The organism is Alkalihalobacillus alcalophilus ATCC 27647 = CGMCC 1.3604, from assembly GCF_000292245.2.
Lineage (GTDB): Bacteria > Bacillota > Bacilli > Bacillales > Bacillaceae_D > Alkalihalobacillus > Alkalihalobacillus alcalophilus.
This window is the reverse complement of sequence record NZ_ALPT02000005.1, coordinates 1-57,671: the sequence shown is the minus strand read 5'-3', so window position 1 is coordinate 57,671 and position 57,671 is coordinate 1. Positions and strand designations below refer to the sequence as shown.

At 37.8% G+C, this 57,671-nt stretch carries 54 protein-coding genes, 1 pseudogene, 1 riboswitch and 1 other annotated feature (1 of these 57 running past the window's edge); of the genes and pseudogenes, 40 read left to right on the top strand and 15 right to left on the bottom strand.

The window, feature by feature from the left end; all coding sequences use genetic code 11:
- Positions 1 to 1,215, bottom strand: partial view of an ABC-F family ATP-binding cassette domain-containing protein gene (locus BALCAV_RS02335; protein WP_003323875.1) — the 5' portion only. Its footprint begins 339 nt before the window's first position; only the first 1,215 of its 1,554 coding nucleotides appear in the window; its start codon is at positions 1,213 to 1,215; the stop codon falls past the left edge of the window.
- A 208-nt stretch (positions 1,216 to 1,423) separates the two neighbouring features.
- On the opposite strand from BALCAV_RS02335, the gene BALCAV_RS02330 reads away from it, so the two are divergent.
- The 6 genes from BALCAV_RS02330 (at position 1,424) to ytkD (ending at position 6,920) form a co-directional block, all read left to right on the top strand.
- Positions 1,424 to 2,392: a 2-hydroxyacid dehydrogenase gene (locus BALCAV_RS02330; protein ID WP_003323874.1), complete on the top strand. Its 969-nt coding sequence runs from the start codon at positions 1,424 to 1,426 to the stop codon at positions 2,390 to 2,392.
- Between the two features lie 48 nt (positions 2,393 to 2,440).
- Positions 2,441 to 3,619, top strand: coding sequence for a MalY/PatB family protein (locus BALCAV_RS02325; protein ID WP_003323872.1), 1,179 nt, complete (start codon positions 2,441 to 2,443; stop codon positions 3,617 to 3,619).
- 165 nt (positions 3,620 to 3,784) lie between these two features.
- On the top strand, positions 3,785 to 3,931 hold the full coding sequence (locus BALCAV_RS22505; protein WP_168771618.1) for a hypothetical protein: 147 nt from the start codon (positions 3,785 to 3,787) through the stop codon (positions 3,929 to 3,931).
- 296 nt (positions 3,932 to 4,227) lie between these two features.
- Positions 4,228 to 4,719, top strand: coding sequence for a YwpF family protein (locus tag BALCAV_RS02320; RefSeq protein ID WP_003323871.1), 492 nt, complete (start codon positions 4,228 to 4,230; stop codon positions 4,717 to 4,719).
- Between the two features lie 456 nt (positions 4,720 to 5,175).
- Positions 5,176 to 6,387 carry an MFS transporter gene (locus BALCAV_RS02315; RefSeq protein ID WP_003323870.1) on the top strand — a complete coding sequence of 404 codons (1,212 nt, stop codon included), beginning with the start codon at positions 5,176 to 5,178 and terminating at the stop codon, positions 6,385 to 6,387.
- 56 nt (positions 6,388 to 6,443) lie between these two features.
- Positions 6,444 to 6,920 carry an RNA deprotection pyrophosphohydrolase gene (gene ytkD, locus BALCAV_RS02310; protein WP_003323869.1) on the top strand — a complete coding sequence of 159 codons (477 nt, stop codon included), beginning with the start codon at positions 6,444 to 6,446 and terminating at the stop codon, positions 6,918 to 6,920.
- A 350-nt stretch (positions 6,921 to 7,270) separates the two neighbouring features.
- Here the strand turns inward: ytkD and BALCAV_RS02305 are convergent, their stop codons facing one another.
- The 3 genes from BALCAV_RS02305 to BALCAV_RS02295 are packed head-to-tail and all read right to left on the bottom strand — an operon-like array spanning position 7,271 to position 9,822.
- Entirely contained in the window at positions 7,271 to 8,062 is a 792-nt protein-coding gene (locus BALCAV_RS02305; RefSeq protein WP_003323846.1) for an ABC transporter permease, read from the bottom strand.
- Entirely contained in the window at positions 8,040 to 8,819 is a 780-nt protein-coding gene (locus BALCAV_RS02300; RefSeq protein WP_003323845.1) for an ABC transporter ATP-binding protein, read from the bottom strand. The genes BALCAV_RS02305 and BALCAV_RS02300 overlap by 23 nt, the downstream gene beginning before the upstream one ends.
- 4 nt (positions 8,820 to 8,823) lie before the next feature.
- Positions 8,824 to 9,822 carry an ABC transporter substrate-binding protein gene (locus tag BALCAV_RS02295; protein WP_040323400.1) on the bottom strand — a complete coding sequence of 333 codons (999 nt, stop codon included), beginning with the start codon at positions 9,820 to 9,822 and terminating at the stop codon, positions 8,824 to 8,826.
- A 98-nt stretch (positions 9,823 to 9,920) separates the two neighbouring features.
- Between BALCAV_RS02295 and BALCAV_RS02290 the strand changes: the two genes are divergently transcribed.
- The 3 genes from BALCAV_RS02290 to BALCAV_RS21430 all read left to right on the top strand — a co-directional run bounded on the left by BALCAV_RS02290 (position 9,921) and on the right by BALCAV_RS21430 (position 12,701).
- Positions 9,921 to 10,703 (top strand): alpha/beta hydrolase family protein, encoded by a 783-nt coding sequence (locus BALCAV_RS02290; RefSeq protein ID WP_040323414.1) that lies wholly within the window; start codon positions 9,921 to 9,923, stop codon positions 10,701 to 10,703.
- A 104-nt stretch (positions 10,704 to 10,807) separates the two neighbouring features.
- Positions 10,808 to 10,921, top strand: a riboswitch (SAM riboswitch).
- 175 nt (positions 10,922 to 11,096) lie between these two features.
- The gene (gene metK, locus BALCAV_RS02285) at positions 11,097 to 12,305 is read left to right on the top strand and encodes a methionine adenosyltransferase (RefSeq protein WP_003323841.1); all 1,209 of its coding nucleotides are present in this window, start codon (positions 11,097 to 11,099) and stop codon (positions 12,303 to 12,305) included.
- Between the two features lie 234 nt (positions 12,306 to 12,539).
- Entirely contained in the window at positions 12,540 to 12,701 is a 162-nt protein-coding gene (locus tag BALCAV_RS21430) for a DUF1540 domain-containing protein (RefSeq protein WP_003323840.1), read from the top strand.
- A gap of 239 nt (positions 12,702 to 12,940) precedes the next feature.
- Here the strand turns inward: BALCAV_RS21430 and BALCAV_RS02280 are convergent, their stop codons facing one another.
- The gene (locus BALCAV_RS02280) at positions 12,941 to 13,456 is read right to left on the bottom strand and encodes a gamma carbonic anhydrase (protein WP_003323839.1); all 516 of its coding nucleotides are present in this window, start codon (positions 13,454 to 13,456) and stop codon (positions 12,941 to 12,943) included.
- Between the two features lie 187 nt (positions 13,457 to 13,643).
- Between BALCAV_RS02280 and BALCAV_RS02275 the strand changes: the two genes are divergently transcribed.
- Entirely contained in the window at positions 13,644 to 14,426 is a 783-nt protein-coding gene (locus BALCAV_RS02275) for an alpha/beta hydrolase (protein WP_003323838.1), read from the top strand.
- Positions 14,427 to 14,512: 86 nt separating this feature from the next.
- Positions 14,513 to 15,568, top strand: coding sequence for a tetraprenyl-beta-curcumene synthase family protein (locus BALCAV_RS02270; protein WP_003323837.1), 1,056 nt, complete (start codon positions 14,513 to 14,515; stop codon positions 15,566 to 15,568).
- Between the two features lie 226 nt (positions 15,569 to 15,794).
- On the opposite strand, the gene BALCAV_RS02265 is transcribed toward BALCAV_RS02270, so the two are convergent.
- The 3 genes from BALCAV_RS02265 to BALCAV_RS02255 all read right to left on the bottom strand — a co-directional run bounded on the left by BALCAV_RS02265 (position 15,795) and on the right by BALCAV_RS02255 (position 18,074).
- Positions 15,795 to 16,346, bottom strand: coding sequence for a beta-class carbonic anhydrase (locus tag BALCAV_RS02265; protein WP_407920843.1), 552 nt, complete (start codon positions 16,344 to 16,346; stop codon positions 15,795 to 15,797).
- Positions 16,347 to 16,476: 130 nt separating this feature from the next.
- Positions 16,477 to 17,049: a class I SAM-dependent methyltransferase gene (locus BALCAV_RS02260; protein WP_003323834.1), complete on the bottom strand. Its 573-nt coding sequence runs from the start codon at positions 17,047 to 17,049 to the stop codon at positions 16,477 to 16,479.
- Positions 17,050 to 17,117: 68 nt separating this feature from the next.
- A complete protein-coding gene (locus BALCAV_RS02255) occupies positions 17,118 to 18,074 on the bottom strand; it encodes a TIGR01212 family radical SAM protein (RefSeq protein ID WP_003323833.1) in 957 nt (318 codons plus the stop codon).
- A gap of 236 nt (positions 18,075 to 18,310) precedes the next feature.
- On the opposite strand from BALCAV_RS02255, the gene BALCAV_RS02250 reads away from it, so the two are divergent.
- Positions 18,311 to 19,531: an MDR family MFS transporter gene (locus BALCAV_RS02250; RefSeq protein WP_003323832.1), complete on the top strand. Its 1,221-nt coding sequence runs from the start codon at positions 18,311 to 18,313 to the stop codon at positions 19,529 to 19,531.
- Between the two features lie 37 nt (positions 19,532 to 19,568).
- Positions 19,569 to 19,797 (top strand) — a binding site (T-box leader).
- 424 nt (positions 19,798 to 20,221) lie between these two features.
- Complete coding sequence (gene leuS / locus BALCAV_RS02245) at positions 20,222 to 22,642, top strand: leucine--tRNA ligase (RefSeq protein ID WP_003322746.1); 2,421 nt, start codon at positions 20,222 to 20,224, stop codon at positions 22,640 to 22,642.
- Positions 22,643 to 23,390: 748 nt separating this feature from the next.
- Here leuS and BALCAV_RS02240 read toward each other — a convergent pair.
- Positions 23,391 to 24,653 carry a BaiN/RdsA family NAD(P)/FAD-dependent oxidoreductase gene (locus tag BALCAV_RS02240; protein WP_003321175.1) on the bottom strand — a complete coding sequence of 421 codons (1,263 nt, stop codon included), beginning with the start codon at positions 24,651 to 24,653 and terminating at the stop codon, positions 23,391 to 23,393.
- A 204-nt stretch (positions 24,654 to 24,857) separates the two neighbouring features.
- Between BALCAV_RS02240 and BALCAV_RS02235 the strand changes: the two genes are divergently transcribed.
- The 7 genes from BALCAV_RS02235 (at position 24,858) to BALCAV_RS02205 (ending at position 31,872) form a co-directional block, all read left to right on the top strand.
- Positions 24,858 to 25,538, top strand: a complete 681-nt coding sequence (locus tag BALCAV_RS02235) for an N-acetylmuramoyl-L-alanine amidase family protein (RefSeq protein WP_003321174.1) — start codon at positions 24,858 to 24,860, stop codon at positions 25,536 to 25,538.
- Positions 25,539 to 25,776: 238 nt separating this feature from the next.
- Positions 25,777 to 26,178: a secondary thiamine-phosphate synthase enzyme YjbQ gene (locus tag BALCAV_RS02230; protein ID WP_003321173.1), complete on the top strand. Its 402-nt coding sequence runs from the start codon at positions 25,777 to 25,779 to the stop codon at positions 26,176 to 26,178.
- 55 nt (positions 26,179 to 26,233) lie between these two features.
- A complete protein-coding gene (locus BALCAV_RS02225) occupies positions 26,234 to 27,868 on the top strand; it encodes a putative polysaccharide biosynthesis protein (RefSeq protein ID WP_003321172.1) in 1,635 nt (544 codons plus the stop codon).
- Positions 27,869 to 28,055: 187 nt separating this feature from the next.
- Complete coding sequence (gene ftsW / locus BALCAV_RS02220) at positions 28,056 to 29,210, top strand: putative lipid II flippase FtsW (protein ID WP_003321171.1); 1,155 nt, start codon at positions 28,056 to 28,058, stop codon at positions 29,208 to 29,210.
- A gap of 34 nt (positions 29,211 to 29,244) precedes the next feature.
- Entirely contained in the window at positions 29,245 to 30,420 is a 1,176-nt protein-coding gene (rodA, locus tag BALCAV_RS02215) for a rod shape-determining protein RodA (protein WP_003321170.1), read from the top strand.
- A 68-nt stretch (positions 30,421 to 30,488) separates the two neighbouring features.
- Positions 30,489 to 31,172 (top strand): NAD(P)-binding domain-containing protein, encoded by a 684-nt coding sequence (locus tag BALCAV_RS02210; protein WP_235213063.1) that lies wholly within the window; start codon positions 30,489 to 30,491, stop codon positions 31,170 to 31,172.
- Positions 31,156 to 31,872, top strand: coding sequence for a pseudouridine synthase (locus BALCAV_RS02205; protein WP_003321167.1), 717 nt, complete (start codon positions 31,156 to 31,158; stop codon positions 31,870 to 31,872). Before BALCAV_RS02210 ends, BALCAV_RS02205 begins: the two co-directional genes overlap by 17 nt.
- A 44-nt stretch (positions 31,873 to 31,916) precedes the next feature.
- Here BALCAV_RS02205 and BALCAV_RS02200 read toward each other — a convergent pair whose 3' ends face one another.
- The gene (locus tag BALCAV_RS02200) at positions 31,917 to 32,135 is read right to left on the bottom strand and encodes a DeoR family transcriptional regulator (RefSeq protein ID WP_003321166.1); all 219 of its coding nucleotides are present in this window, start codon (positions 32,133 to 32,135) and stop codon (positions 31,917 to 31,919) included.
- Positions 32,136 to 32,477: 342 nt separating this feature from the next.
- On the opposite strand from BALCAV_RS02200, the gene pepV reads away from it, so the two are divergent.
- Positions 32,478 to 33,902 (top strand): dipeptidase PepV, encoded by a 1,425-nt coding sequence (gene pepV, locus BALCAV_RS02195; protein WP_003321165.1) that lies wholly within the window; start codon positions 32,478 to 32,480, stop codon positions 33,900 to 33,902.
- A 186-nt stretch (positions 33,903 to 34,088) separates the two neighbouring features.
- On the opposite strand, the gene cysK is transcribed toward pepV, so the two are convergent.
- Positions 34,089 to 35,027 carry a cysteine synthase A gene (cysK, locus tag BALCAV_RS02190; RefSeq protein WP_003321164.1) on the bottom strand — a complete coding sequence of 313 codons (939 nt, stop codon included), beginning with the start codon at positions 35,025 to 35,027 and terminating at the stop codon, positions 34,089 to 34,091.
- Positions 35,028 to 35,148: 121 nt separating this feature from the next.
- Between cysK and thpR the strand changes: the two genes are divergently transcribed.
- The 4 genes from thpR (at position 35,149) to BALCAV_RS02170 (ending at position 37,260) form a co-directional block, all read left to right on the top strand.
- Positions 35,149 to 35,727 (top strand): RNA 2',3'-cyclic phosphodiesterase, encoded by a 579-nt coding sequence (gene thpR / locus BALCAV_RS02185; RefSeq protein WP_003321163.1) that lies wholly within the window; start codon positions 35,149 to 35,151, stop codon positions 35,725 to 35,727.
- A gap of 50 nt (positions 35,728 to 35,777) precedes the next feature.
- Positions 35,778 to 36,398, top strand: a complete 621-nt coding sequence (locus tag BALCAV_RS02180) for a hypothetical protein (protein ID WP_040323398.1) — start codon at positions 35,778 to 35,780, stop codon at positions 36,396 to 36,398.
- 22 nt (positions 36,399 to 36,420) lie between these two features.
- Positions 36,421 to 36,705, top strand: a complete 285-nt coding sequence (locus BALCAV_RS02175) for a hypothetical protein (protein ID WP_040323397.1) — start codon at positions 36,421 to 36,423, stop codon at positions 36,703 to 36,705.
- A 225-nt stretch (positions 36,706 to 36,930) separates the two neighbouring features.
- Positions 36,931 to 37,260, top strand: a complete 330-nt coding sequence (locus BALCAV_RS02170; RefSeq protein ID WP_003321161.1) for a hypothetical protein — start codon at positions 36,931 to 36,933, stop codon at positions 37,258 to 37,260.
- 62 nt (positions 37,261 to 37,322) lie between these two features.
- On the opposite strand, the gene purU is transcribed toward BALCAV_RS02170, so the two are convergent.
- Positions 37,323 to 38,195, bottom strand: a complete 873-nt coding sequence (gene purU / locus BALCAV_RS02165; RefSeq protein ID WP_040323409.1) for a formyltetrahydrofolate deformylase — start codon at positions 38,193 to 38,195, stop codon at positions 37,323 to 37,325.
- 359 nt (positions 38,196 to 38,554) lie between these two features.
- On the opposite strand from purU, the gene pulA reads away from it, so the two are divergent.
- Both pulA and BALCAV_RS02155 read left to right on the top strand, forming a co-directional pair.
- A complete protein-coding gene (gene pulA, locus BALCAV_RS02160) occupies positions 38,555 to 40,597 on the top strand; it encodes a type I pullulanase (protein WP_052044325.1) in 2,043 nt (680 codons plus the stop codon).
- Between the two features lie 145 nt (positions 40,598 to 40,742).
- On the top strand, positions 40,743 to 41,534 hold the full coding sequence (locus tag BALCAV_RS02155; RefSeq protein WP_003321157.1) for a phosphotransferase family protein: 792 nt from the start codon (positions 40,743 to 40,745) through the stop codon (positions 41,532 to 41,534).
- Positions 41,535 to 41,644: 110 nt separating this feature from the next.
- Here the strand turns inward: BALCAV_RS02155 and BALCAV_RS02150 are convergent, their stop codons facing one another.
- Positions 41,645 to 41,899, bottom strand: a complete 255-nt coding sequence (locus BALCAV_RS02150; RefSeq protein ID WP_003321156.1) for a YtzH-like family protein — start codon at positions 41,897 to 41,899, stop codon at positions 41,645 to 41,647.
- 1,072 nt (positions 41,900 to 42,971) lie between these two features.
- Between BALCAV_RS02150 and trmB the strand changes: the two genes are divergently transcribed.
- Positions 42,972 to 43,616, top strand: a complete 645-nt coding sequence (gene trmB / locus BALCAV_RS02145; protein WP_040323396.1) for a tRNA (guanosine(46)-N7)-methyltransferase TrmB — start codon at positions 42,972 to 42,974, stop codon at positions 43,614 to 43,616.
- 63 nt (positions 43,617 to 43,679) lie between these two features.
- Here the strand turns inward: trmB and BALCAV_RS02140 are convergent, their stop codons facing one another.
- The gene (locus tag BALCAV_RS02140; protein ID WP_004429306.1) at positions 43,680 to 43,991 is read right to left on the bottom strand and encodes a PepSY domain-containing protein; all 312 of its coding nucleotides are present in this window, start codon (positions 43,989 to 43,991) and stop codon (positions 43,680 to 43,682) included.
- An 856-nt stretch (positions 43,992 to 44,847) separates the two neighbouring features.
- Here BALCAV_RS02140 and BALCAV_RS02135 point away from each other — a divergent pair.
- Positions 44,848 to 45,918, top strand: coding sequence for a M42 family metallopeptidase (locus BALCAV_RS02135; RefSeq protein ID WP_003324021.1), 1,071 nt, complete (start codon positions 44,848 to 44,850; stop codon positions 45,916 to 45,918).
- A gap of 37 nt (positions 45,919 to 45,955) precedes the next feature.
- A complete protein-coding gene (locus BALCAV_RS02130) occupies positions 45,956 to 46,477 on the top strand; it encodes a DUF84 family protein (RefSeq protein WP_003324022.1) in 522 nt (173 codons plus the stop codon).
- A 102-nt stretch (positions 46,478 to 46,579) separates the two neighbouring features.
- On the opposite strand, the gene BALCAV_RS02125 is transcribed toward BALCAV_RS02130, so the two are convergent.
- Complete coding sequence (locus tag BALCAV_RS02125) at positions 46,580 to 47,023, bottom strand: YtoQ family protein (protein WP_003324023.1); 444 nt, start codon at positions 47,021 to 47,023, stop codon at positions 46,580 to 46,582.
- A gap of 184 nt (positions 47,024 to 47,207) precedes the next feature.
- Here BALCAV_RS02125 and BALCAV_RS02120 point away from each other — a divergent pair, with 184 nt between their 5' ends.
- The 10 genes and pseudogenes from BALCAV_RS02120 (at position 47,208) to BALCAV_RS02075 (ending at position 57,599) form a co-directional block, all read left to right on the top strand.
- Positions 47,208 to 47,720 carry a hypothetical protein gene (locus tag BALCAV_RS02120; RefSeq protein WP_003324024.1) on the top strand — a complete coding sequence of 171 codons (513 nt, stop codon included), beginning with the start codon at positions 47,208 to 47,210 and terminating at the stop codon, positions 47,718 to 47,720.
- An 87-nt stretch (positions 47,721 to 47,807) separates the two neighbouring features.
- On the top strand, positions 47,808 to 48,842 hold the full coding sequence (locus BALCAV_RS02115; RefSeq protein ID WP_003324026.1) for a PTS transporter subunit IIC: 1,035 nt from the start codon (positions 47,808 to 47,810) through the stop codon (positions 48,840 to 48,842).
- A 14-nt stretch (positions 48,843 to 48,856) separates the two neighbouring features.
- A complete protein-coding gene (locus BALCAV_RS02110; protein ID WP_003324028.1) occupies positions 48,857 to 49,183 on the top strand; it encodes a thioredoxin family protein in 327 nt (108 codons plus the stop codon).
- Between the two features lie 731 nt (positions 49,184 to 49,914).
- Positions 49,915 to 50,751, top strand: a complete 837-nt coding sequence (locus tag BALCAV_RS02105; protein WP_040323395.1) for a DUF1444 domain-containing protein — start codon at positions 49,915 to 49,917, stop codon at positions 50,749 to 50,751.
- A gap of 50 nt (positions 50,752 to 50,801) precedes the next feature.
- Positions 50,802 to 51,410: a YtpR family tRNA-binding protein gene (ytpR, locus tag BALCAV_RS02100; protein ID WP_003320996.1), complete on the top strand. Its 609-nt coding sequence runs from the start codon at positions 50,802 to 50,804 to the stop codon at positions 51,408 to 51,410.
- Positions 51,411 to 51,501: 91 nt separating this feature from the next.
- On the top strand, positions 51,502 to 54,144 hold the full coding sequence (locus tag BALCAV_RS02095) for a DNA translocase FtsK (protein WP_003320995.1): 2,643 nt from the start codon (positions 51,502 to 51,504) through the stop codon (positions 54,142 to 54,144).
- A gap of 604 nt (positions 54,145 to 54,748) precedes the next feature.
- Positions 54,749 to 56,045, top strand: a pseudogene (gene murC / locus BALCAV_RS02090) (UDP-N-acetylmuramate--L-alanine ligase).
- 262 nt (positions 56,046 to 56,307) lie between these two features.
- A complete protein-coding gene (locus BALCAV_RS02085) occupies positions 56,308 to 56,736 on the top strand; it encodes a DUF948 domain-containing protein (RefSeq protein WP_003320992.1) in 429 nt (142 codons plus the stop codon).
- A 13-nt stretch (positions 56,737 to 56,749) separates the two neighbouring features.
- The gene (locus BALCAV_RS02080; protein WP_003320991.1) at positions 56,750 to 57,196 is read left to right on the top strand and encodes a YtxH domain-containing protein; all 447 of its coding nucleotides are present in this window, start codon (positions 56,750 to 56,752) and stop codon (positions 57,194 to 57,196) included.
- 217 nt (positions 57,197 to 57,413) lie between these two features.
- Positions 57,414 to 57,599, top strand: a complete 186-nt coding sequence (locus BALCAV_RS02075; protein WP_040323394.1) for a hypothetical protein — start codon at positions 57,414 to 57,416, stop codon at positions 57,597 to 57,599.
- Positions 57,600 to 57,671: the final 72 nt, after the last annotated feature.

The following is a 57,671-nucleotide window of genomic DNA, read 5'->3' as shown; positions in this document are numbered from 1 at the left end:
TTCAATACAAGTATGGTTAGTACTTGGAGCCTCTTGCTCAAAATAACCAATTTCTTGATAATCGCCTCGCTCAATTGATCCTGATAAAGCTGGATTAATTCCGATGAGGCTTTTTAGCAACGTTGTTTTTCCGATCCCATTCGCACCGACGAGGGCAATTTTTTGACCACGTTCCATTCGGAGTGTTAATGGTTTAGACAATGGTTCATCATAGCCAATGACGAGATCCTTCGTTTCAAAGATGACCTTACTCGTTGTACGAGCTTCTTTAAAATGAAATTCTGGTTTCGGTTTTTCTCTTGCCAGTTCAATGATATCCATTTTGTCTAATTTCTTTTGACGTGACATCGCCATATTTCTAGTGGAAACACGGGCTTTATTACGAGCGACGAAGTCTTTTAATTGAGATATTTCCTGCTGTTGGCGCTTAAAGGCAGCCTCTAATTGCTGCTTTTTCATTTCGTGGACTTCTAAGAAATGCTCATAATCACCGACATAACGATTTAGTTCCTGATTTTCCATATGATAAATAATATTGATGACACTATTTAAGAAAGGAATATCATGAGAAATTAAAATAAAAGCATTTTCATACTCTTGTAAATATCGTTTCAGCCATTCGATATGTTGCTCATCTAAATAGTTGGTAGGTTCATCAAGTAAAAGGATGTCAGGCTTTTCTAAGAGAAGTTTAGCTAATAAAACCTTAGTTCGTTGACCACCACTTAAATCGGTCACATCGCGTTCGAGACCGATATCATCCAAACCAAGTCCACGAGCAATTTCTTCCACTTTTGCATCAATAATATAAAAATCATTGTTTGTTAAAATGTCTTGAATGACACCGACTTCCTCAAGCATTTTTTCTAACTCTTCAGGAGTGGCTTCTCCCATTTTGTCATAAAGATCATTCATATCTTGTTCTAAATCAAATAAATATTGAAAGGCACTTTTTAGAACATCACGCATTGTCAGACCTTTTTCTAAAACGGTATGCTGATCAAGATAACCAACACGGACACGCTTCGACCAATCGACTTTCCCTTCATCAGGCATTAGTTTGCCTGTAATGATATTCATAAAGGTGGATTTCCCTTCACCGTTTGCTCCAATTAAACCAATATGTTCGCCTTTTAGTAAACGGAAGGAGACCTTTTCAAAAATAGCACGGTCACCAAAACCGTGGCTTAAGTTCGACACAGATAAAATACTCATAACGACACCTTTCTTCTAAAACGGACATTATTTTCTCATCATATTTTATCATATTATCCGAATAGAAGTACTGTAAAAAATGACTAAAAGAATCAGATTCAAGAAGTTTCTTCGCTCAAAAAAATAGGGTGGTTCATGCTATACTAAGAAAGATGGCTCTGCCTCTTTAGTAAGCGTCACGATTTTACATACGTTAGGAGAATGTTTGATGAAAATTTTAATTACAAGAAAAGTACCTGAAGCATTGTTAAAGCGTTTGTATGAATTACCAAATGTGGAAGTTATCATGTTTGATAAGGAAGATGAACCAATGCCACGTGAGCAACTATTAGCGGAGCTCAAAACGGCAGATGGTGTATTTTCTAATCTTTCAGATAAGCTTGATCGTGAGGCATTAGAACAAGCTGAATATTTAAAAGTAATCAGTACGCTCGCTGTCGGGTATGACAACATAGATTTAGAGGTTGCTAGGGAAAAAGGGATCAAAATAGGCCACACACCTTACGTTTTAACGGAAGCGACAGCAGACTTAACGTTTGCCCTATTATTAGCAACGGCAAGAAACTTACCACAAGGTCAACAAATGATAAAAAATAATGAATGGAGTAGTTGGAGTCCATTCGGTTTAACTGGCAAACAAGTCTATGGTTCCAAAATTGGAATTATTGGTATGGGACGCATTGGACTAAGTGTAGCCAGACGTGCAAAAGGTTTTTCAATGGATGTTCTTTATCATAACCGCAGTCGTCATGAAGAGGCTGAAAAGGAAGTTGGAGCGATATATTGTTCATTAGATGAGCTTTTAGAACAAAGCGACTTTGTTGTTTTATTAGCTCCTGGCTCGAAAGCAACTTATCATATGATAGGAACCGAGCAATTTAAAAAAATGAAAAATACAGCCTATCTCATTAATTCGTCGCGTGGAACGAATGTCGATGAAAAGGCGTTATACGATGCTTTAAAAACTGGAGAAATAAAAGGGGCAGGACTTGATGTCTTTGAAAAAGAACCTATTTCTGCCGATCATCCATTGCTTGAACTTGAAAATGTTTTAGCAATTCCACATATCGGAAGTGCTTCTATTGAAACAAGGCAAGAAATGGTCGAAGTGACGGTTTCAAACTTAATTAATGGTTTAACAGGAAAAGAGCTTGTTTACGAAGTACCTAATCAATAAAAATAGTGACGGATGAAAATATACTAAGGGAAAGAAAGGACGTTAAACATGAGTGAACGTTTTAATCAAGTCATTGAAAGAAGAGGAACGAACTCGTTGAAGTGGGATATGTTAAACGAACGATTTGGAGCAGATGATATTTTACCTTTATGGGTAGCGGATATGGATTTTCGTGCTCCAGACGCTGTGATTGAAGCGATTAAAGAAAAAGCCGACCATGGGATTTTTGGATACCCTGCTCACTCAAAATCATTAGACTTAGCCGTGCAATCATGGCTTTCGCGTCGTTATAATTGGGAGGTAAGTGAGAATTCCTTTGTTTATACGCTAGGAGTTGTCCCTGCTCTTAGTCATCTTATTAACACCTTTACAGAACAGGGTGATGAAATCATTATTCAAACACCTGTTTATTATCCTTTCTATGATGTAATTGAAAAAAATGAGCGGACATTGGTGCGAAATCCGTTAAAATATGACGGAAAACAATATGATATGGATTTTGAACAGCTCGAAGACGTCATTACGGAAAAAACAAAAATGCTGTTATTATGTCATCCACATAATCCAGGTGGCCGCGTTTGGAAAAGAACTGAACTTGAGAAGCTTGTTGCCATTTGTAAAAAACATAATCTTTATATTGTGTCAGATGAAATTCATGCCGATCTACTATATGAAGGACATTCTCATATTCCGATTGCTTCAATAGATCCTGAAATGAAAGATCGTATCTTTACTTGTTTGGCTCCGAGTAAAACTTTTAATTTAGCAGGAATACAAGCATCTTATATTGTGATGGAAGATAGTGCCACACGTTTGAAGCTCAAAAAGTTTATCGCAACCACTTTTACAGGTATGAATAACAGCTTTGCAGAAGTGGCTATGGAAGCGGCGTATACACATGGAGAACCATGGTTACAAGAATTAATGACTTATATCCAAAGCAATTACAAGCTAGTGACTGATTTTCTAAGTGAGCATATGCCAAAAGTGAAATGGATGGAACCAGATGGTACGTACTTGTTATGGTTAGATTTCTCACAATTAAACTTCACTCCAGCTGAACGAAAAAAGTGGCTCATTGAGGAAGCAAAAGTGGGCTTTAATCATGGTGCGATGTTTGGCGAGGAAGGGCAAGGGTTTGAACGAATGAACTTGGCTTGTCCAGCGAGTATAATTGAAGAAGCGTTAAATCGTTTAAAAGCAGCTTATGTAAAAAGCGGTCATTAATTTCAGAACATTTTAAGAAGGTAGGAGGATTTAGTGCGTTAATGACGAATAGATTATATAAAAGGGTGCATTTTGTCATAACTTCATCCGGATACACATATGATTGGATTAAATAAGTTTGTCCATACATTTTTGTTAAAGTTTAAAAAAAGGAGACATTTACAAATGAAACAGATGAATCAATTTTTTGAGTTGGTCGATGAATGTAAATGGAAGCTTGATAGGAACTTAACGAAACAAGAATTAGAACTCATTATGTGGATTCAAGAACGAAAGTTAGAAGCACTTTTTGAAGACGCCAAGCCTTCTTAATAATGTTATAGAGCACCCTTATGTAAAAATAAGGGTGCTCTATTTTGGTGAGTATACATAATTGGATTTGAAAAATTTTGGACTAAAACTCATAATATGATTTAATAGAAGTATATATTTTATGGATTCAACTGTTTTCTCATGACCAAAAACGGAGCAAGCGGACTGTGAGGAGGCTCTCGACTCACCCGCGACTGCTGCGGGTATGCAGCTGGCGGAGTAGGCTAACCAATGTAACGATATTTTAATGAGCAGACCGTTTTTCAGTGGTCTAATACATAAAGGAGGAAGTAAGGATGAAAACATTTAAACTTTACTCAATTTATTTATTAAAAGGGAAATCAGGCAAGCTTACACATTATCCATTAAAGCTTGAGCGTGGATTAATTATTAACATGGAAAACTCTAAACAAACATGGTTAATAGAAGCCGTTGTAGAAAAAGAACAGTTTGCTTTTTTTAATGAAGTCCAGCAAGAGGATAAGGACTTATTAATTGACGTCGTTATTTCAAGAAAAGATAATTATCCAGCGACATTAATCACAAAAGTTTCGGAAATTACCCAATTATCATCAGGCATTAGCATTTTAATGAAGGGCAACCTCATTTTAGGAAAAGATGAAGTTTTAGAAGATGTAGTTGAGGATTTAGTTGATGAAAATTATAAGGGTCCTGAATTTATTGATGAGTTCAAACGAAGAAAAGCTAACTTAACGGCTCATTCCCAGCGAACATTAGATGAGGTTTATGAGGATTTATTAAAAAAGGATGATTACCGACTCGTTTAGAAGCTAGTCGGGCATCTCATCCCGCCGCTCGAAACACAAATTTTATACAAAAAGGCAATAACCCGTCAAAACTCATTCTATGATGACTCGATGGGTTATTTTTTTGTTTTTGAGACTGCCTCAATCTCCCGCTATCTTCCACTTTTTATGAATCCAGTTACAGACAGCAGGAATTCGGGAAAAATCGCCCAGTTGTAGAAAGTCAAAAAGCGACTTTCACAACTGTTCTTATTTTTCCTCATTCCTCCCGCTGTCTTCCACTTTTTATGAATCCAGTTACAGACAGCAGGAATTCGGGAAAAATCGCCCAGTTGTAGAAAGTCAAAAAGCGACTTTCACAACTGTTCTTATTTTTCCTCATTCCTCCCGCTATCTTCCACTTTTTATACAGAATAGAATTAGGGGCTTGTTGAATACTTAGTACATAAGAATGGTTTTCGTAAAAGGGGAAAAGTGATGTTAGGAGAGAATAAGAAATTAGCGATATTATCGATTGCCTCAATTCCTCTTGTCATGACATTAGGGAATTCGATGCTCATTCCCGTCCTGCCAATTATTGAAAAGGAATTAGATATTACTTCTTTACAAGTGAGCATGCTCATTACGATTTATTCCGTTGTGGCGATTATTTGCATTCCGATTGCAGGTTATCTTTCGGACCAGATTGGCAGAAAAAAAGTTATTATTCCGAGTTTAGTTATTTCAGGAATCGGTGGTTTAGTTTCTGGACTGGCTTCGGTTTATATAGCCAATCCATATTATATGATTTTAATTGGGAGACTATTGCAAGGAGTTGGGGCAGCTGGTGCTTCCCCTATTGTGATGCCGTTAGTTGGGGATATGTATCGGGATCAAAAGGAGGTTAGTAAAGGATTAGGAATGATTGAAACTTCAAACACATTTGGTAAAGTTCTCAGCCCCATTTTAGGGGCAAGTTTAGCGGCCATTCAATGGTACATCCCCTTTTTTTCATTCCCAGTTTTTTGTTTGATTTCAATTATTTTAATGGCCTTTCTCGTTAAATCACCCGCCCTTTCTACTGAAAAAGTTAAATTTCCGGATTTTTTGAAAATACTTAAAGGAATATTTAAACGGGAAGGTAGATGGCTGTACGCCGTATTTATCATTGGTGGAATTTGTATGTTTGTATTATTTGGTGTGCTTTTTTATTTATCGACGATGTTGGAAGAGGAACATAATATTGAAGGAATCAAAAAAGGGATTGTGCTTGCTGTGCCCTTAACAGCATTATGTTGCAGTTCCTTTGTAACAGGCAAGTTAATCGGGCAAAATAAACAAAAAATGAAAGAGATGACGATCATCGGTTTAATCGGACTAACTTTATCGATTGCTGTGATTGCTTTTTCAGAAGATATTTATATTTTATTAACTTGTTTATTTATAAGTGGGATTGGAATTGGTTTTGCTTTGCCAAGCCTAGACGCTCTTGTCACGGAAGGCATTGTGAAGGAGCAAAGAGGCTCCGTTACTTCTTTCTATAGTTCGATGCGATTTGTTGGCGTTGCTTTAGGGCCACCTATATTTACGTTGCTAATCAAAATATCACACCAGTTTTTATTTTTATCAAATGCCATTCTATGTTTGATTATTTTATTATTAGCGATTTTTTTTATAGAAGGAGGAGAAAAGAGCAAAATTACGTGGTAAGCAATTGATAATGGACGTCATTGCCCTTTATACTAAAATGAAGAAGAGGGGCGGTGATGATCATTTATCAATTTACAGATTTAAATGGATGTTCTATTTCTCTACAATTTGGCCAAGGTTTGCTGCGGGATGTTAAACATGTTTGGGTCCTTTGCCGTTTTGAGGAAAGCTGGCTGTTAACAAGGCATAAAAAACGAGGGTATGAGTTTCCGGGTGGAAAGGTCGAAGAAGGAGAGAGTTTAGAAGAAGCTTGTCATCGTGAGGTATATGAAGAAACAGGGGCAACTATTGGGCGGCTAGATTATATCGGGTGGTATCGTGTCGAGGGGAAAGGTCAGCTGTTTAATAAGGCGATTTATTTTGCTGAAGTTGAGGTCATTGAGGAGAAGGATGATTATTTAGAAACGAACGGACCACTTTTAATCAAACAATTTCCAGACAACCTCAAAAAAAATCCGGAATATAGTTTTGTCATGAAGGATAAAGTTTTACCATTAGCCCTTCAGTACATAGGGAATAGAAACGGTAGATGAACTAGAAAATGAAACTTAGCGGACGAAATGGGTTGGCCGACTCTTGGAGGAGGAAAGGAGAGTCCACTGAAAAAGTCTGAACATCAACTTTAACTTAGAAATTAGTTTTTCGAGTAGATAGTCGCTCATGGATTCAAACTATTTTTTTATGATCCAAAACGGAGGCAGCTACATACCCGCGGAACGCGTAGGGTATGTAGCTGGCGGAGTAGACCAACTTATCCAAACTTGATTTTAACTAACAGAACTTTTTCAGTAGCCTTCCCCTTACTTTTATAATATTCAAAAAGGGGCTGAACCCTCAAAGATCATTTTCATGACTTTTGGGACAGCCCTTCTTTTATTGTCGATTAAAATTGGATTAACTTTTTCTCAAGGAGCTCGACTAGTTTATACATGACGGTTGCTAAAACGGCAATCACAACTAAGCTCATTAAGACAAGGGTAAAATTGAACACTTGGAAGCCATAAATGATTAAATAGCCAAGTCCTTGTTTGGAGACGAGAAATTCCCCAACGATAACTCCAACCCATGAAAGTCCGACATTGACTTTTAATGTCGAAATAATGGTTGGCATCGAGGCCGGTAAAATCGCATTTCCAAATGTTTGAGCCTTTGATGCTCCAAATGTATGCAACACTTTAACATAATTAGCGTCAACTTCTTTAAAGGCACTATAAACAACAATCGTGGTGATAATGACTGAGATTAAGGCCCCCATTGCTAAAATAGAAGTAAACCCAGGTCCAAGACCGACGATTAAAAGCGGACCAAGAGCCACCTTTGGCATTGAATTTAAGACGACTAGATAAGGGTCAAGTACCTTAGAGGTAAAGGGTGACCACCAAAGGATAGCGGCAATGATGACCCCTACAAGGGTTCCGATAATAAAGCCAAGAATCGTCTCAAATAAAGTAAAGGATGTGTGTAAAAATAAACTTCCATCAGAGATGCGTGTGACAAGTAAATCCCATATTCGTGACGGCATACTAAATAATAATGGGTCAATCCATCGCTGACGAGCGGCCACTTCCCAAAAAGAAAGGAAGGAAATGAGTATACTTATTTGAACAATAAAAACTTGCCATTTTTGTTTCCGTAATGAACGTAAATAATTATCATGAAGTTTTCCGAGGTTCAAGGGATTCCATCTCCTCCCATATTAAGTTGAATTGCTCGGTATAAGCAGAAGTTTGACGTGCATCAAAAGGGATGAGTTCCTTTATCTCTTTTGGGATATCAAAAATACGATGAATCCGACCGGGTTTTGTATTTAACAAAACGACTCGATCAGACATCGAAATGGCTTCCCCGATATCATGTGTAACTAAAATCGCTGTTTTTCCTTCCCTTTTTAACGTTTTAAACACGAGATCTTCAAGCTTTAGCTTCGTTTGATAATCTAGAGCGGAAAAGGGCTCATCTAATAACATAAACGAAGGATCTGATGCGAGCATTCGAATCAGGGCAACCCTTTGTCTCATTCCCCCTGATAATTGGGCAGGGTACAACGATTTTTTGTCTAACAACCCCATCGCATCAAGTAAATTCAAAGCTCTTCTTCTTGAAGACTCATCTAATGAATGGCGAATATGCTGACCAATTGTGATATTACTTTCAATCGTGAGCCAAGGGAATAAATAGTCCTGTTGGAGCATGTAGCCGATATTGGTCGTTTTCGGCTCAATCCGCTTTTCGTTTAATAAAATTTTTCCTTTTGTTGGCTTTAAAATACCAGAAATGAGAGAAAGAAGAGTCGTTTTCCCGCAACCACTTGGACCGATAATCGAGATAAATTCTCCTTCATTAATGGTTAAAGTAATATCCTCTAATGCTAATGCGGCTTCCTCTTTGGTTAAGTAAATCTTCGAGACGTCTTGAATCGTTAATTTAGCCATCGAATCAGTCCAATACGCTTTCAGCGATACTTGTATTCACGAGCTCGCGGAAATCGACTTCTTTAGGAAGCTCTCCTGCTGCATCCATAATGACTTGAAGTTGAATCCAAGCTTCCTCTGTTAAGAGAGGATCCGTTGCATATGAGCCTTGAGATTGATAACGGTCAACAACTTGAGCAATTAACTCGACATCAGCATCTTCAAAAAAGGTAGCAATCGATTCAGCAATGACGTCACTTGATTGCTCTTCTACCCATTGTTGTCCTTTATATAACGCGCGAGTAAAAGCTTCTAAAGTCTCTGTGTTTTCTTTAATAAAACTTTCTTTTGACATAAATCCTGTGTATGGCACAAGTGCGGATTCTTCTCCAAACGAGGCGACAATGTACCCAATTCCTTCATTTTCAAATTGAGTCGCTTGTGGTTCAAATAATTGAACAAAATCACCTGTCCCTGAGGCGAACGCACTTGGAATATTTCCGAAATCAATACTTTGAATTAATTCAAGATCTTGATGAGGGTTAATTCCATGCTTTTTTAGTACATGCTCACCTACCATTTGTGGCATTCCACCGACACGTTGACCTAAAAACGTCGTATCACGTAAGTCCTCCCATTCAAATGAATCCATTTTCTCTCTGGAAACAAGGAAAGTACCGTCTGTTTGGGTAAGGGCAGCAAAGTTAACAGCAGGGTCATTTGCTCCTTGTGCATAGACGTAAATCGACGTTTCTGCACCTACTAACGCAACATCGGCTCCATCAGAAAGAAGAGTGGTCATCGTCGTATCCCCACCCCAAGTAGTCGTTAATTCTAAATCAATGCCTTCCTCTTCAAAAAAGCCTTCCGAAATCGCGGCGTATAAAGGGGCATAAAAAATTGAACGAGTTACTTCAGCTAGACGAATTTTCTGTAATTCTGCGTTTGAATTGGAGCAAGCAACGGGCAGCAATATTAAAGATATCAGTAGAATGATCGAGGTCATTCGTTTTAAGAAAACCATCTGTTTCAACTCCTCAAAGGTTAAATATTTGTAATTGTGATAGTCTATGTAGGTGTACGTTATTGTGTGTTAGCCTAGATAATAAAGGTTGTGAAAAAATGTTACTTGCTCAAGTTAGAGTTCCTTCCCCACATCCACGCATTGAACTTTTTGAAATGACTTATTTGAGTGAAGGCTTAAAAGTGAAAGGTTATTTAGCGAAGCCCATAATGGCTAAAAGCTTGCCAGGTCTTCTTTATTTAAGGGGAGGAATTAAGAATGTCGGCATGGTACGGGTCCAACGATTAATTCAATGGGCCAGTGAAGGATTTGTGGTTATGGCTCCGTTTTATCGTGGGAATAGAGGAGGAGAAGGACAAGAGGATTTTGCTGGGGAAGATCGTTATGATGCGATTCATGCTCTCGATATATTAAGTGAGTTACCATATGTGAATGCCAATAGCCTCCATGCATTAGGTTTTTCTCGTGGTGGTGTAATGGCCCTCCTTACAGCGATTGAACGACCTCAATTAACGACATGTACCCTATGGAATGGGGTGACGGACATGTTCTTAACCTATGAAGAACGGGTCGATTTAAGAAGAATGCTGAAGCGTGTCATTGGTGGTACGCCGAATAAGTATCCCGAACGTTACGAATATAGAAGCCCGATAAGTAAAATGAAAAAAACGAATATCCCGATATTAGTTATTCATGGTGAAAAAGATAAACATGTTTCGGTCGAGCATTCAATTCGATTAGAAAAAGCATTAGGTAACCAAGTAGAAGCTTGGTACTTTAAAAAATTTCCCCATCATTTCCCTGTTAAAGATCAGCAGAATGTTTTGGGAAAGGCAGCAAAGTGGATGAAATCACAAGAAAAGAGAAAACTAAACGAATAGACGTACGTAGGGAATTTTGTATAGGAAAAAACTTGATCCAAAAGAAACGCTAGAGATCGTTGACAGTCACCCTGATCTGCGTTATGATATGTCCCGAACGGATACTCTTATCCTGAGTAGGTGGAGGGACAGGCCCGAAGAAACCCAGCAACCATCACTTCATTGAAAAGAAGTGAAAAGGTGCTAACCTGCAAGGTATATTCCTTGGACGATAAGAGGCGAAAGGTAAACACTCCAACCCTTTTCCTCACTGTGTGGAAAGAGGGTTTTTATCGTTTATATTTGTCTAAAATACGTCTTCGATTGTTTTTACTCCCACAATCGGAAATGAGTGCCGTCACAATTTTTCGCCCATGACTGTTTGTTGGTTATGTGCAGAGGAGGAAAATAGAAATGGTTTTAAAAAGTAGACGTTTATTTACATCAGAATCAGTAACGGAAGGACATCCAGATAAAATTTGTGATCAAATTTCGGATGCCATTCTTGATGAAATTTTGAAAAGTGATCCAAACGCACGTGTTGCTTGTGAAACATCAGTAAATACAGGACTTGTACTTGTTGCTGGTGAGATTACAACGAGCACATATGTCGATATTCCGAAAATCGTTCGTGAGACGATTAAAGGGATCGGTTATACTCGTGCAAAATATGGTTTTGATGCAGAAACTTGCGCCGTTTTAACATCTATTGATGAGCAATCAGCTGATATCGCTCAAGGTGTTGACCAAGCGTTAGAAGCACGTGAAGGCCAAATGACAGATAAAGAAATCGAAGCAATTGGTGCAGGGGACCAAGGGTTAATGTTTGGTTTTGCAACAAACGAAACAGAAGAATTAATGCCATTACCAATCTCATTAAGCCATAAATTATCTCGTCGCCTTGCTCAAGTACGTAAAGAAGAAATTCTTGATTACTTACGTCCAGATGGAAAAACGCAAGTAACGGTAGAGTATGATGAAGATGGAAAACCAGTTCGTGTTGATACAATTGTTATTTCCACACAGCATCATCCAGAAGTAACATTAGAGCAAATCGAAAAAGATTTAAAAGAGCATGTTATTAATGAAGTCGTTCCTGCTGAGTTAATTGATGCAAGTACAAAATACTTCATTAACCCAACTGGTCGATTTGTTATTGGTGGACCTCAAGGGGATGCTGGTTTAACAGGACGTAAAATCATCGTTGATACGTACGGTGGTTATGCTCGTCATGGTGGCGGTGCGTTCTCTGGGAAAGATGCAACTAAAGTAGACCGTTCTGGTGCTTATGCAGCTCGTTATGTAGCGAAAAACATCGTGGCAGCAGGTCTTGCTGAGAAATGTGAAGTTCAATTAGCATATGCTATTGGTGTTGCTCGTCCAGTATCGATTTCAGTTGATACTTTTGGTACAGGTGTGGTTTCAGAAGAAGTTCTAGTTGAATTAATCGCTGAGAACTTTGATCTTCGCCCAGCTGGTATCATCAAAATGCTTGATTTACGTCGCCCAATCTACAAACAAACAGCTGCATACGGACATTTTGGCCGTACAGATGTTGAGTTACCTTGGGAAAGCACTGATAAAGCCGCTGTTTTAAAAGAACAAGCTAAATTAGCAAAGTAAAATAAATACTAAAAAAGCTAAATCGTTGTGAGCCGCGGTTTAGCTTTTTTCTATTTACTCAGTTTAGAAGGAAAAGTCTTTATCAATGCAGATACAGCGTAGTTTATTTTACATATGTAAGTGGAGGGCGAGTTTTTTAACCAGCATCGTCCAATTTATGTAGATGTTTTTATAAAAAGGAGAGTATGTGAAGAGGTTCAAACGGTAAAAATGAAAATAGGGAGGTGAATGACAATGGCGACTGATGTATTATGTGAAGTAAACAACTGTGTTTTTTGGGATAATGGAAATCGGTGTAGTGCCGATAAAATTTATGTGGTTAGTCATAAAGGAAAAAAAGCGAACAAAACTGAAGAAACAGACTGTAAAACGTTCGAGCCAGAACATATGGGATAAGTTTTTTCAAAATTGAAAGCGATTTTCCTGCATCGTTACAAAATGATCTCGTCCATTAGAATGTGGTGATCATGTTATATTCATCAGCAAAGTCTATGCTCAAGACGAATTTAATGATGAATTGAAAAGGAAGACCTTGTTAGGGGGAGGAGGATGTATCTCCCCCTACTTATAATATTGATTATCATTATCAATATTATACATATTATGTCCAAGTAAAATCAAATTCAGTATAAACATTATTCCTTTTGTAATGATTTATAAAATTGGCCTTTATCACGATAATCTGTAACAATTCGTTTCATCTCTTTTTTATCTTCTTCATTAATTTCACGAATGACTTGCGCTGGTCGACCGAATGCAAGCGTGTTAGGTGGAATTCTTTTACCTGGAGGGACTAAGCTACCAGCTCCAATAAAAGCGCCTTCTCCTATTTCTGCTCCATCTAAAATCGTTGATCCCATCCCGATTAAAGCTCCTTTTTGAATGATACAGCTATGTAACATGACTTGATGTCCAACGGTTACTTCATCTTCAATAATTAACGGTTTATTTGGACTTTGATGCAGCATGGATTGATCTTGAATATTGACACGTTCACCAATGATAGTCGGTGCGACATCTCCACGGATGACCGTTTGAAACCAGATACTTGACTCTTCTCCAATGACAACATCTCCTGTTATCGTAACATAATCAGCAATAAAGGCTGACTTTGCGATAACAGGTTTTTTTCCTTTGTAAGCGTAAATCAATTCATTCATCTCCTTTGTCTTTTTACAGAAAAACGATATACTTATTTTATCATTTCTTACACTAGAATGAGGAAAAGTTGAACGGTTTCCTAATGATTAAAGAGATGACCGTTCATAATAAAAAAGAAAAACCAAAATGAATGACCTGTGATGCTTGCATTCATGAGTTAGAGAGGGGAAAACTAAAATGTGGACCTATTTTATAGAGGATTCAAGAGCAACAATCGTCATTGTTCACGGTGCTGGCGAACATCATGGTCGTTATGAATGGTTAGCCAATAAATGGAATGAACATGGGATTAATGTCGTAATGGGGGATTTACCTGGTCAAGGAAGAACGAGAGGGAAAAGAGGGCATATTAATAGCTTTTCCCAATACCTTGATTCTGTTGATGAATGGGTGAAAGAAGCGGAAAAACAAGAAGTACCCGTTTACTTATTAGGACATAGTATGGGTGGACTTGTTGCGATTCGATATATGATGGAGAAAAAAAACAATATAATAAAAGGATTAATGTTATCTTCCCCATGCTTAGGTTTATACAAGCCACCATCACAAGGAAGAGAAATGATGTCAAAGGCCCTACATCGTGTAAGTCCTTCATTAACCGTTAACTCAGGCATTAATTCGTCTCTTGTAACAAGAAACGAAGAGATTCGAGAGCTATATATGAGGGATGAATTACGAGTGTCAAAGGTATCTGTAAGATGGTATCGAGAGCTTAGTAAGGCAATGCATTTGGCGATTCGTTATCCAGAAAAGATGCCAGATATTCCGCTTGTTGTTATGCAGGCAGGTGATGATAAAATTGTGAGTAAATATGCTGTGAAGGATTGGTTTGATAGTTTGGACATAGCGGAGAAAGCGTATAAAGAATGGAACGGGTTTTATCATGAAGTATTTAACGAGCCTGAGCGTGAAGATGTATTTCGATATGCGGTTGGCTTTATGAATTTATGGGAGGATTAAATTGTTCAATAAATTTTAAAGCTTGATTGATTGTTGCCGGACTTATTTTATGCTAACGTAATGAAGAAGAAAAAGGAGGATAAATTTTGAAAGTTCCGACGCAACCAATCCCACTAATGATGAATATTTTTAGGGATGTTCTTCCGACTGTCCATCGTTATTATGATCAATGGAAGGAAAGAGCCAAGTCCATTCCTGACCCCGAATTAAGAGCACAAGCATTAGATGCCCTTGAGAGAAAAGAGTTTCATTGTGAAGGTGGCGGAATCTATGGACTACTTGCCCGCGATCGTTTTGATGAATTAATTCAATTTATCATTGCTTATCAAATTATGTGTGACTACTTAGACAATCTATGCGATCAAAGTGATTATTTAGATCCAAAAGACTTTCGTTCCTTACATAATGCCTTGCTCGCTGCCTTAACTCCAGGCGAACCTCTAGTGAATTATTATCAATATCGAATTGAACAAGAAGATGGTGGTTATTTGCATGAGCTGATTGAAACATGTCAGCACATTTTAGTGACCTTTCCTTCTTTCCGAATGGTTCAAGAAAATATGCTTGAATTAAGTCAATTATATGGAGATTTACAAGTGCATAAGCATGTTGTAAAAGAAGAGAGAATTCCGAGGTTAGAGGCTTGGTTTAATGAACATAAAGAGAAAATGCCGGAAATGACATGGTTTGAATTTTCTGCCTGTACCGGTTCGACTTTAGGGGTTTATACGCTCGCGACTTATGCAACAAAGGAAGGTCTAACATCAGAGCAAGCGGATGTGATAAAAGCTGGGTACTTCCCATGGGTTCAAGGTGTCCATTTACTACTAGATTATTTTATCGATCAGGAAGAAGACATCGCTGACGATGAATTAAACTTCCTCTTTTATTATGAGAATGAAGAGCAAATGATCGAACGTTTTCAATATTTTGTACAAAAAGCAGAAGAGAGTTTATCAACATTACCTGATCCGAAATTTCATCGCCATATTTGGCGTGGAATTATCGCGATTTACCTTTCAGATGAAAAAGTTCAAAAAAATAAAGAGTTAAAAAAGAAATCAAAACAAATGATAAAAATGGGGGGACTCCCTTCGTTGTTGTTTTATTTAAATAGCTGGATTTACCGGCGTGATAAATAATGGAGATAGGCAAAAATGTCTATATACAGGGCCAGGCTTAAAAGATCATTTTTAAGTGGTCTTTTTTTTGTAGAAAGAAAACAGTGGCGAATAAAAGTTGAGAACGGGCGAGAATAAGTACGAAAGAGGAAATGTTTCTGATAGATAGGGAAAGTGAACCATACAAAAGCCTGGACAATCACGTATTAGACGTCATGTCCAGGCTTCGTTCGGATTTTAGGTTCATTTAAACTTTTGATTCTGTATATCCATTTACAAGAACATCAAGTTCGCCGGTTTCAGGACTTATAACTAAGCCGTGAACAGGTACATTAGCAGGTAAAAGTGGATGTCTCTTGACCATATCGACACTATTTATCACGTTTTCTTCTACACTTGAAAAGCCAGACAAGAATTTTTTGACATCGACACCAGCATATTCAAGTGGCTCAATCACATCTAAATCAACACCGCGGTCTTTGGCATTTTCTAATAAAGTCGCTGATTCGAGACCAGTCATTCCGCAGCCATGGTGACCGATGATTAATATTTCTTCTGCTTGTAATTGATACAAAGCCACAAGAATGCTTCTCATAATTGAACCGAATGGGTGAGAAATCACAGCACCTGCATTACGAATAATTTTAGCATCTCCATTTTTTAAATCCATGGAACGGTGTAATAATTCCACGAGTCTAGTATCCATACAAGTTAAGATAACTAACTTTTTATTAGGGAACTTCGTCGTTTGATATTCCTCATATTGCTTTTTTTCAACAAAAGTACGATTGAAAGTCATAATGGTTTCTAGTGTCGTTGTCAATAAAATCACTCTCCAATTCATTTAAAAAGATTTAGCTCATTCCTTATATTTTCGAGCTAGCTTGTCAAAATGTCAATACATCAAAAAAAGCAAAATTAGGAAAATCTTACCTTTTTTCAATCGCAACAATAAATGGTGGGTCATTTTTTTGATTGATAAAGCGATAATTCAACACATGGGCTTCATTTTGATCAAGATTCGTAACAAAATTTAGAATCGAATCACGTTCTAATTTTCCCTCTTTATGCCCATGGTAAATGACAAGTACAATTAACCCCTCTTTTGGCATACACTTGAGCAACTGTTGAATGGCTTTTAATGTTGATTCTGGTTTGGTCACGATGGTTTTATTACCACCGGGTAAATAACCTAAATTAAAAATCGCTGCCTTTATATGAGGAAGGTGAAGAGTTGGAACCACTTCTTCAAAAATTTCATGCCCTTGTTGAAATAAAGTGACCCGTTCTTCCAAACGTTCGTTCTTTACTTTTTCGGCTGTTTGTTTAATCGCTTCTTCTTGAATATCAAAACTATAGACATGTCCAGTACTACCTACTAATTTCGCAAGTGTGATTGTATCGTTGCCTTTTCCAGCTGTACAATCAATGGCGATATCCCCTTCTTTTAAGGCTTGAGCTAAAAGGTTCCGAGCAAATGGTAAAATACCTGCTATTCTCATGAGGTTCACTCCTAATTTTGAAAAAAATCATCTCTTGTGGTTTGAACAATCTGCGAAACGGCTTTAAGCTATTTCTCTTCTAGATAGTACTTTCCTTGCCAACTGTTACGCCGCAATAATTCCTTTTCAATCGCATTAAGAACTGTCCACTTTCCAGTACTCCACATTGGGCCAATCATTAGTTCACCTGGCCCATCACCGGTTAGACGGTGGACAATCATATTCGGGGGAAGAATTTCTAATTGATCAACGACGACATTCACATAGTCCTCTAAAGTCATGAGCTTTAAAAGCCCTTTTTCAAATTGCTTGACCATCGGTGTCTTTTTGAGCAAATGAAGCAAGTGGATTTTGATTCCTTGGACATCTAGTTTGGCCACTTCTTTAGCGGTTTCGACCATCATCTCCGTCGTTTCAAGTGGCAGTCCATTAATAATGTGGGCACAAACGCGAATGCCATGTTTTCTTAATTTATCGACACCTTCTACATAACATTGATAATCATGAGCACGATTGATGAGCCGCCCTGTTTTATCATGAGCGGTTTGTAAACCGAGTTCGACCCAAAGGTAAGTGCGCTCATTTAGTTCTGCTAAATATTCGACCACATCATCCGGTAAACAATCCGGTCTAGTTGCAATTGATAATCCGACGACACCTTCTTGCTGTAAGATAACTTCATAATAACTTTTTAATGTTTCAACGGGTGCATACGTGTTTGTATATGCCTGAAAATAACCGATATATTGACCTTCTTTCCATTTACGATGCATTCGTTCTTTAATAGTTTGAAATTGAGTAACTAAATCATCTTCACGATTGCCGGCAAAATCACCTGACCCTCTCTCACTACAAAAAGTACAACCGCCAAATGCGACTTTTCCATCACGATTAGGGCAGTCAAATCCAGCATCTAATGGAACCTTAAAAACTTTTGTACCAAAATGTTCGCGTAAATGTTCATTCCAACTATAAAATCGTTTTGTTTGGAAACGAGCAGGTGCATTTCTTTTCACATGTTTCATGTATCTATTCATCCTTTATTAAACGCTCAAATTCATTTCTCTCTCCGTATTTTAGCACGGCCTCATAAGAGAACCAACTAACAAAAAAATCAATTGTTATTTTTAAGATTCTACTATAGTATTAGTATTTAGAGTGTCGAAGGAAACAGAGCAACTAGAGTGATGAAAAAACTCATAAATGGATTAAAAGGTTTGGTTATTCAACAGAATAGAAAATAGCTAAGGGAGAGAGTAAGTTGCCCAAATCACTTTGGTTTTTATTAGTGGCTGTTGCCGTGCAAATAACAGGGGCTTCTTTTTTATGGCCTTTAAATTCGTTAATTATCCATCAAGAGCTAGGAAAATCGTTGACGGTTGCGGGTCTTATATTATTTATCCATTCAGGTGCTGGTGTGTTAGGAAATATGACAGGTGGGAAGTTATTCGATAAAATTGGAGCGTATAAAACGATTTTATTAGGGTTAAGTATTGCTGTGCTCGCGACTTTTGCCCTTGTCTTTGCTCATGCGACTGTTCTCGGTTATACGCTTTGTTTAATTGGGATAGGTTATGGAGCAGGAGCAACTTTCCCTGCGATGTATGCATTAGCAGGGAGCATTTGGCCAGATGGTGGTCGTAAACCATTTAACGCGATGTATGTTGCTCAAAATTTAGGAATTGCTGTAGGAACGGCCTGTATTGGACTTATTGCCTCGGTCGAACTGACAACCGTTTTTTATGCGAATGCGGTCGTGTATGTATTTGTTCTCCTTTTTGTTGCGGTTACTTTTAGAAAAATTGAAACGAAACAAGAGACGGGGGCAACTGTTTCTCTTAAAGCAGCAACTGTTAAGAAGTTAAGCAAACAAGTGTATTACTCATTAGGATTAGTGCTCGTCAGCTTTTTTATTTGCTGGGTCGCGTATACGCAGTGGCAAGCCAATGTCTCCGTGCATTCACAAGATTTAGGCTTGACATTACAACAATATAGTATGTTTTGGACAGTTAATGGGCTTATGATTGTATTAGCTCAACCGATCTTGTCTATATTTATTAAAAAGTGGGTCACTACCTTAAGAAGGCAAATGGTTGTGGGGATTTTTTTGTTTTTTGTCTCATACGTTGTTTTATCACAAGTCGATTTTTTTGCTGGCTTTATGGTCGCCATGATTATATTGACAGTTGGAGAAATGTTCTTTTGGCCAGTTGTCCCAACGATTGCTCATAAACTCGCCCCTAAAGGAAAGGAAGGAGCTTTTCAAGGGATTGTCAACAGCGTGTCAACAAGTGGAAAGATGGTTGGGCCGTTGTTTGGTGGTTTATTAGTCGACCTGTATTCTTTTCAGATTATGATTTATGTTCTTTTGGGCTTTATATTGGTGGCTATTTTTACGGCAAGTATTTACGAAAGGCCATTACAGACAAAAAACAAGCAAAAATTTGAGCAAAATGAAGAAAATTCCGTATATGATGCTTGACAGGTGGGAATCCAATTCATACAATACAACTAATAGAAAAAAGGCGTTTGAAAAAAAGGACCAGTAACTATTACCTGGAAAAATCAGAGAGCTGTCGGTTGGTGCGAGACAGTCAAAAGGAATAGCGAACTCCCCTTTTAGTCTTGAGGATGAATGAAAAGTAATTCTCAACGGGTCATACTCGTTAAAAATGCGAAAGTGAGCAAAAGCTATTTTTGCTAATTTGGGTGGTACCGCGGGAATCAATTCAAACTCTCGTCCCTGACAAAGATGTCTTGGGATGAGGGTTTTTTCTATTTTGGAAAAGCGTTCCCTAAGATATTGAATAATAAAAATGAGCAAGACCATGATAAACACGTCATGGAGAATGAGATTTCATTTAGCTAGACCTGTTAGAAGCTCGAGAAAAATCGGTTCGTCTTATGAAGTCAAAAAGCGACTTCAGAAGCCTGCCCACAGGACGTGGGTACAAGGCGTTGCGGCAGGATGACGCGAACTTAGCGTTGATCCTTGCCCACAGGACGTGGGTACAAGGCGTTGCGACAGGACGTCGCGAACTTAGCGTTGATCCTTGCCCACAGGACGTGGGTACAAGGCGTTGCGACAGGACGTCGCGAACTTAGCGTTGATCCTTAATATTCTCGCTTCTGGGCAAACGGACTTCGCTTTTTATTTTAAGGAGGAAAAACAATGTCTTTTTCACATCATGAAATTGAAAAGAAGTGGCAACAATTTTGGGAAGAAAATCAAACGTTCCAAACTACCGAAGATAAGGATAAAGAAAAGTTTTATGCATTAGATATGTTCCCATTTCCATCAGGGGCTGGTTTACATGTCGGTCATCCAGAAGGGTACACTGCAACGGATATTTTATCGCGTTTTAAAAGAATGCAAGGATATAATGTCCTTCATCCGATGGGTTGGGATGCCTTTGGATTACCAGCGGAACAGTATGCATTAGATACAGGGAATGATCCAGCGGAATTCACGACGAAAAATATTAATACATTCCGTCGTCAAATTAAATCATTAGGGTTTTCTTATGATTGGGAACGTGAAGTTGCAACAACAGATCCAGATTACTATAAGTGGACTCAATGGATTTTCTTAAAGCTATATGAACATGATTTAGCTTATATTGATGAAGTGGCCGTGAACTGGTGCCCAGCATTAGGAACGGTTTTAGCAAATGAAGAGGTCATCGATGGGAAAAGTGAACGGGGAGGGCATCCAGTAGAAAGACGTCCGATGAAACAATGGATGCTTAAAATTACCGCCTATGCTGATCGGTTAATCGATGATTTGGAAGAATTAGATTGGCCAGAAAGCATTAAAGAAATGCAACGTAACTGGATTGGTCGCTCTGAAGGGGCTGAAGTTACGTTTAAGATTGTGGATTATGATAAAGAAGTGACTGTGTTTACGACGAGACCAGATACATTATTTGGAGCCACCTATATGGTCCTTGCTCCTGAGCATAAATTTGTTGAGGGGATTACGACCGACAGCGAACGTGCAAATGTTGAAGCTTATAAAAAAGAAGTCGCTTCTAAAAGTGATTTAGAGCGTACGGAACTTTCTAAAGAAAAAACGGGTGTTTTTACTGGTGCTTATGCAATTAATCCAGCCAACGGTGAAAAAATTCCCGTTTGGATTGGCGACTACGTGTTAGCGAGTTATGGAACAGGAGCAATTATGGCTGTTCCAGGTCATGATGAGCGTGATTATGAGTTTGCTAAAACATTTGATCTACCGATTCAAGAAGTTGTGGCAGGAGGAGATGTAACGAAAGAAGCATATGTTGGCGATGGAAAACATGTAAATTCCGATTTCTTAGATGGGTTAGGGAAAGAAGAAGCGATTTCCAAAATGATTGACTGGTTAGAAGAAAAAGGACTTGGCACGAAGAAAGTAACGTATCGGTTACGTGATTGGTTGTTTAGCCGCCAACGCTATTGGGGGGAGCCGATACCAATTATTCATTGGGAAGATGGTACAATGTCCCCGTTAAAAGAGGAAGAATTGCCATTAACTCTTCCTGTAATGTCTGAAATTAAACCTTCTGATACAGGAGAATCCCCACTTGCCAATAATCTAGAGTGGCTAGAAGTGGTTGATCCAAAGACAGGCAAAAAGGGACGTCGTGAAACCAATACGATGCCTAACTGGGCGGGAAGTTGCTGGTACTATTTAAGGTATATTGATCCCAAAAATAGTGAGGCCTTAGCGGATCCAGAGAAATTAAAACAATGGTTGCCGGTGGATATTTATATCGGTGGTCAGGAGCATGCGGTTCTTCATCTTTTATATGCCCGTTTCTGGCATAAATTTTTATACGATATCGGTGTTGTCCCAACTAAAGAGCCATTCCAAAAGCTTTATAACCAAGGCATGATTTTAGGGGAAAACAACGAAAAAATGAGTAAATCAAAAGGGAATGTCGTAAATCCGGATGAAGTCGTGGAGAGTCACGGGGCAGATACGTTACGTTTATACGAAATGTTCATGGGACCATTAGATGCATCGATTGCTTGGTCTACGAACGGTCTAGATGGTTCAAGACGTTTCTTAGACCGAATTTGGCGCTTATTTATTAATGAGCAATCAGGTGATTTAAGTGAAGCGATTCAAGATTGTGTCGGTTCTGATCCGTTAACTCGTGTTTATCATCAAACAGTAAAAAAAGTGACGGAAGACATTGAAGGTTTACGATTTAATGTCGCGATTTCCCAATTAATGGTGTTTATTAATGAGGCTTATAAACAGAAGGAGCTTCCAAAGGAAATTATGGAAGGTTTTGTGAAATTGATTGCTCCAATTGTGCCACACTTAGCAGAAGAATTATGGCATAAGTTAGGTCATGAAGGAACAATTGCTTATGTGGAGTGGCCAGAATATGATGAAAACTGGTTAGTTGAAAATGAAATTGAAGTGGTTGTGCAAATCAATGGAAAAGTAAAAGCTAAACTTGTGATTCCAGCTGATGCAGACCGTGAGCAAATGCAAGAATTAGCTTTAGAAGATGATAAAGTGAAAGCGGCGATAGAAGGTAAATCGGTACGCAAAGTTATTGCAGTCCCTGGAAAATTAGTTAATATCGTCGTTGGATAAATAAAAAAACGTGTGCTGGTTTTGAGGCTAGTACACGTTTTTTGTTTGTTTTTTGGGATGGGGAATTACAGTGTTTCGGAGGCGGGAGAGGGAGATAGGAGGTTAGGTTGCGAATCATGCGGGATAGGTAATGAAAAGTTATGCTAAGTCAAATTAGGGTGCGAAAAGAGCGGGATAAGTAATGAAAAGCTGTGCTGTGTTAAATTAGGGTGCGAATAAGGTGGGATAGGTAATGAAAAGCGGAGCTGAGTCAAATTAGGGTGCGAATAAGGTGGGATAGGTAATGAAAATTAGTGCTGAGTAAATTAGGGTGCGAAAAGAGCGAGATAAGTAATGAAAAGCCGAGCTGAGCCAAATTAGGGTGCGAATAAACCAGGATAAGTAATGAAAAGCCGAGCTGAGTCAAATTAGGGTGCGAAAAGAGCGAGATAAGTAATGAAAAGCCGAGCTGTGCCAAATTAGGGTGCGAATAAACCAGGATAAGTAATGAAAAGCCGAGCTGAGTCAAATTAGGGTGCGAATGCGAATAAACCAGGATAAGTAATGAAAAGCTGAGCTGAGCCAAATTAGGGTGCGAATAAACCAGGATAAGTAATGAAAAGCCGAGCAGAGTCAAATTAGGGTGCGAATCATGCGGGATAGGGAATGAAACTCACAGCCAAGGGGGGGAAGGTTACAAATAAAAAGAAAGTGGGCGAAACTCGAGTAATAAAAAATACACGTCACGAAATTGTGACGTGTATTTTCATTAACTTTTTACGCGTTCAGCAGCTGATTTCCCAGCGGTATATCCGGTTGAAAAAGCACAGGTAATGTTGTAACCACCGGTATAGCCATGAATATCGAGTACTTCGCCACAAAAATAAAGACCATTCTTTTTACGGGAATGCATCGATTTTGGTTCGATTTCTTTTACTGAAACGCCTCCACCTGTGACAAAGGCTTTTTCTATTGACAAGGTGCCGTTGACTTGGATTGAAAACTGTTTAGTGGCAGCTGCTAATTTACGAATGTCTTCATGTGATAGACTTGCTGCGGTTAGACTAGCATCAATATTTAAATACTCAAATAAAAACGTTAAAAATCGCTCAGGTAAAAATCCTTTGAGCACATTCCGAACGGATTTTTTTGGCTCATTTTTTAGCTGCTTAATTATATTCTGAAAAACTTCTTCCTGATGCATGGACGGCATCAAATCGATTTGCATTTCGACTGTAGGTGTCTTGAATTTTTTTAAGGCTTTGACAACAAATTGACTACAGCGTAAAACGGCAGGACCAGAGAGCCCAAAATGGGTAAATAACATGTCACCCTCATGAGTAATAATCGTTTTTCCCTTTGGGTTGATAACGGAAAGCTCAATATTACGTAAGGCTAGACCTTGTAATGTTTTGTTTTGAATAAATGGTTCATTGGATGTGATGGGAACTTCCGTTGGATATAGTTCGGTAATCGTATGACCCGCTTTTTGGGCCCATGGGTATCCATCCCCTGTACTTCCTGTATGCGGAACCGATTTACCACCAGAGGCGATAATTACATTTTTTGTTTTGACTATGCTTCCATCTTGCAAATGAACAGCGTGAACTTTTTCATCGTCAAAAAGAATGTCGTTTACTTTACAGTTTGTACGAACTTTTACTCCTAATGTAATCATTTTATTTATTAAGGCATCAACAACCGTTTTGGCTTTATCACTTACTGGAAACATTCGTCCGCGATCTTCTTCCTTTAACTTAATCCCTAAATCCTCAAAAAAAGTAATGATGTTTTCATTATCAAATATAGAGAATGGACTATGCATAAATTTACCGTTTCCAGGGATATGTTCAATTAGCTGTTTTCTTTCCATTCGGTTGGTTACATTACAACGCCCTCCGCCGGAAATGGCTAATTTTCTTCCTAACTTATCGCCTTTATCAATTAATAAAACTTTTGCTCCATATGTAGAAGCAGCAACGGAGGCCATTAAACCAGATGGACCACCGCCGATTATGATGACATCATACATTTCTTTCACCCTTTTATTTATGAGCCAGGTTATTTTTCATACATAAACGACTATGCTCAAATTAATATCGTTCTTAATCATATCATCAGAATGAACCTTGAGCTATCCTTACATACATCTTTTGATGGATTTGTCATTTTATATGAATAGATCGACTGTTCTTTATAAAAAATAGGATCATCAAATAGGTAAGGAGTTAAAAATGTGAGAGTTCACCTTTGGCTTCTGTTTTTCTTTGTCATCGTTTTTCCTTTTATGTATGCAAAAACTGTTAATGCTTATTGGAAGCCAACATATGATGTAGTCATTGATGTAGGACACGGTGGAGTGGATGGAGGAACAACGATTAAAGGAATTCTTGAAAAAGAAATTAATCTTCAATTTGGATTAGAATTATATAAAGAATTAAAAGCTGACTCCTACCACGTGGCCATTACACGTATTCATGATTACGCTTTAAGTGATGATTATATTGGAAGAAAAACGAGTAGGCATCAAAAGGACTTGTTACAGAGGACGATGATCGTTAATTCTTTAAAGCCGAAAATTTTTCTTAGTTTACATGTGAATTGGGCGAAAAACAATCGAGCCCACGGTCCAGTTGTCATTTATCAAAAAAGCGATAAAAGTTTATTTTTAGCTGAGGTTATCCAAAATCATTTAAATCGTTATTATCAAACGGAGCGGAATCCGATTAAAGGAAAAAATTATTATTTGATGAATCATACGGAAACGGCCTCTGTTATCGTAGAGTTAGGTTTTTTAAGTAATTGGAATGATCGAGTGATGTTGTTAGATGAACAAAAAAGAAAAGAGATTGTTAACACTATATCAAGTGCCCTTGAGGAGTATTTTACGTTAATTTTAATTGATGAAGTGGAATGATGGTCGATTAAGAATTCAAAATCTGCCCTTAGCTTGTTGACTAATCCTCATTTTTAAGGTGGTCGGCAAGCTTTTTTACGTTGAATTAAAGAATGAGCCACCTTTTTTTATTGGCAGCTTTCTTCTCTCTCCACCTGAATTTATTTGAAAAGAAGAAAGTTCAGTAGTATAGTCAAAGATGTATAAAATGTATAACAATGAAGTGCTCCATAAATAAAAGGAAGTTGAGGCAATAAAAATGTTAATCAAACAAAGTATTCAAACCAATAACCGTGATGAAATGATTGATGTAACAAAAGCAATTGAAAAACTTGTTTCCCAGTCAAAAGTGAAAAATGGTTTAGTTACTGTTTATTGTCCGCACACGACAGCTGGTATTACGATAAATGAAAATGCGGACCCGGATGTTAAGCATGATATGTTAATGAGATTAGACGAAGTGTATCCATGGTTGCATTCAAAATATCGTCATATGGAAGGCAATTCCGCCGCTCATTTAAAGGCAAGTACGGTTGGTAGTTCTCAAACGATCATTATTGAAAAAGAAAAACTTATTTTAGGTACTTGGCAAGGCGTTTATTTTTGCGAATTTGATGGACCACGTCATCGTACTTACTATGTGAAGATTATGGAAGGATAATCTCATTTAAATATTTTAATCGACAAGGGTATCGAGAGAAGCATAGGAGGAACGGATGGCAGATTCAAAATTATTACGTGGAACGATGGTGTTAACCGCGGCAACATTGATTTCAAAAATCCTTGGTTTTATTTATATTATTCCTTTTAATCATATAGTAGGTTCGGATGGAATTGGTCTGTATCAATTTGGTTATATTCCGTATACGGTGATGCTTAGTTTAGCAACGGCTGGAGTTCCTCTAGCGGTCTCAAAGTTCGTCTCTAAATACCAGGCATTGGATGACTATGAAACAGGTTATCGTCTTTTTCGCTCAGGCTTAATCTTAATGTCGATAACAGGCTTTATCGCCTTTTTACTTTTGTTCTTATTGGCTCCAATTATGGCTCCATATATTTCCCCTGAAGCCGCAGCTGGGATTGATAAATTTACATTAGATGATATCATTTTTGCGATTCGAATGGTTAGTTTTGCTTTGATTGTAGTACCTTTAATGGCGATTATACGTGGGTATTTTCAAGGCTTTCAGTCAATGGGACCAACGAGTGTTTCGCAAGTTTTGGAACAAATTGTAAGAATTTGTTTTATTTTGGCGGCCGCTTTTTTAGTGATGAATGTTGGCAATGGCAACCTGGTACTAGCTGTAGGATTTGCCACATTCGGAGCCTTTGTAGGAGCGATTGGTGGTTTAGTTGTTTTAATTTATTACTGGTTTAAACGGAGAAAAGCAATTATCGAGAAAGTTGAGTCTACAAAAGTTCGCCACGAAATGAAACTAAAGGATATGTATAAGGAATTAATCTCTTATGCATTGCCTTTATCCTTTGTTGGTTTGGCTATTCCTTTGTTTCAATTTATCGATTTATTTACTGTAAAGGCTGGATTGAGTGCAATTGGATTTGAAGAGGCTAATTCTTTCTTTGGGATTTTTACTGGAACAGTTCATAAGGTCGTGCTTATTCCAATGGCACTCGCAACAGCATTATCGATCACGCTCGTTCCGACGATTACAAAATCGTTTACGAATAATGATCAAATCACTTTACAAAAACAAATTACGCAAACCTATCAAATCATTTTGTTTATTTCTTTCCCGGCTGCTGTTGGGATGGCGACATTAGGGGAAAGCATTTATATTTCCCTTTATGGTTATGACAATGAGGTATTAGGTGGGGCGATTTTAAGTTCTTATGGTCCGATTACGCTCTTATTTTCTCTTTTTGCTGTAACAGGTGCAATTTTACAAGGAATGAATCGCCAAAAATTTGCCGTTATCGCGTTAATTATTGGATTATTGTTTAAGTTGGCTACGAACTATTTGTTTATTATCCTTTTTGGAGAATATGGAGCTATTATTTCTAGTTATCTAGGTTTTCTTGTGGCGATCGGGATTAATGTCTGGGCGATTGGACATTATGCTAATTTTCATTATGGCTTTATTTTAAAAAGGTTGCTCCTTATTTCAATCTTTTCTGGAGTTATGGCAGTTGGTGTTTGGATTGTTAATGAAGGGATGCAATTATTCTTCCCTTTAACGAGCCGATTTAATAGCTTTCTAGTCATGCTTGTAGGAGTAGCAGTGGGTGTAATTCTTTACTTCTTTTTAGCGGTTCGCTCGCGTTTAGCAGGTCAAATACTCGGAGACCGATTTGATTTATTAAATTATAAAAAACAGCGTCATCGTGAATGAACAACGAAAATCTTGTAAAATTACAGCGCCCCTTCATCAGAAGGGGCGTAAAATATACATTTTGGTAAAAAAATAGACATTTGTTGACAGGGAATGGCTCTTTTGAATTAGAGGAACGTTTGCTATAATTAAGCTTGCAACGCACTAGCGATACATAGAAAAAAGGCTAGGGAAAGTTGGGGATGAAATGAAATACTCTTTTTGGAAAGATAATGATTGGACTTTAATTATAACCATACTCCTGTTATCAGCTTTCGGCCTTCTTATGGTTTTTAGTGCAAGCTATGTGTTAGCTTATACCGATCAGAATCTTCAAGACCCCTATTATTTTATCAAAAGACAGGTGATGTGGTTTGGCTTGGCGTCACTCGTATTTTTATTTGTGATGCATTTCCCCTATCGTTTTTATCGGAAATTATCCGTAATCGTTATTGTCGTTTCGATTATTTTATTAATTTTAGTAAAGATGCCAGGTATTGGTCATACGGTAAGTGGTGCTGAACGTTGGATTCGCTTGCCTGGGTTAGGTGTCATTCAGCCTTCAGAGTTTGTAAAGCTCGGGGTTATCATCTACTTGGCTCAAGTTTATACACAAAAACAAGCTTACATTGATAAATTTTTAACGGGCGTAATGCCTCCGCTTATTATGGTCGGTGTGATTTTTGGTTTAATTATGTTGCAACCAGATTTAGGAACAGCGACATCGATCATGATTGTGGCGATTTTACTTGCCTTCTTTTCAGGGGCGAGATTTCGTCATTTATTTGGACTCTTAGCTGTAGGAGCCGTCCTGTTTATCTTTTTTGTTCGCTCTGAAGATTATCGAATGCAGCGAATTACTTCCTTTACGGATCCCTTTGCAGAAATGTGGGGGGATGGGTATCAACTTATTCAATCTTATATTGCTATCGCCCATGGTGGCTTAAGTGGAACAGGTCTTGGGCAAAGTGTGCAAAAGCTGCTTTATTTACCAGAAGCCCATACGGACTTTATTTTGGCGATTATTGCAGAAGAATTAGGGATTTTCGGTGTGTTATTTGTTTTTATTTGTTATTCGATTATCATTTTCCGTGGAGTTGTAATTGGGACAAGGTGTAAGTCCCCATTTGGAAGTTTGCTCGCTTTTGGGATATCTTTTCAATTGGCGATTCAAATTGTCTTTAATGTAGGAGCGGTTACAGGCCTATTACCGATTACAGGTGTGCCTCTTCCATTGCTTAGTAACGGAGGCTCTTCGCTACTTGTAAGCTTTATTGGTTTAGCGATTGTTGCAAATATCTCGAGAAATAATATAAGACAACAACGGTTAAAAGGACAACTGGACGAACAAGTTCCAGCTTAAGATAGATTGTTAGTTGTTTCAATTGGAGGAGACAATGAAAGAGCAAAAATCAAGCCTACAACAAATTGATTACACAACGTTGTTTTTGTTGTTTGTGCTTATGTGTTTTAGTTTATTAGCGATATATAGCGCGGCAGGTCAATATAGTGTCGATCCTATGTATTATGTACAAAGACAATTGATGCTTTATGCGGCTAGTTTTGTCGTAATGGGCGTAATGATGGTTCTTGATTATGATTTGTTTAAGAATTTTTCGGCTCCATTATATATTGTTGGAATGATTTTATTAGTACTTGTTGAGACCCCTTTAGGAATTGAACGCAATGGAGCGACGAGATGGTTGAATTTAGGAGTGACAACGATTCAACCTTCTGAGTTAATGAAGGTGTTTGTCGTACTTGCTCTCGCCCACCTTTTATACAAAATTACAGTGGCTAGACGAAGTTATGATATTAAGACGGATTTAATTATCTTAGCAAAAATTTTAGCGGTCGGTTTGCCACCATTCTTTTTAGTATTACAACAACCAGATTTAGGAACGGCACTTGTAATAGCCGCTGTCATTGCTACGATGATTATTGTTTCGGGAATCGGTTGGCGCATTATCTTAGCATTAGTCGCATTAGTCGTTTCTGGATTGGGAGCACTTATTTGGCTTCATAATAACCATTTTGAGCTTTTTAACATTTTTATTAAAGATCATCAGTTGAGTCGGATATATGGTTGGTTAGACCCCCGTGGTACAGCAAGTGGCGAAGGATTTCAACTGGTTGAAGCATTAAAAGGAATTGGTGCTGGACAGCTGTATGGTGCTGGCTATTTGCAAGGGGTCCAAACACAAAGTGATCGGATCCCTGAAATTCATACCGATTTTATCTTTACCGTAATTGGAGAGGAATTTGGTTTTATTGGAGCGACCATTTTACTTGTTACTTATTTCTTGTTATTTTACCGGATGGTTATCATTGCTTTAACGTGTAACAATTTATATGGAACTTATTTAGTTGCTGGTATTATCGGTTTAATGGTGTTTCAAATTTTCCAAAATATTGCGATGACGGTTGGTTTAATGCCGATTACTGGACTTGCTCTACCTTTTATCAGTTATGGAGGTAGTGCCCTTTTGACGAATATGATTGCAATGGGTATCGTCATGAATGTCAACATGAGAACAAAACATTATATGTTTGAAAGTGATGAATTGGAGTAGAGTTGCTAATCAAAAGATTAACAGCTCTTTCTTTTTCATCGACTGAAAAGGAGTGAATGATTTTGAATGTGATTGTTGGCTCAGGGAGACTGGCTGAAACATTATTATCCTTTTGGAGAGAGAACGAGACGGTCGCTATATATAGTCGGAATGAACAAACCGCTTTGCAACTACAGCAGAGGTATTCATTTGCTCGTTATTGGTCAAAAGAAGAGTTAAGAGCAGCGACGAGACTTTTTCTTTGTTTGCCTAAAGAAGGGTATGCTGATTTTTTTGCTGAAATGAAGGGTGTTTTACAAGCAGATGTTGAAATTATTCATATGGCAACCGCTTTAATGAGTGCCGAAGTGCGAAAATGGTGTTCTTTTGATAAAATAATCGCATGTAAATTAGCTGGTCATGCAAAAGAGGCTATGGCTCAAAAAGAAATGACGCTCGTGCTTCCAAAAGAGAGTGCGTTTTTTGAAAAAACGCTAAAGCAATTATTTTCTTCAGAAGTACGGATTGTGATTGGGACAGAGAGTGATACCAAAAGAGCGAATCAGCTTGCGACTAAAATGACTTTGCAATTGATTCAATCATTTGAACAACAATGGCAGGAACAAGGTTTACCACAGGAATTATTTGAAAGTAGTGCAAAACAAATCATCTCTGGCGTGAATAAAGCCTATTTTACAGGTGATTTGGGAGGCTTTGCGAAAAAGATTAAGGAACAATTAGAACAGGAGAAAAGCAATGATTCGATTAGATAAACTACTGGCGAATATGGGCTATGGCTCAAGAAAGGACGTCAAACTGCTTTTAAAAAAAGGGTTTGTGAAAATAAATGGTAGCTTAGTAAAAGATGGAGCAGCTAAAGTGGAGCCGAGTCGAGATGAAGTTGTAATTGGTGATGAGGTTGTCACGTATAAACCAAATATTTATTTTATGTTAAATAAACCAAAAGGAGTCATTTCAGCAACAGAGGATGACGAGCATAAAACAGTGATTGATTTATTATCAGCTGATGAAATTCGTATTTATGAACCATTTCCGGTAGGGAGGTTGGATAAGGATACAGAAGGCTTATTGTTAATTACAAATGACGGAAATTTCTCACATTCACTCATGTCTCCGCGAAAACATGTGGAGAAAACTTATATAGCAAAAATAAAAGGAAAAGTGACAGAAGAGGATATTGAAGCCTTTGCTAAGGGGGTTAAATTGGAAGACGGTTATGTAACAAAACCAGCTGATTTAACGATACTTGAAGCAGGTTCTTATTCACAGATTTCTTTGACGATAACAGAAGGGAAGTTTCATCAAGTTAAACGGATGTTTATCGCGGTTGGAAAAGAAGTGGTTGATTTAAAACGAATAAAAATTGGTAAATTGGAATTAGACCAAACGTTAAAACCTGGAGCTTACAGAGAATTAACAGGACAGGAAATGGAGTGGCTCATAGAACGGTGAAACCCAGCCTCTACAATAAGACTGGGTTTCTATACCTGATATAATTATGATATGCGGATCTTCTTTTTTGTAACGCTCCATTTTCCTCGTGTAGGACTTTCAACAAGCTTGTTATACTCTAATACGTTTAAATCTCGTTGGATCGTCCGTTGCGTAATCCCGAACTCTTCAACCAATTCATTCGTCGTGACGGTTCCCCTTTGTTTGATGTAGAGGTAAATGGATTTAATACGAGTCAGCATACGATCAGTTGAAGTATTCAAAAAATCACTCCTTCTTTCTTAATTAAGTCGAGTCTTTACTAAAATGTGTATGTAGCAAGTGGCTACGACATGCAGACTGATGACTAATTGACCGGAAATTAGTGACAAGGGATACTGATTACACGTCTTCCCAAGTTGCTACTTAAAACAAAGCAACCGGGTGTTCCATAATAATAAGAAAATTCTCTGTTAAGACTATTAGAGCATGGTGTAGGGATATGGAAATGTAAATATTGATTTAGATTGAAATTAAACATCAATTTCCCTCGTTTGCTTATAGTGTACACTATTTTTAAAAAACAATCAAAAGTTTTGATATATTGACTGACAAGGAGATTAAAAATGTCAACAATAAATTGGTTAAATGAAGCAAAAAATAGACAAGAAGATCTGATTACTGAAACACAGAAATTCCTTCAAATCCCAAGCATATTAAAGGAATCAACAGCTAATGAAACCCAGCCATTTGGTCAGCAAATTGATGAAGCATTACAGTATTTATTAAAAATTGGGGAAAAAGATGAATTTTTTGTAAAAAATGTGGATGGTTACGCTGGAATCATTGAATTAGGAACAGGAACGGAAATGATCGGTATCCTGTGTCATTTAGATGTTGTTCCAGCGGGTAATGGTTGGAGCTCTCCTCCGTTTGCTGCTCAAATACGTGATGGGCGTATTTATGCAAGAGGGGCGATGGATGATAAAGGACCGACGATGGCCGCGTATTATGCAATGAAAATCATTAAAGAGAGTGGCTTAGCTTTATCTAAAAGGATTCGAATGATTATTGGAACCGATGAAGAAAGTGACTGGCGCTGTGTCGATTATTACCGTCAACATGAGGAAATGCCGAGCTTTGGAATTGCACCAGATGCCGATTTTCCGATTATTCATGCGGAGAAAGGCTTACTTGATTTGAAACTAAGTTTTGAAAAAGAAGAAGCGAGCTTAGCAAAAATGAAGGAGTCGCAAATGGTTTTACAAACCTTTCGAGCAGGGGAACGTTTGAATATGGTTCCTGATTATGCGGAAGCGATTTTAGTCGTGAAAAGTGAAGTGGAGCAGCAATCCGTGTGTGCCCAGTTTGAACAATGGCTTAAACAAGAAAAACATATTGGTTCATATGAAATCGTAAAAGATGAAGTTCGAATATCGATAAAAGGAATCTCTGCCCATGGCTCTACACCAGAAAAAGGAATCAACGCGGCAAAAATTCTTGCTCCTTTTTTATTAAAATGGCCGGTGCAAAAGCGTGCTAAAAACTATTTGTCGTTTATTACTCAGCAACTTGACGAGAGAGGAGAGGCTTTAGGGATAGCTGTAAGTGATCGTATTTCCGGGGCTCTGACGGTGAATGCGGGAACATTTAGCTTTGAACAAGATGAAGATGCGACAGTGGGGTTGAATATTCGTTGCCCAGTTGAAGTCGAATTAAATGAAGTATTTTTTAAGTTGAAAAATACATTAGAGACGTTAATGGTACAGTGTGAGATCAAAAGCAAAATGGAAGCGAATTATGTGGCAGAAGATGAACCAGAAATCAAAATTTTACAAAATGTATATGAGCGGCAAACTGGTGAAAAAGCGACATTACTTTCAACAGGTGGGGCCACATATGCACGTGCCTTAAAAAAAGGAGTCGCTTTTGGGGCCCAATTTCCAGGAAGGGAAGATCTTGCCCATCAGAAGGACGAACATATTCTTATTGATGATCTCATCAAAATGACGGCCATCTACGCAGAGGCTTTTTACGAATTGGCGAAATAATGAATGAAGGGGAGTGGTGTCTCTCTCCTTTCACTTTTATAATATTTAAAAAGGCTGAACCCTCAAAGCTCATTTTCATGATTTTTGGGACAGCCCGCTTATATGGAATTCACTTACTATTGGCATAAATTCTGTGTAGAGAGCGCTCTCTGCAAGTGAAGTAGAACGATAAATTCTATAAAAATCTTATTCTTGTTCGAAATCAAACAAATCGGTTGATAAATAACGTTCGCCTGTATCACAAGCAATCGCCACAACGATTTCATCTGGAGATAACTTTTCAGCTACCCTCATCGCGGCAAAACAAGCAGCACCTGAAGATGGCCCAACTAATATTCCTTCTTTTTTAGCGAGCTCTCTTGTTGTTTGATAAGCATCCTCATCTTCAATTTTAAAAATGTCATCATAAACATTTTGATTTAAAATCGGTGGAATGAATCCAGGGCTCGTTCCAACTAATTTGTGTGGACCCGGTCTGCCACCTGATAAGACTGGTGAGCCAGCTGGTTCAACAACATGAACGGTACATTTAGGGTAAAATTTCTTTAACTCTTCACCAGTTCCTGTAATCGTACCACCTGTGCCGGAAGCGGCAATAAAAGCTGATAAAGGTTTCTGGAGCTCGTCCATTGCTTCTTTAATTTCAATAGCCGTTGTTTGACGGTGGGCATTTGGATTGGCTTCATTTTCAAATTGCATGGGCAAAAAACTATCTTTAATTTCATTATGTAACTTATACGCTTTATCAATCGCACCGGGCATCTTTTTATCACCTTCAGTTAAAATCACTTCAGCTCCGTATGCTTTTAATAAATTGATTCGTTCCTTTGACATTGTATCAGGCATCACAATAATCGCACGGTATCCACGAGCCGCAGCGTTCATTGCTAAGCCGATGCCTGTATTTCCGGATGTAGGCTCAATAATAGTGGAGCCAGGCTTCAAGTGACCATTTTGTTCGGCTTCCACAATCATTTGGCAAGCAGCTCGATCTTTTACACTGCCGCTCGGGTTTTGCATTTCCATTTTTAAATACACGGTCGCACCATTTGGATTTGTGATCCGGTTGAGGCGAACTAAAGGTGTTTCACCTATCAATTCGGCCATATTTGAAACAACTTTCATATTTTCACTTCCTCTTTTATTCAGTCCTTTTATTTTATCATACGTAAAAGGGGATGTTCAAAAAGAGTTAGGTTAAGGATAGTGTATAGATGTTATAAAAAGCTTAGTCGTGGAGGGTAAAATGAACTTAAAACATTATTTTATCGGGATTGACCTACCAGCTGAGATCAAATCAGTGCTTAATCAGTATACACAATCGTTAAAAGATAGTTACCCGTTTCAAAGATGGGTTCATCCTGAAGATTATCATTTGACTCTTTTTTTTCTGGGAGCTTGTGAGGATGAAAAGAAACAAACTTTAATCAATCAACTCTACTTAGAGATAACTCAACTAGCTCCATTTCAGCTGACGTTAGGGAAAGCTGGAACCTTTGGTCAAGTAGCTAAACCACGTATTTTTTTTAAGGATGTTTTAAAGGAATCCGCTTTAGTTAATAACCAACAGCTTATCGCCAATATATGTGAACGATTTGATTATGAAGTAGATAGGCGCCCGTTTGCTCCTCATATTACACTGGCAAGGAGGTGGGATGCTTCCTTTGACTATGAGCCACCGTCAAAACTAGAAAAAATATGGAGCTGGTCTGTAACCGAATTTTGTTTCTTTCAAACGAATATAAAGAGAATACCTAAATATGAAGTGATTGCGACTTTTCCCTTAAAAAAATCTATTGAAGGAAGGAAAGATTGGCCGATATAATAGGTAAACTTTAAAAGACAGAGATATCGCTCGATTGAGGGAGGGAGCCTATGGCTCATTTAGTAAAGTTATCTGATTATGTTTCTCGTTACCAAATTGATTTAAATCATTACTCAAGCCAATTTACTCGGATGAAAAAAGAGCGTTGGTATTATATTAAAGCTGAATGGGAACAAGCTCAAAATCGTTTAGAAGAAATCGAACCAGATGAAGCACCACAACAAAAGCTTCTTAATAAATGGTTACAGCATCCCATTTGGAACTCGATAAAATCGTGGAAAATAAAAGAAGCCCCTTTTTTAGAAAAAGATGATTTTAGGTCATTAGACGATTCGTTACAGAAAAAAAGACAGGAATATTTAAATTCGGTGTTTGAATCACAAATAACATGGGCAAGCTCATCTTTAGGTGAACGTTCTAATTTGGATGAAGGTTTTTTCCAGGATAAATGGCTGAAGCAATTCTGTATTGATATTCCGGAAAACTATTTTCTCTTTTATGAACCGATTTTTTATCTCAAAAATGCAGAAATTGAATTTGAAATTCTCCTTATAAGCCCAACTGAAATTCTATGCCTGACGATTCTAAATGGTGAAGATTTAAGTGTATTTGAAGCAAGTTCGGAGCGGTTTTGGATAGAGTATATTCATAAAAAAGAAAAAAAGGCTTAGTCCGTTATTGGAATTAACACGGATGGAAAAAATTGTCCAGCAAATTATAAAGCAAAAAAACTTACATACGGAAATTCGTAAAGTCGTACTATCGCCAAATAGTATTATTGATAATAAACTAAAAGGCTCAAAGGTTGAGTTTGTCGATAAACGTAATTTTAAGCTATGGAAAGAAAAGTTAATTAAACACCCGTCTCCATTAAAAAAGTCACAGTTTCAAATTACGAGTACACTTCTCTCTTATTGCCAGACAAAGGTGATGGAAGATGGAGAAGAGGTTGAAGAGATTACGGAGACTGAAAAGTGAATATTATTCTTGAAAAGCTTCACGAAAATCTTTATAATAACTTGGTATGTGTCATTTATTAGATATGTGAAAAAGGGTTTTAATATCCCGGCAGTAGGGAATTGATGGAAAATATAGCTAGGTTAAAGACTCCTCCTTCATTATGAACGCATAATTAGGAGGATTCCTTTACGTTTTATAGAACGTAATTTTCTGAACGAATGAATGGTTTGAAGGAGGGACTACATGATTAATGGGAGATCAGAGCAAATTCATATCGTTCAACCAGATGTTTTTTCTTGGACTGTTCGGCGCGTGCCAAACTGGATGGGTGGAACTGAGTTCATGTTTGAAATTAATGGAGTAGATGGGTGCGTCAGTTTTGGTGATACCATTTATGAAGCAAAAAAGGGATTAACGGACTCTTTGAATTTGTGGATTAAAAAGAACGGGGAGCATTTATTACCAGAAGCACAAACTGGTGGTCAGCTTATTGTTTTGGAACAAGATATGAGTGATGAAGAGTTTACTTATATCAATTTAGAATTACAAACGTTACACGAAAAAAGAGGCTAACCTCAAATGAAAGCAGATGGTCGGTTATACAATCGACCATCTGCTTTTTTCGTTTGATTCTTTTATGAAAAGACGACGGTTTTATTACCATAAACAATGACTTGGTCGTTGATATGCCATTGAACTGCTCTTGCTAAAGTGATTCGTTCGACATTCCGCCCAGCGACTCGAAGTTGTTCCGTTGAATAGCGATGGTTGGCTCTTAATACATCTTGTTCAATAATCGGTCCTTCATCTAAATCATTTGTTACATAATGAGCTGTTGCTCCAATTAGCTTTACACCACGTTCAAATGCTTTTGCATAAGGATTGGCTCCAATAAAAGCAGGTAAAAAAGAGTGATGAATGTTAATGATTTGGTGTGGAAAAGCTTGGACAAATGTAGGGGATAAAATTTGCATATATCTTGCTAAGACAGAAAAATCGATATTTGCTTCTTTAATTAAATTAATTGCTTTTTGTTCGGATTGTTGTTTTGTATCCTTAGTTACCGGAATATAATGATAGGGAATCCCATATGCTTCAACGGCTTGTTGGTTGTTCGTATGGTTGCTAATAACAAGAGGAATGTCGACATTCAATTCTCCTGCTTTCCATTTCCATAACAGTTCCATTAAACAATGATCCTCTTTTGATACAAAGATGGCCATCTTTTTCTTTTGATTTGCTAATGACATTTTCCAATCTAAATAAAAGTTTTCCGCAATCTCTATAAATTCCTCTTTTAATTTTTCAAAAGAGCTCTTTTTAGGGGGTAAATCAAATTCGATCCGCATAAAAAACATCCCACCAATGGGGTCTGTTGAATATTGATCTGATTGGACAATATTGGCACCATGATTGTATAGAAAAGTTGAGATAGCTGAAACGATACCAGCTCGGTCTTTACATGAAACGAGAAGACGAACTCGTTTCGTGGTTGTTTCTTTTAGCATTACACTTCCTCCGATCATAAAGATAAAGTGTGGATAAATTAACCCCACACTTTGACCTTCTTATTTTAAGGGAATATCTTTCTTTTGCCTAGCATTAGTTTTGAAGAATGTAATAATTCTTTGCTTTCCGTTAATTAAAACAAGTAGGTTTATTCATGGAAAATCAGAGAACGTTTTGGTTTAAAAGTAAGTTCATAGGTAATGCTGATAGTATTGAAGATTGACAGAAAGATTAGAATGCTCTCGAAAGGGGTCGAATGGATGGACCAAGCTAAACCACTTATCAGTCAAACGATTTTAAAAAATGTACAACTAATAGACTTCTTTACTATAGAGGCTGAATTTAAAAAAATATTGAAATGGAAGATATAAATTCTCTTCACATAAAAAGTGATACACATCAACAGCTTTCATTTTTTATAGAAAGCATTGGTGCAAATCGTTTAATCCTAAAGTTAGAAGAGCCATATATATTAGGTCAAATAAGTTATCTGCAATTAAATGAAGATAAAGCCGTTATTGGAATTTCCCCGACGCTTGTTCGAACCGAGTTATTCGATCAACTATATTATTATCCAGGCGATGATTTAGGTGTTCATTATCATAAAGAAAAAACGTCGGTTGCTGTTTGGGCTCCTACTGCTAATGAAGTGAAGTTACTGTTAACGAATGATTGGAACGGGGATAAAAATCAGATTATTCCACTAATACGAACAGAAAAAGGAGTATGGAGGACGACACTAGAGGGAGATTTTGAATTATTCTTTTATCAACTTGAAGTGTTGATAAATGGGGAGTGGAGAAAAGCAAATGATCCATATGCAAAAATGCTTACGGTCAACGGACAAAAGGCGATGATTGGTGATTTGAGAAAAACTGATCCAAATGATTGGCCAGTCTATAGTCTTCCGGTTACAAATCAAGATGCGATTATTTATGAACTTCATATTCGTGACTTTACGATTGGAAGAAATAATGGAATCGTGGCTAAGGGGAAGTATGAAGGCTTAACGGAAAAAAATACGGTTACGATCCAAGGGATTCGCTCAGGGTTAGATTATTTGAAACAGCTTGGCATCACTCATGTAGAATTTTTGCCCGTAAATGATTTTGGCAGTGTTGATGAAGCCAATTGGCAAAAGCAGTACAATTGGGGTTATGATCCCGTTCACTATTTTGCCCCAGAAGGTAGTTATGCTACCGATCCTTACCACGGATATACAAGATTGAGTGAGTTAAAAGAAATGATCGCAACTCTTCATCAAAACAATTTGAAAGTAATCTTAGACGTGGTTTTCAATCATGTGTATATTCAAGAGCAATCTGATTTTGAGCAGCTTGTTCCGGGTTATTATTTTCGCATTAGTCCTAATGGGCAACTTAGCAATGGGACGGGTGTAGGGAATGATTTAGCGACAGAAAGAAAAATGGTTCGAAAATTTATCGTTGATTGTGTCACTTACTGGCTTGAAGAATATGATGTCGATGGTTTTCGTTTTGATTTAATGGGGATTATTGATATTGAAACAATGAAACAAGTCGCTTGCCAAGTGAGAAAAAGAAAACCAAACGCTCTTTTATTAGGGGAAGGGTGGGATTTAGCGACCGCTTATCCTGTTGAAAAGAGGGCAACTTTATCACAAGCGAAACAAATTCCTGACCTTGCTTTTTTTGAAGATAATTTTCGTGATGTGATTAAAGGAAGTACTTTTGCGATAACTGCACAAGGATTTATCCATGGAGCACAGATTGATATGCAGCTATTAATGTCTGGGGTTTTAGGTAACCCAGAACTATTTCACTCCCCGCAACAGGCGATTCATTATGTTGAGGCCCATGATAACCATACTTTATGGGATAAACTTGAACGAAGTACGAAGGAAGATAACTCGATAAGAATGAAGCGGCACCGTTTAGCAAGTGCACTTGTCTTATTATCACAAGGTATTCCATTTTTACATGCAGGACAGGAATTTTTCCGCACAAAATACGGGGATGAGAATTCGTACAATGCCGATGATTTTATCAATCAATTTGATTGGGAACGCTGTTATGAGTACCGAGGCAATGTTGAATTTGTAAAAGGGTTAATCGCGGTTCGTAAAGCCCATGGTGCTTTTAGATTGCCAACGTACAAACAGATTTTTGAACATATTAAATGGCTAAAAACAAGTGAAGGTTGTTTAGCCTTTATGTTAAAAGAAGTAGAACAATACGGGGAATGGAAGGACATTATCGTGATTTTTAATGCAAGTATGCACAAAAAACAGTTCTCTTTTGACTATGGAAATTGGCAGGTTGTCGTTGACGAGCAAGCCGCATCTCTGATACCATTGTATACATTCAACGGAGAGAGCTTAGAAGTGAACCCTCTTTCTACAGTTGTTTGTGTAAAACTATAAATTATTTGGGCAGAGCAGAGTACATAGCTGTAGCTCTGCTCAGTTGTGTTTGAATAAAGAAAAAATAAATTTTTTTAAGGTAGTTTAAGCAAAAATAAGCTATACTTATAAAGTGTGTTTGAGATTGGGAAGAAAGTTAATGAAATTGAGGGTGAATTGGTTGGAAATGTTCTTAGGAGAAGGCTGGAAGGTGAAGCCAGCTGGTGGTATAACTGGAGAAGCATATATAGCCCAGCAAGGTGACCAGAAAGTTTTTTTGAAACGCAATTCATCACCTTTTTTAGCAGTACTTTCTGCTGAAGGCATTGTTCCGAAATTACTTTGGACAAAGCGTTTAGAAAATGGCGATGTTGTGACAGCTCAACGCTGGGTGCATGGTAGGGAATTAAAGTCTTATGAAATGAAGAAAGAAATGGTTGCTAATTTGTTAGGGAAAATTCATGGTTCAAGTGAATTATTAGATATGTTTAAGCGGATTGGCAATGAACCATTAACACCTGATGTTATTTATGAGAACTTAAGATTGCAATTGCAACTTTTTGATATAGTCGATGAGCCGATTAAACAAGGGATGAACTATTTAGAAGAGAAATTGCCAGACATTGATTACGAGCATTATGTCGTTTGTCATTCAGACATTAATCATAATAATTGGATGCTAACAGAAGAAGACCAACTGTATTTAATCGATTGGGATGGAGCGATTGTAGCGGATCCTGCTCTTGATCTTGGTTTGCTATTGCATACATATATTAGCAAGGAAGATTGGAATGATTGGATCGCACAATACGGCCTCGATTTAGGGGATTCATTACAAGAAAGAATGCAATGGTATGTGATTTCTCAATCAATTGCATCGATTATTTGGCATCTTGAAAGAGCTGAATATGAACAAGCAGAAGAGATGAAACGATATTTAATCACTTTTTTGAAATAAAACAAACAAAGAGCTCTCCTTTTCATAAGGAAGAGCTTTTTTGTTGAAATAAAGGAGTAGCATCGTTGAAAGAAAATATTTCCGGGGAAATCGTGTCGAGAACTGTAGTTTTATTGGTTTATTTGGTTTTGAAATGTATTTAACCAATTTTCTACATCGGCATGTGGCCAAGGATGGTCAAATGAATAACCTTGTATTTCATTAATTGTCTGCAACGTTTCTTCTTTTAGCGTACTTTCATTTTTAAGCGTTATTAATAATTCAAGCAATTGCTGTTTTTCGTGGCTGGTCATGTACTGCTCACTAACTTCATTTTGGAGGAGATCCATTAGTAATCCAAGCTTATGTTCAGTTGTTAACGGCATATGATTATCTCCTTTTGTTCTAGTTTCTTTTATAGGAATAGGATAAGCTTTTGTTGAAAAATATATACAACGATTCTCATTTGAAAGGTTACTTATAAAGAACTCAACTTTCGCATTGAGAAAACCCGTTCAACGAGTTGGCAGAGCGAAAAGGAAGCTCTTAAACAAATGCCCTTGACATGTTTGAAAAGCGAGAACGTACTATCACACAAAACGGATAAACTGTGCATTAAGAAAAAATAGACAATGTACAATGCTCTTCGGCTGTCGCTCCCAAACAGACACTCCGCGTCCTTGCCGAGAACCTCATGAGCCTCCTCAGCGTTTCACGCTTGCGGGGTCTCATTGGACGGTTTATTCCTGCGGGAGTCTCCGTGTCTGTTTGTCCGCTAGATAATGGAATCGAATCTAGGTTCAGTTTTCTCATTGAATAAAAAACAGTCATGACTTCAAAGTACAGTAGCTTGAGAGTGATTTTTCTCCTTCCATGACTCATTCCGTTCCAGTTGTAAACAAATCCGTGTTGATGCTCTGTACATTAGCTAGATGATCGAGCTTGTTTATCCTGTCTTTTTATGACTACAGACTTAGGAAAAAATAGGTGGCAACGACCTATTTAGTTCCATAACCAACAAAGTGAAGAAGAAGGTCCTTCTACGTTAGAAATAGCTGATTGAGAATGGCCATATCATCAAGCAACTCAACGACACTTAGCGGACAAAACCATACGGAGACTCCCGCGGGAATAAACCGTGGAGCGAGACCCCGCAAGGCTTGCCGAGGAGGCTCGCCAGGTTCCCGCAGGACGCGGAGTATGGTTTTGGGAGCGACAGCCGAAGCTCTTTATTTTACTGCACAGTTTCCTTCAACAGTCTACTAAGAGATGTGTTCAGGCTGTCAACGATTGAACCGTTCATGTAAAGTCAATTTGAGTATGGCATCGCCCTAAAGTCAATCTCTATCAACGGATAAGGGTCAATTATACGCTGCGAAAGTTGAGTAAAGAAGATATACATTTTAACAAGAAAGAGCTATAATACAGTTTTGAGTGAATATAAAGAGGTGATGAATTTTGCGTTTGCGTCATAAACCATGGGCAAAGGAAGAAATGGAGAACCATCCTCATATCGTGATGGCTGCACCAGAGAAATCAAAAGGGAAATGGAATTCTGTATTTGGCAACGATAACCCCATTTATGTTGAAGTAGGAACAGGAAAAGGCCAATTTTTAACGGGTATGGGACAGGCCCACCCTCATATAAATTTTATTGGTATAGAAAAGTATGACAGTGTGCTTATAACTGCGATGGAAAGAGTAAAAGAAGCAGAATTACCAAATGTAAAATTTCTAAATGAAGATGTTGAGGAGCTTTTAGCTTTTTTTGCTGAAGGGGAAATTGCTCGTTTATTTATTAACTTCACCGACCCTTGGCCAAAAAATCGACATGAGAAACGTCGTTTAACGTATAAAACGTTTTTAAATAAATATGAAAAGATCTTAAATAAAGGTGGCGAAATCCACTTTAAAACAGATAACCAAGGCTTATTTGAATATTCCTTACATAGTTTCTCTAAGTATGGAATGATTTTAAATAATGTTAGTTTAGATTTGCACAAGAGTGGAATCGAAGGCAATATTATGACAGAATATGAGCAAAAGTTTCACGAAAAGAATATGCGAATTTATCGCTGTGAAGCTGAATATCGTGAGAAATAATAAAAAGGATTTCTAAGGCATGTTGTCTTTAGAAATCCTTTTGTCATTTTGAAGTTTTAACAGCTATTCGTTTTTGGACATCTCAATGATAGTACCTGTTTTAGTATCAACGACAAAATCATATTGTACAATACCCGATTCAGTTTGGGTTGAAAGTCCCCCAATATACACCTCATAGGTCATTTCATTGCGGTGTAATGTTTCAGGTACCATATGTATCCAAGAGCCAGATATTTGGTGATGGGCACCTGCTTGCTTTTTGACATTTTTTAAGGCTCTTTCTGGAGAGATATTAGCTTGATTTAGTGATTCACGAATGAAATACCCTGCTACTAATCCGACGCCTAATCCAGCGAGAAATTTTTTTGTACTCATTTAGCTGACCTTCCTTTCGTTTAAAGGCATAAAAAGCGAAATTCTGCGGTTCATTTAAAATGGAGCTTTTTTATTTACTCAACTTTCGCATCGAGAAAAAGATAATAGGCCCTCCGGCTGTCGCTCCCAAACAGACACTCCGCGTCCTTGCCGAGAACCTCATGAGCCTCCTCAGCACGCTTGCGGGGTCTCATTGGACGGTTTATTCCTGCGGGAGTCTCCGTGTCTGTTTGTCCGCTAGATAATGGAATCGAATCTAGGTTCGGTTTTCTCATTGAATAAAAAAATAGGTGCCAACTGCCTGTTTTTTTCATAACCAACAAAGTGAAGAAGAAGGTCCTTCTGCGTTAGAAATAGCTGATTTGGAAAAAGCCATATCATCAAGCCTCTCCACGACACTTAGCGGACAAAACCATACGGAGACTCCCGCGGGAATAAACCGTGGAGCGAGACCCCGCAAGGCTTGCCGAGGAGGCTCGCCAGGTTCCCGCAGGACGCGGAGTATGGTTTTGGGAGCGACAGCCGAAGCTCTTTATTTTACTGCACAGATTCCTTCAACAGCCTACGAAGAGATGTGTTCAGGCTGTCAACGATTGAACCGTTCATGTAAAGTCAATTTGAGTATGGTATCGCCCTAAAGTCAATCTCTATCAACGGTTAAGGGTCAATCATAAGCTGCGAAAGTTGAGTTATTGAAATATATCCTTTTTATAAGTATACCGAAAAAAAAGAAAGGTAACAATTGCTTACAATAGCAATTGTGGTCAAAATTTCTTTTTTCAGATAGAATATGTAGGGAGATGATTGTATTAACGGTCATAAATTTGTTTGAAATTTGGAAGGGAGTAATGGACAGATGAATCAAGAAACGATGTCTTTATTTAAAACGCTAACAGAGCTTCAGGGAGCACCTGGTTTTGAGCATGGTGTACGTCGATTTGTAAAAGAAGAATTATCAAAATACACAGATGAAATAGTCCAGGACAAGCTTGGGAGTATATTTGGAGTCAAAAGAGGCGATGAATCAGGTCCAACGGTAATGGTCGCTGGTCATATGGATGAAGTAGGGTTTATGGTTACTTCAATTAATGAAAAGGGTTTAATCCAATTTCAAACATTAGGTGGTTGGTGGAGCCAAGTCCTTCTTGCCCAACGTGTTCAAATTATGACTGATGAAGGTCCTGTTATTGGTGTTATCGGTTCGATCCCTCCTCATCTATTGGATGAAGCGAAACGTTCAAAACCAATGGAATTAAAAAATATGTACATAGATATTGGGGCAGATGATAAAGCAGATGCTTTAAAAATTGGTGTCAAACCAGGACAGCAGATTGTTCCTATTTGTCCATTTACACCAATGGCTAATGAAAAGAAAATTTTAGCAAAAGCATGGGATAATCGCTATGGTGTAGGTTTATCGATTGAATTATTAAAAGAATTAAAAAATGAGTCATTACCTAACATTTTATATTCTGGTGCAACGGTACAAGAAGAGGTTGGTTTAAGAGGGGCACAAACAGCGGCTAATATGATCAAACCTGATTTGTTTTATGCACTTGATGCAAGCCCTGCCAATGACGCAACAGGAGGCAAGGATGCGTTTGGCCATTTAGGTAAAGGAGCCTTATTAAGAATCTTTGACCGTACGATGGTGACACATCATGGGATGAGAGAGTTTATTCTTGATACGGCAGAATCTAATGATATTCCATACCAATACTTTATTTCAGCCGGTGGAACAGATGCTGGGCGAGTCCATACGAGTGGAAATGGTGTTCCTTCTGCTGTAATTGGAATTTGTTCAAGGTATATCCATACAGCAGCTTCGATTATTCATATTGACGATTATGCAGCGGCAAAAGAGTTATTAATTAAGTTAGTTAAATCAAGTGACCGAACGATGTTAAATTCGATCTTATCAAAATAAACGGTTTTATTTAGTTTAGAAGTTGGGGTGTCATATTTTGAAAATAGCCGTAGGAACAAAAAATCCCGCTAAAGTCCATGCTGTTCAAGAAGTTTTTTTGAAAATGAAAGCGACTATTGAAAGTGTGGATGTCCCTTCTGGTGTGTCCTCACAACCGTTTAGTGACGAAGAAACGGTAGAGGGGGCTGTTAACCGAGCAAAAGCTGCTTTGGAAGTGTCGAATGCTGACCTTGCCTTTGGACTGGAAGGGGGCGTAACCGAGACCCCTGGAGGATTAATGCTTTGTAATTGGGGAGCCTTAGTCACACCACATGAACAAGTATGGCTTGCTAGTGGAGCCAAAATTGTTTTACCTTTTGAGGTCGCCAGTGAGCTTCGTAAAGGAAAAGAATTAGGAGAAGTAATGGCCCTTTTAACAGATGATCACGACATTCGAAAAAAAGAAGGCGCTATTGGAGTTTTTACGGCTGGGCGTGTGACAAGAAAAGCAATGTTTCTACATATTGTTGAATTATTATATGGACAATATGAGCACCAGCTTAAGCTTTGGAAGCATTGAGGGAATCTATTTATAAAGTAGTGAAGAGCTGTCTAATTAAGATAAACTTAATGGGGCAGCTCTTCTTTGTCTGGTTGTCGGTCTTGGAGGACGGTGTTTTGACTAAGATTCAAAGATGTATGATAAAGCTTTTAATGCTTGTTCAGGTGTTTCAACGGTCACTTGTGCTTTATTTGATAATTCTTTTAAAGGGTGGTGCAGCTTTTCGGGGCGAATAAGAATTAATGGTTTGCCTAAAGCAATAGCAGTAGAGGCATCCATTGCTGTGTTCCATTGTTTATAATTTTCTCCAAAGAGTGCAATGACAACATCGGCTTTATTAAGCCAAATTTGAGTACGTAAATTGTTGATCGCTGATGCTGCTTCATCTTTTAAAATAGCGTTAGGTTGCTTGCCGATAATCTCTTCGCCAATATTATCCGAACGATCATGATCTTCCATCGGTCCTTTAAATACGAGTGGTAATTCATATTGTTTAGCCATTTCTTTCAGAGCTTCTCTCCAAGGTGAATGTATTTCCCCAGCTAAATAGACGAGTAATTCCATAATTAAATATCCCTCCATTTAATAGTTTGTTCACAGATTAAGTATAAAGGTTTTTCCCTTACGGTGCGAATGAGATAGGCTGAAAAAGAGACACTAATAACATTCGGACTTGTTATTTTTCTAGACAAACGATAAGATCAGTTCGTTTCATGTTTTGTATTTATCTATTTTTGAGGTGAGTTTTTTGCATTTTATTAAGGAAGTGTGCTTTTATCTTCTTTTAATTAGTCTTTTAGGAGCTTGTTCGGTTCCGATTGAGGAATCATTAGAAGAGGCTGAACAAGTCTTCTATGATTCGTTAGAACAAGAGAGTATGGAACCAAATGTGGAGTTAGAGCAATTAGCTATTTATGTCCCTGAGTTATTTGATGTCATCCGGGAGCGAGATCATAACATCGTGATTGGGAATGGAGATGACTTAATCGTCTTTTTTTATTTGCCTTTAACAGAGACAGATGACCGCAGATTGTTAGAACAGGAAATTAGGTACGACGCTCATACACTCTTGCTTGTAGAAGAAAGAGCCGATAACGCTTATTTCTTAAGTGTTAAGGAACAAGAAGGAAATAAACGCGAAGTAGAATTAACCGTTGGTAGAGGCAATGCCAAATTAACGAAGCTAACCAATGCCAATGATCTAGTTGAAGATACGGAACAGTTGCTGCAAATGATCCATTCTTATGAAATTTTTGAGTAAGGTTGGATGTATATTCAATCTAGCTACGCCTGTATTTTTTCTCACTTCTGAGCAAACAGGCCTTGCTTTATAACAAGGGGGATAGCAATGAAAAGTTTTTTAGCTAAAAAAGAGATAAAGCTGAGTTGGAATAATTATTTAATTAATGCAATGAGTCATATGGCTCTTGGTCTGTTTGCGTCGCTTATTATTGGACTCATCATTAAAACGATGGCAGAGCAATTGCAAAATTTGTTTGGTGAATATACACTCTTTTTATTTTTAGAAGAGCTAGGTGTTTTGACCATGGGTTTAATGGGGCCAGCAATTGGTGTGGCTGTTGCTTTCAGCTTGAAGGCACCAAAGCTTGTGTTATTTGCCGCTGTTGTGAGTGGAGCAGCGGGGGCGACATTAGGAGGACCTGCTGGTAGTTTTATTGCCGCTGTTATTTCAACTGAACTTGGTAAATTAGTTTCTGGAGAGACGAAGCTAGATATTATTGTAACACCATTTGTAACGGTTTTGAGTGGATTTGTCACAGCTAGTTTTGTTGGCCCTTGGATACAAACAGGTCTTCAATCAATCGGTTCTTTGATTATTTGGGCAACCGAACAACAACCTTTATTAATGGGGGTATTAGTGGCCACCATTATGGGCCTTGCTTTAACAGCTCCCATCTCTAGTGCAGCTCTAGCGATTATGCTTGAATTAGAAGGGTTGGCAGCCGGGGCAGCGACGGTTGGTTGTGCGGCTCAAATGGTTGGCTTTGCTGTGAGTAGTTATCGTGAAAATCGCTGGTCAGGTCTCATTTCATTGGGAATAGGTACGTCCATGTTGCAAATGCCTAATATTATTAAAAATCCATATATTTTGATCCCGCCGACGGCTGCAGGGATCATTCTTGCTCCTATAAGTACACTTTTGGTTGGTTTAATTAATAACCCTGCGGGGGCAGGGATGGGAACGAGTGGATTTGTCGGTCCAATCATGATTTTTACAGAGATGGGCTTTACTTTGGAAACGTTAATCATAATCATTCTATTATTGATAGTTGCACCTGCTATCATAAGTTTGATACTATCAGAATGGTTACGAAAAATTGGAAAAATTCAATATGGTGATATGAAAATTAATCAATCTTAGGAGGTAAATATTAAATGGAAAAATTACAAAGTGTCGAGCAATTTCAAGAAATAATCAAATCAGAAGCAGCTGTCTTTTTATTTTCGGCAGATTGGTGCCCCGATTGTCGTGTCATTGAACCAATTTTACCGAGAATCGAGGCCGATTTTCCAATGTTTACATATTATTATGTAGATCGCGATCAATTTATTGATTTATGTGGAGAATTAGAAGTGTTTGGAATTCCGAGCTTTCTTGTCTATGCAGGTGGGAAAGAAGTCGATCGCTTTGTTAGTAAAGACAGAAAAACCCAAGAAGAAATCGAAGCGTTTTTATCACGTGCTGAAGCGAAGAGTGTTTAAGGTAGCCTAATTATCAAAAAGTCCGTTTGGGTCATTATTGACATAAACGGACTTTTTTCATGGGGATTTGATTTACAAACAGAACATGAAATTGGTGAGAAGGTTTAAATCATGTTAAACTAAAGCGGAAATCCAGCTACGTGAAGCTAGAGAAACAAATTCAAATATTCACTATTAAGTTGAGTAGAATTGCTTCTGCCCAAACGGACTTCGCTTTATATTCAATCTAGCTACGCCTGTTAGAAGCTCGAGAAAAATCGGTTCGTCTTTATGAAGTCAAAAAGCGTCTTCAAAAGCCGCCCAGTATTTTTTCTCACTTCTGAACAACAGGCTTCGCTTTATATTCAATCCAGCTGCGTCCGTTAGAAGCTCGAGAAAAATCGGTTCGTCTTTATGAAGTCAAAAAGCGTCTTCAAAAGCCGCCCAGTATTTTTTCTCACTTCTGAACAACAGGCTTCGCTTTATATTCAATCCAGCTGCGTCCGTTAGAAGCTCGAGAAAAATCGGTTCGTCTTTATGAAGACAAAGAGCGTCTTCAAAAGCCGTCCCTTATTTTTTCTCGCTTCTGCCCAAACGGACTTCGCTTTATATTCAATCCAGCTGAGTCCGTTAGAAGCTCGAGAAAAATCGGTTCGTCTTTATGAAGACAAAAAGCGTCTTCAAAAGCCGTCCCTAATTTTTTCTCGCTTCTGCCCAAACGGACTTCGCTTTATATTCAAGGAGGTATTTATATGGAAATGAGAGAGTTTCGTAAACAAATTGAAGAAAAACTCGTTCATGATGATTGGACGATTCAATATGATCATAAAGAATCTACTTTAAGAGTGGAGGATAAGCAGCTTAAAAAAGGTGTGACATTAGCGTTGAAGCCTTTGCTAGCTAAATGGGAAAGAGGAGAATTTGACTCGATTGATGAAGTGGTTCGTTATGTAGAAATCGGTCTTCACTCGATGAAACAGCAGGTCCAACTAAGAGGGAATGAAAAGAAAATATTACCTGTCATTCGTTCAACTTCTTTTCCGACCGAAACAAAAGAAGGAATAAAGTTAATCTATCATGAACATACGGCCGAAACGAGAATTTATTATGCCCTTGATTTAGGCGAGTCGTACACGTTAATTAATGAAGAGGCTATAAACGAAGCCGCTTTATCACCTGAGAAAATAAAAGAAATGGCTCTATTTAACATCCGTTCCTTAGAGCAGCCAATAAATGAAGACCAGGTGGCTGGAAATACCTTCTACTTTTTACGTGCAAAAGATGGGTATGATGCGAGCCGTATCTTAGACCAGTCATTATTAGATAAAATGGAGCAAAAAGTAAAAGGAAAGCTTGCCTTAGCTGTTCCCCATCAAGATGTTCTTATTTTTGCTGATATTTTAAATGACACGGGTTATGATGTCCTAGCACAAATTGCCCTACAGTTTTTTAAAGATGGCCGAATTCCTATTACTGCATTACCGTTTCTTTACGAAAATGGGGAACTTGAACCTACATTTATTTTAGCTCAAAAAAACCTAAAGACCCATCATCAACGAAGAAGTAAATATGGTACAATAATGTCGTAGGAAACAAATGGTTTTAACAAGAGCACTTCGAGAAGAGGGAGTTATAATAAATGAATGCATTTTACAATTTAAATGGAGTAGGAGATACTCTTCTGCTTTTTAATCATGATTTACAATTAGATGACAGAGCCTTTTCGAAGCATGGAGATGTTGTTCGAATTTATCATAAACAAACGAAAGAAGTTTCAGGTTATAATATTTTTAATGCAAGCAACTATGGAACAATTAATGGAAATGGTCTATTAGAATGGAATAGTCAGTTAGAAGCGTTGATGGAGAAAGCTTTTAAAGAAAATCAGATTGATTCAAAAGACCTTACAATTGAAGAAAAGGCCCCATTTGTGATTGGATATGTGGAGTCTAAAGACAAGCATGAAAATGCAGACAAGCTTAGTGTCTGTCAAGTAAACATTGGTACAGAAACATTACAAATCGTTTGTGGGGCACCAAATGTTGAAGCAGGTCAAAAAGTAGTCGTCGCTTGCGTTGGTGCTGTGATGCCGAGTGGCTTAAAAATAAAAAAAGCAAAATTACGAGGAGTAGAATCAACTGGAATGATCTGCTCAGCCAAAGAACTTAATTTACCAAATGCACCAGAAGAAAAAGGAATTCTTGTATTAGATGAGTCAGCCGTAGTCGGATCTCCTTTTGAACAATAATGGATTGCTAAGTGTGATTAACCACTAGAGTACTAGTGGTTTTTTCTACTCAATTCGGACTGAGTGTTAGAAAAGAAAGTGAGTGAGTGTAATGCCGACATTTCAAACTTGGTTGGAGCGTTTTCGTGAGTACTTTTTTGGAATACAAGGTGAGAGAGGGAATGAAGCTCATCCAGTAGAAAAGGAGAATCGTGCTCAGGAAACCCGATTAAATCGAACTAGACCTACATATAAAAACGAGCAAAGTCAGCCAAACCAAGAATTTATACAACCGAAAATGACCTATCAATATGCTAAACCTGGGAAGTTCCGTTTCCCTGTAATTGAAGACGCTAATGTGAATAAGGTAAAAGCTCCCCTACAGCAAAAAACGAGCAATGTTTCAAAACAGAAAGAGCATGATGCAGTCATAAAGCAACAGTCGAAGCCAAAACGAAGACCAGCCTCTAAAGTAGAGCGAGTGAAAGAAACACGTGAAAAAGAAACAGAACAAATGGATGATAGGAAACAAAGGGAGAAGTTTAACAATCCTCATTTTAAACCAACAGTTGTTCCTTCACCTGTTTATGGATTTAATCCATATCCAACAAGAAAGGAGCAAGTGAAAGAATCGTTCGTTAAAAAAGAAGAAGTAGTGGAGCCGGTTGAGGCTTTTACGTTAAATGATCATTTAACAATTGAAGATGAACCTGATTTCTCTACCGATTTAGAAACAGAGGGACCGTCTTGGACTAAGGAATCTTTAACTAAAAAAGAAGGCTTAGAAGAGGTTATGACAGAGGAAAATGAAGAACCATACTCTGAATATGATTTATTAGATAAGGAAATAGCGGCAACAGCAGATCTAATTGAAAAAGTGGAAGAACCAAAGATCAAGGAAGAAGAGCAAGTAATAGGCTCTAATAATGAAAAGGACGAGCTTACTGTTGAGGAAGCGCATTTTCAGTCAGAAAATGCGCAAGAGTCCTCCTTTTTTGAAAGGGAAGAAGTCCACCGTGAAACAAGATCAGAGCAAAATGTGACAGTTGAACGAGAAAAGCAGGAGTCATCTCCTAATGGAGAAGAATCGCTAATAGTAGAAAACGTTCAAGTAGAAGAAAGCAAGGATTTAACTGTTCCTACAAGGGCAAAGAAAGAACCAACAGAGCCTATCAAATCAAGGAAGCCGCAATCGGAACGCAAAAAAGATTCAACAAAATCCCAGATACCTTTTAATGTGATGATGTTACCGTACGATAATCGCAAATTAAACCAACAAGCGAAGTCATCAGGAGCAGAAACAGTAGCTAGCCAAAAAGTAGAAGCAAAAAAAGAAGGATACGAAAAGCCGAGTATTCAACTGCTTAAATATCCTACAGTTGAAACGGAAGATGATTCAGATTGGTTAAAAGAACAAGCTGATATTTTAGAAGAAACGTTAAATAGTTTTAATGTTGATGCAAAAGTGGTTCATATGACAAAGGGGCCTTCTGTGACAAGGTTTGAAATCCAACCAGCAAGAGGAGTAAAAGTGACAAAGGTAACGAGCTTAACGGATGATATTAAACTCTCTCTTGCAGCAAAGGATATTCGAATGGAGGCACCAATTCCAGGAAAGAACACAATTGGAATTGAAGTTCCTAATCGGAAGTCAAAACCAGTTTTTTTAAGAGAGATTTTAAGGAGAAAAGAATTTATTCAACCAGATTCACCTTTAACTGTAGCATTGGGCTTAGATATATCAGGACAGCCAATTGTCACTGATTTAAAGAAAATGCCTCATGGAATGGTGGCCGGAGCAACAGGTTCAGGTAAGAGTGTGTGTATCAACTCTATTTTAGTGAGTTTACTTTATAAAGCAACTCCTGATGAAGTGAAATTGATGCTGATTGATCCCAAAATGGTTGAATTAGCTCCTTATAATGGTTTAGCTCATCTCGTAACACCTGTTATTACAGATGCCAAACAAGCAACGGTTGCTTTAAAATGGGTCGTTGCCGAGATGGAACGACGTTATGAATTATTTAGCCAACGAGGTGTCCGTGATATAGGGCGTTATAATGAGCGCTTCTCTGAATCAAAGGAAAAACCGGCTTTACCTTATATGTTGGTTGTTATTGATGAGTTAGCCGATTTAATGATGGTTTCGCCACAGGAAGTGGAGGATGCTATTTGTCGTATTGCACAAAAAGCAAGAGCATGTGGGATTCATTTATTACTGGCAACGCAGCGACCTTCTGTTGATGTCATTACAGGTTTAATCAAAGCGAATATTCCAACACGTGTCGCTTTCTCCGTTTCTTCTCAAACGGACTCTAGAACGATTTTAGATATGTCTGGTGCGGAACGACTGTTAGGAAAAGGAGACATGCTGTTTCATGAAAATGGCACACCGAAGCCTATTCGTGTCCAAGGAACCTTTGTATCTGATGAAGAAATTGAAGATGTGATTCATTATGTTAAAAAACAACGTGAGCCACATTATTTAATTGAAAATGCTCAATTAGAAAAGATAGACCACCATTTAGAGCAAGAAGATGAATTATTTGAAGAAGCTTGTTATTTTGTGGTTGAGCATGGCTCAGCCTCCGCTTCTAGTATTCAACGTCGTTATCGAGTTGGTTATAATCGAGCGGCTCGGTTAATTGACATGATGGAAGCTAAGGGAGTTGTATCGGAAGCACAAGGAAGTAAACCAAGGCATGTTTTAATGGACGCCATTCAATTAGAGGAAATGATCGCAGGGGTTGAATAAGAGGAATAGGTTATTGGAAATGATTAGAAGAGACGAGTATTATCGGGGCTTCTATTCATTTCATTAGGATAAAAGACGGTTGAGCTGTTCCAAGGTCATTTTTATGATCTTCTGGGACAGTTTGCTCTCTCTATTTTGAAAGATTACCATTTGTTATATGGGCGACATCAGAATGTAACTTGTTAAACGTGCCTAGCTTTTATATGATGGTTGGTGGAAAGATTTTCTGCTGATGATATGAAATTGTTTAAAATAGGGAATAGTAGGTATTAATTAATGAGCTAAGCTTGTCAAAATGGCAAAGCTCAAGCGAGACGGCTCCATTGACGCACAAATGTCATGAATCTCGTATATAATGAGTTATTATGAAGCTTTGAAAGCCTAGATAGTTAATCAATGATTCCTAACTACCCTACTTTTAATAAATAAACGAAAAATATTAGTCTAATGAAGCCAATGAACTTCATCAAGGTAGCCCGATTTAAAAAGAGACTTGTGCTCAAAGTCGAATTTGTTATAATTAACCGATGGCTTACATAGGGCTACCAATTAGCAAGTTTTTGATTGGACAATAGTTAAATGATACGATTTTGGAGGTCCAACTATGAATACTTATCATTTTATTGGAATAAAAGGGTCTGGAATGAGTGCACTTGCACAAATTTTACATGACATGAATGAACATGTTCAAGGTTCAGACGTAGAGAAAAACTTCTTTACCCAAGTACCACTTGAAAAAAAGGAATCCCATTACTTCCATTTAATCCTGAAAATATCCAAAACGGGCAAACGTTAATAGCCTCAGCCGCATATGGTGAGGATCATCCCGAAATAAAAAAAGCACTAGAGCTTGGAATCAATGTTCATCCTTACCCGCAGTTTTTAGGTGATTTTATTTCTAAATTCACAAGTATTGCTGTTACAGGATCACATGGAAAAACATCGACGACAGGCTTATTATCTCACGTATTAGGAGCAAGCTTACCGACCTCTTATTTAATTGGAGATGGAACGGGAAAAGGAACAGAGGATTCTACTTATTTTGCTTTTGAAGCATGTGAATATCGTCGTCATTTCCTTAATTACAACCCTGATTATTGCCTCATGACGAATATTGACTTTGATCATCCTGATTATTTCAAAAATGTCGATGATGTCTTTTCTGCCTTTCAAGAAATGGCGATGCAAGTGAACAAAGCCATTGTCGCGTGTGGAGATGACGAATATTTACAAGGCATTCATGCCAATGTTCCGGTTGTTTTTTATGGCTTTAATCCAGATAATGATTTTCAAGCAAGAAATTTAGAAAGAACAGAAGAAGGGATTCGTTTTGATGTTTACGTGAGAAATAATTTATATGGAACATTTACAGTCCCTGGTTTTGGTGACCATAATGTCTTAAATGCTTTAGCTGTTATTGCTCTTTGTCATTATGAAAACATTCCAGCTGAAACGGTAGAGAAACATTTAAAGACGTTTTCTGGTGTGAAAAGGCGCTTTACTGAAAAAGTGATTGGGAACCAAATTCTGATCGATGATTATGCACATCACCCGACAGAAATTGCAGCGACGATTAATGCAACAAAAATAAATACCCTACTAAAAAGGTTGTTGCGATTTTCCAACCTCATACATTTACAAGGACAAAAACCTTTTTAAATGAGTTTGCTGAATCTTTATCTAAAGCAGATGAAGTTTATTTATGTGATATTTTCGGCTCTGCAAGGGAAAATGCAGGAAAATTATCAATTCAAGATCTGCAAGATAAAATTCCAGGAGCGAAGTTAATAAAAGATAATGAGATGGATGAGCTTCGAACGTTTTCAGATAGCGTGTTATTATTTATGGGAGCTGGAGATATTCAAAAATATCAGCAAGCATATGAAAGCTTGATTAACTAACAAAAATAATGGAGCCGATTTCTGAAAAGAGATCGGCTTTTTACATTTATCAATGATTCAAAAATTAAGTTATGTTAGGATGGTAAGTATACTCATTTTTATAATTAAGAAAATTATATGATTCTTTGTAAAATCGGCTATTTGAAGGAAGGATTCTCTTTTTTTAAGTAGAATAATTAATAAATAGCCTAAACAAAGATAAAAATGGGAAGTTTAATTTCTGTGAATAAGGGAATGACATTAATTAGAAGGGGGTGGAAACTTGATCGCATTAGTATACATAAGTGCCCTAATCATAGCAGTCGCATTTGCTATTTTGGTCATTTATCTAATAAAAACATTAAAGTCTGCTAATAAAACATTAGAGCACGTTGCTACCACAATGGCAAGTGTGGAAAAGCAAATGAATGGGATTACTAAAGAAACGGAACAACTGCTAAATCGAACCAATAGATTAGCAGATGATATCCAACAAAAATCAGAATCCCTTGATCCAGTCTTTGCTTCAGTCAAAGACTTAGGTAGTTCTTTCCAACAGGTTAATCAATCGATCCAGCATGTCTCAAATACCATTGTCACTAAAACAAATCAACAATCAGAACAAATTGCACAAGTGGTTCAATGGGGGCAAGTTGCCATCGATTTTTATGAAAAATTAAAAGCAAGAAAAAAAGAGAAAGATAACATTTAAGGAGGAAATAATCATGGCAGAAATGAATACAAAAGACTTTTTAATCGGATCTTTAATTGGAGGAATTGTAGGTGCTTCAGCCGCCTTACTACTAGCTCCTAAATCAGGTAAAGAATTACGTCACGATATTTCAGAGCAGGCCCATGCGGCTAAGGAAAAAACAAATGAATTTGCTACTAATGCCTACGAAAAAGGAAATGACTGGGCAAAGTATGCAAAAGAGAAATCAAGTGAAATTGCCTCAACGGTATCTGAACAGTCTTCCCAAGTAGTAGATAAAGTAAGAGATGTTGCTTCAAGCGTACGGAAAGAAGCTGAAGCAGTCAAAGATGACGTTTCTGATTTAGCAAGTGATTTAGCCAATGAAATTGAGTCGGCAGAAGGCGAAATTTCTGAAAAGGTTAAAAAAGAAGTAGCAGACATTCAATCCAAAATTGAAGAAGTTGAAAAAAGTAAATAAATAATGAGAAAAGTCCTTCTCAAAAGGGAGCATTTGACCTTTTGAGGGGGCTTTTTTGTGTGATGAGGAAAGTATGATAGGGCTTATAAGTTCGGATTGGGAATGAAAGTTGCGTGATGCGGAAATTGGGGTGTGAAAATTTGGGATAGGTAATGAAAATATTGTGGTGTGGAGATAAGAGTGCGAAAAACTCGGGATAGGTAATGAAAATGGAGAGGTGAGCGGATTAGAGTGCGAAAAACTTGGGATAAGTAATGAAAATGGAGAGGTGAGCGAATTAGGGTACGAAAAACTTGGGATAGGTAATGAAAAAGCCGAGCAGGTCAAATTAGAGTGCGAAAAACTTGAGATAAGTAATGAAAAAGCCGAGCAGGTAAAATTAGGGTACGAAAACTTGGGATAAGTAATAGAAAAAGCCGAGCAGGTCAAATTAGAGTGCGAAAAACTTGAGATAGGTAATGAAAAAGCCGAGCAG

Bases quoted from the DNA above. Each gene is read 5' to 3' on its own strand.
- cysK (WP_003321164.1), bottom strand. From the start codon at position 35,027: ATGAAAGTTGTTTCAAATATGGCCGAATTGATAGGTGAAACACCTTTA.
- pepV (WP_003321165.1), top strand. From the start codon at position 32,478: ATGTCAACAATAAATTGGTTAAATGAAGCAAAAAATAGACAAGAAGAT.
- BALCAV_RS02125 (WP_003324023.1), bottom strand. From the start codon at position 47,023: ATGGAATTACTCGTCTATTTAGCTGGGGAAATACATTCACCTTGGAGA.
- BALCAV_RS02150 (WP_003321156.1), bottom strand. From the start codon at position 41,899: ATGCCGTTAACAACTGAACATAAGCTTGGATTACTAATGGATCTCCTC.
- metK (WP_003323841.1), top strand. From the start codon at position 11,097: ATGGTTTTAAAAAGTAGACGTTTATTTACATCAGAATCAGTAACGGAA.
- BALCAV_RS02330 (WP_003323874.1), top strand. From the start codon at position 1,424: ATGAAAATTTTAATTACAAGAAAAGTACCTGAAGCATTGTTAAAGCGT.
- BALCAV_RS02290 (WP_040323414.1), top strand. From the start codon at position 9,921: ATGTTACTTGCTCAAGTTAGAGTTCCTTCCCCACATCCACGCATTGAA.
- BALCAV_RS02095 (WP_003320995.1), top strand. From the start codon at position 51,502: ATGCCGACATTTCAAACTTGGTTGGAGCGTTTTCGTGAGTACTTTTTT.
- BALCAV_RS02260 (WP_003323834.1), bottom strand. From the start codon at position 17,049: ATGAGAATAGCAGGTATTTTACCATTTGCTCGGAACCTTTTAGCTCAA.
- purU (WP_040323409.1), bottom strand. From the start codon at position 38,195: ATGCTAAAAGAAACAACCACGAAACGAGTTCGTCTTCTCGTTTCATGT.
- BALCAV_RS02300 (WP_003323845.1), bottom strand. From the start codon at position 8,819: ATGGCTAAATTAACGATTCAAGACGTCTCGAAGATTTACTTAACCAAA.
- ftsW (WP_003321171.1), top strand. From the start codon at position 28,056: ATGAAATACTCTTTTTGGAAAGATAATGATTGGACTTTAATTATAACC.
- leuS (WP_003322746.1), top strand. From the start codon at position 20,222: ATGTCTTTTTCACATCATGAAATTGAAAAGAAGTGGCAACAATTTTGG.
- BALCAV_RS02315 (WP_003323870.1), top strand. From the start codon at position 5,176: ATGTTAGGAGAGAATAAGAAATTAGCGATATTATCGATTGCCTCAATT.
- BALCAV_RS02110 (WP_003324028.1), top strand. From the start codon at position 48,857: ATGGAAAAATTACAAAGTGTCGAGCAATTTCAAGAAATAATCAAATCA.
- BALCAV_RS02135 (WP_003324021.1), top strand. From the start codon at position 44,848: ATGAATCAAGAAACGATGTCTTTATTTAAAACGCTAACAGAGCTTCAG.
- ytpR (WP_003320996.1), top strand. From the start codon at position 50,802: ATGAATGCATTTTACAATTTAAATGGAGTAGGAGATACTCTTCTGCTT.
- BALCAV_RS02320 (WP_003323871.1), top strand. From the start codon at position 4,228: ATGAAAACATTTAAACTTTACTCAATTTATTTATTAAAAGGGAAATCA.
- BALCAV_RS02205 (WP_003321167.1), top strand. From the start codon at position 31,156: ATGATTCGATTAGATAAACTACTGGCGAATATGGGCTATGGCTCAAGA.
- pulA (WP_052044325.1), top strand. From the start codon at position 38,555: ATGGAAGATATAAATTCTCTTCACATAAAAAGTGATACACATCAACAG.
- BALCAV_RS02230 (WP_003321173.1), top strand. From the start codon at position 25,777: ATGTTAATCAAACAAAGTATTCAAACCAATAACCGTGATGAAATGATT.
- BALCAV_RS02325 (WP_003323872.1), top strand. From the start codon at position 2,441: ATGAGTGAACGTTTTAATCAAGTCATTGAAAGAAGAGGAACGAACTCG.
- BALCAV_RS22505 (WP_168771618.1), top strand. From the start codon at position 3,785: ATGAAACAGATGAATCAATTTTTTGAGTTGGTCGATGAATGTAAATGG.
- BALCAV_RS02240 (WP_003321175.1), bottom strand. From the start codon at position 24,653: ATGTATGATGTCATCATAATCGGCGGTGGTCCATCTGGTTTAATGGCC.
- BALCAV_RS02115 (WP_003324026.1), top strand. From the start codon at position 47,808: ATGAAAAGTTTTTTAGCTAAAAAAGAGATAAAGCTGAGTTGGAATAAT.
- ytkD (WP_003323869.1), top strand. From the start codon at position 6,444: ATGATCATTTATCAATTTACAGATTTAAATGGATGTTCTATTTCTCTA.
- BALCAV_RS02170 (WP_003321161.1), top strand. From the start codon at position 36,931: ATGATTAATGGGAGATCAGAGCAAATTCATATCGTTCAACCAGATGTT.
- BALCAV_RS02105 (WP_040323395.1), top strand. From the start codon at position 49,915: ATGGAAATGAGAGAGTTTCGTAAACAAATTGAAGAAAAACTCGTTCAT.
- BALCAV_RS02080 (WP_003320991.1), top strand. From the start codon at position 56,750: ATGGCAGAAATGAATACAAAAGACTTTTTAATCGGATCTTTAATTGGA.
- BALCAV_RS02295 (WP_040323400.1), bottom strand. From the start codon at position 9,822: ATGGTTTTCTTAAAACGAATGACCTCGATCATTCTACTGATATCTTTA.
- BALCAV_RS02180 (WP_040323398.1), top strand. From the start codon at position 35,778: ATGGCTCATTTAGTAAAGTTATCTGATTATGTTTCTCGTTACCAAATT.
- BALCAV_RS02255 (WP_003323833.1), bottom strand. From the start codon at position 18,074: ATGAAACATGTGAAAAGAAATGCACCTGCTCGTTTCCAAACAAAACGA.
- BALCAV_RS02265 (WP_407920843.1), bottom strand. From the start codon at position 16,346: ATGACTTTCAATCGTACTTTTGTTGAAAAAAAGCAATATGAGGAATAT.
- rodA (WP_003321170.1), top strand. From the start codon at position 29,245: ATGAAAGAGCAAAAATCAAGCCTACAACAAATTGATTACACAACGTTG.
- BALCAV_RS02175 (WP_040323397.1), top strand. From the start codon at position 36,421: ATGGAAAAAATTGTCCAGCAAATTATAAAGCAAAAAAACTTACATACG.
- BALCAV_RS02140 (WP_004429306.1), bottom strand. From the start codon at position 43,991: ATGAGTACAAAAAAATTTCTCGCTGGATTAGGCGTCGGATTAGTAGCA.
- BALCAV_RS02225 (WP_003321172.1), top strand. From the start codon at position 26,234: ATGGCAGATTCAAAATTATTACGTGGAACGATGGTGTTAACCGCGGCA.
- thpR (WP_003321163.1), top strand. From the start codon at position 35,149: ATGAACTTAAAACATTATTTTATCGGGATTGACCTACCAGCTGAGATC.
- BALCAV_RS21430 (WP_003323840.1), top strand. From the start codon at position 12,540: ATGGCGACTGATGTATTATGTGAAGTAAACAACTGTGTTTTTTGGGAT.
- BALCAV_RS02275 (WP_003323838.1), top strand. From the start codon at position 13,644: ATGTGGACCTATTTTATAGAGGATTCAAGAGCAACAATCGTCATTGTT.